This is a genomic window from Streptococcus sp. 17.1 (genome assembly GCF_016648655.1).
Taxonomy (GTDB): domain Bacteria; phylum Bacillota; class Bacilli; order Lactobacillales; family Streptococcaceae; genus Streptococcus; species Streptococcus salivarius_E.
Window position 1 is genome coordinate 1 of the sequence record NZ_JACLQM010000012.1, and the last position, 57,671, is coordinate 57,671.

Genomic DNA, 57,671 nt, shown 5'->3' on the forward strand with positions numbered 1-57,671 from the left:
ATATTATGGATTACTGGAAAAAGATATTTCAAATATTTTGAGAAGTGAGAAATTAAAATCTGTAGAAGCAGAGTCTCAGGATTATTTTTCAGATTTTAATTCGGAATATTTTGTTGAAACGTCTTTTCTAAGGGAAGCATATCATATTTTACAAAGAGAACATATTGTATTAATTCAAGGACCAGCGGGAATTGGAAAAACAACAACTTGCTCAATGCTTGGAAATTTATTTCTAAATAGTAATGAAAATACTTTTGATATTATTGTTCGTAGAGTAGAAGATATTAACGATGTTCTAAAATTATACAATGGAAACTATAGATTTAATGATGATAGAAATCTTTTTGTGGTTTTTGATGATTTCTTAGGGCGTAATAAGTTTGATGTTGGAGAGAGGGTATTGCAAGATATAAGAAAATTATATTCAGCATCTACTAATACTAACAATCTTTTTATTTGTTTAAACTCTCGAACTCAAATTCTCCAAGATGCAACATCAATGAATTTTGAATTTCAAAAACTAATTGATGAAAAATTTACAGAGAAAAGAAGATTTATCATTGATTTATATAAGTATTCTGATATAGATAAAGCTTATATTTTTAGGAAAGTATTTGAACGAAAGTTACACTATCTTGAAAACGATGACAAGAAAGAGCTTGTAGAAAAATATAACGATCTTATTGGACGAGATTGGATAAGAATTGTACGACATCGAAATTACTTTCCTAGGTTAGTAGAATTAATAGCAAATAATTTTAAGGATTCTAACGAAAATTTTTATGTTTATGTAGTATATAATCTTGAGCATCCTAATCAGCTTTACAATAATTTATTTAACAATCTGAAGGATGAAGAAAAATACTTGTTATTTTCTTTATTACGATTTGATAGCTTTCCTATCAAAGAAGAGTGGTTGATAAACTCACTGCATGCTTTGAAACTTAATCCAATATTTGATTTTAAGAAATCGTTAAAAAAACTTGATGGTTCATGGCTTACTTTTAAAAAAGAAAGTTTTGATGATGACAGTATGGTAGACTTTTTTAATCCTAGCATAATTGATTTTTTAAATGATAAATTAAAAGAGTATCCCAAAATAACTGAAAAAATAACTAAGAACTCTATTTACCTTCACCAATTATGTAAAGGGGTCGATGGTTATGTATGGCGTGAATTAAATGAGTCGCAGAATATATTTTTTAGTAAACTACTAGATGATTGGGAGAACTTTAAGGATAAAGATGATTTTATTGGCGAAAAAATCCTAGCTATTATATATTTAAGTCAATTTTCAAAATTTAAGAATGATTTTGAGGGGTTGCTGAGAATATATGATGGGTGGAATAATTTAAATATTTATCAGAATGGGTGGAGAAATATTATTAGTCAGATTTATTATTCTGATGATAAAGCAATGAAAAGAATATTTCTGAGTATTCTTGATGATGAAAGTGTTTTAGATAAACTGGTAAATAGTCCTTATCTTGACTCGGAAGAACTAGATGCTATCGTAGATGCGATAAGTGACATAATTTATGAGGTAAGTATAGAAGATGATGATTATCAAGAAGGATCTTTAAAAGAGATGTACTGCTATGGCTTTTTTAGACAGAAAAAAATCGAGTTGCTCCAAGATTATTTGGACAGTAGCAGTACTTTAGAAGAGGAAGTCGTTGATTTTACTAATGATCCAGATGGCTTTGATTTGGATTGGGAAGTTGAAAAGCAGGTTTCAGAATTTCAAGAAAAGTTAACTGAAAAGTTAACGGGTATGTATCAATGGGATGATATCAAAGTGGAGAAATTTGATTATTCCAGATTACAATTCAATCTTGAAGAATATCTGCAACAGCAATACAATATCTTTTCATATGCAGATGAAGTCTATGATAGATGGAGAGATTCTCAACTGGAAGAAGGGGTTACATTAGATAGTATTTTAAACCAACCACTGTTATAAAAATTTAAAACAGCGCTATCACATGATAGTGCCGTTTTTTATTCTAATTACGTAGAAGATACTGCATAGTCTATTTTTAGTCTTATTGAAATGATTTCAGGTCATTTTAGTTTAATTTTTGGAATCAAGAAAGGCTTTAAATCAATATTTCTGACGTTAACAAGACTTAAAAAATCATGAAACAAGTTTTGCATGTTCATCATAATATTTTCTAGATTCCTTTCATACCAAGGGTTTAGCCCCTGTTTCTTAAATTTTACTGCCCACTTCTGCCCAGAAATAAGTAGTATAAAAATCTTAACTATTATACCATGTTTAGCTTGATTAACAAAGTGAGGAGAAGTATTGGAGGAATTTGTTAAGACTTGATTTTTTCTTGTTCATAAAAATGTTAGATCAGTTACAAAGCCACCAATCCTTAAATTATGAGACTTGTTAAAAATAGTGTACAATGGTTTATTGTTAATCCGATCAAGAAATTGTTTGGTCGTAGAAAAAGAAAGAGAAGATGACGATGCAAAAAAGAAATATTTTAGCGATTTTTATAGGACTATTTTTAGGGCTAGTTACAGTCATGGGAATGAGCCTATTTACCTTTATTAATTTAAAATTTAACTCTGTTTATTATGCTCAGCATATTCCTCATAAGGAGGGAACAGAACCGGACATCATTATGCTGATGGAGAATATGGGTTGGGCCTATACACCGGAAATAGATGGTATTAGCTATGATGATGATGGGTCGTATGCTATAATTAGAGAAAAAGGAACTAAAACGTCTATATTAAGTTTTCCAAATGATAATCTATTTTTTCATTCGGAGTCAGATGATATGTATCTTCTTAATCGTAATTTTTCTATCCAACATGCTTTTGACAAACGTTATCACAAGATTAAATATAATCAACGAAAAGTCCTAAAAGAAATTAGAGAGACCGTTCAACCTGTGATTGATGCTCAACCAAAACCATTAATCAATCTTCAGTGGTTGTTTAATTTAATTTAATTTATCAAAGTAGGTTTAACTAGAGAAAAAGAAAGAGAAGATGACGATGAAAAAAAGAAATATTTTAGGGATTTTTGTAGGACTAATTATAGGGCTGTATACAGTCTTGGGAATGGGCCTATTTACCTTTATTAATTTAAAATTTAACTCTGTTTATTATGCTCAGCATACCCCTCATAAGGAGGGGACAGATCCGGATGTCATTATGCTAATGGAGAATATGGGTTGGGCCTACACACCGGAAATAGAAGATATTAGCTATGATGATGATGGAATGTACGCTATAACTAGAAATAAAGGAACGAAAACGTCTATATTAGGTCTTTCAGGTGATACTCTATATTTTAGTTCGGCATCTGGTGATGACTATCTTTTAAATCGTAATTTTTCTGTCCAACATGCTTTTGATGAACATTATCACAAGATTAAGTATAATCAACGAAAAGTCCAAAAAGAAATTAGAGAGACTGTTCAACCTGTGATTGATGCTCAACCAAAACCATTAATCAATCTTCAATGGCTGTTTAATTTAATTTATCAAAGTAGGTTTAACTAGAGAAAAGGATAGCATAGAAGTGTTTTGTAGGGACTCCTGCCTTTACTATTTGAAAGTAGTTTAGGTTGAGTGAAATAGTTGGGAGAGTGGTTCGATATAATAGGTCTATTTCCTGGCTATCCATGACGGCTAACCTTTGAAAACACCTCATTTTTATGCTACTATGAAAGTTATGAAAAAACAGTTACAAGGCTTGACGCAGGTGGAGGTCAAGCGGCGGATAGATGCCGGTAAAACAAATCATTTTAAAGCAAAAACTGGCTCCAGCAACTGGGAGATTTTTAGACGTAATGTCTTTAACTCCTTTAATATGCTCAATTTTGCTATTTTTGTGGCCTTGATTGCTGTTCAGGCTTGGTCGAATCTCTTTTTCTTCGGAATCATTGTGCTTAATGCCTTTACGGGGATGATGACAGAGTTGCGTGCCCGTCGCATGATTGATAAGCTCAATCTCATGAATAAGGATCAGATCCGTGTGGTGCGTGATGGCGAGGTGACTTCTATTGATCCTCAGGATATTGTCTTGGATGATATTATGCTCTTGTCTGCGGGTGAACAGGTGCCTAGTGATGCCGTGGTTGTTGATGGGATAGCCGAGCTTAACGAGGCCATGCTGACTGGTGAGAGTGATCACATTCTAAAGAAAGATGGGAAGGAGTTGCTCTCTGGTTCTTATCTTGTGAGCGGTCAGGTCTATGCTAAGGTCATTAACGTAGCCGAGGACAATTACGCCAACAAGCTCATGCTAGAGGCTAAGACTCATAAGCCAATCGTGTCCCGTATTCTTTATAATATGGACAAGATTGCTAAGTTTACGGGAAAGATTGTCATACCGTTTGGACTTGCGCTCTTTTTTGAGGCTTACTTGATTAAACAGCTCTCCCTTCAAGAGTCGGTAGTTACCAGTTCGACAGCCCTTCTGGGAATGTTGCCTAAGGGAATTGCCCTTTTGACTATTACATCTCTTTTGACGGCCGTCATTAAACTTGGGATGAAACATATTCTGGTGCAAGAGATGTACTCTGTTGAAACCTTGGCCCGTGTAGACGTGCTTTGTTTAGATAAGACAGGGACGATTACACAAGGAAAGATGACAGTTAAAGGTCTGGAACTACTGTCAGAGCGTTTTACGAAAGAGGAGTTGGAGCGTTTGCTTGCGGCTTATATGCAACATAGCAAGGATAAAAATGCAACGGCTCAGGCGATTCGAAATGCCTATGAAGGTCTGGAGCATCACTATCAGGTAGGGGATATTATTCCATTTTCAAGTGATCGTAAATGGGGTGCTATGAGCATTGATGGAATCGGAACTCTCTTTTTGGGAGCACCTGAGATGCTTCTTAAGGAAAATCCAAAAGCAGTCGATCAGGCGCAGGCTCGTGGTTCTCGTGTTTTGATTTTGGCATGGAGTCAGTCAGCGGTTGATACAGAGACTATGAGTTTGCCGAATGACGTTGAAGGCTTGACCTTACTTGAAATTGCCGATCCGATTCGTGAGGATGCTGCAGAAACTCTGGAATACCTACGTTCAGAAGATGTGACGCTGAAGATTATTTCTGGTGACAATCCGGTGACGGTTTCTCATATTGCACACCAGGCTGGTTTTGCGGATTATCAAAGCTATATTGACTGTTCTAAGGTCAGTGATGAGGAGTTGGAGGCTTTGGCTGAAGATACGGCAATCTTTGGCCGCGTATCTCCACATCAGAAGAAGTTGTTAATCCAAACGCTTAATGCCAACGGGCATACCACAGCTATGACTGGTGACGGTGTCAACGATATCTTGGCACTACGTGAAGCGGACTGTTCGATTGTTATGGCTGAAGGGGATCCCGCTACTCGTCAGATTGCCAACTTGGTGCTTATGGATTCTGAGTTTAAGGATATTCCTGAAATTCTATTTGAGGGACGTCGTGTGGTTAATAATATTGCCCACATTGCACCTATTTTCCTCATCAAAACGGTTTATTCCTTCCTTTTGGGACTTATCTGTATTGCCAGTATTGTTTTTGGAAAGGCAGAGTACCTCTTGGTCTTCCCATTCATTCAGGTTCAGATGACTTTGGCGGGTCAATTTATTGAGGGTCTTCCACCATTTATTTTGACCTTCGAACGTAATATTCGACCTGTTGAGAAACATTTCCTCAGACGTTCGCTCCAGTTATCTATTCCTAATGCCTTGATGCTGGTTATCAGTGTTCTTATTTTCCATCTGTCCCAGGTCTATCTTGGCATGAGCAATACGGATATGCTGACGCTGTCTTACTATATGATGGGATCAACGGGTGTCCTTGCCGTTATTCGTGCTTGTATTCCGTTGAATAAGGGGCGTGTGGCCTTGATTATTTACTCAGTCTTTGGCTTCTTAATCAGCTCTTACTATCTTCGAGATGTGATTGAGATTTCGACACTTAATAGCTATACCTTGCCAATCTATCTAGTAGCAATGGCTATCTGTACACCGCTTTTCTTCTGGATTAGCTACAAACAAGGTGCTTTTCAAAAAGCATAAAGCAAAACTCGAGCTTGGTAACAGGCTTGAGTTTTTTGATAGCTGAACAGTAGGAAAAGCCTTGATGTGTATGAGGTGTGGTACAATAGAAGCATGGAAATAGTAGGTCACTTGACGCCAAAAGTCATTAAAACTTTTGATTTGGACTACAAGCCTGGTGAAGAAATCACGCTGTCTGCACAACGTAAGAAGCATATGGAAAAACATCGCCAGGAATTCAGTGATTTTGATGCTACCTATGAACGGATTCCAGAGATTATTGCTCATCCGGACTATATTGGTCGCCATCCTAATGGCCAGTCCTTGGAATTCATCAAACGTATTGATGGTAATGTTCTGGTAGCGGTCAGATTATGTGATAAACTTAATGTCCGTACCATGTTTGTGATTAAAGATTCTAAGCTGAAAAATTATCTAAATGCTGGTAGAGCTAAGAAAATGTGATATAATATAGTTAAGAAGTAACAACGAGGGCGGAAGAGGCAGCCGCCGCACCTTCGGGTCTGAAAGAGATGCAGGACTGTCACCCTGCCGTTGTTTATCAAACCAAGAAGTCCCTTTGGGGGCTTTTTTATTTTGTGTAGCTTAGGGACAAGACTATCTCACTTTCTGGATTAGGTATAGACGAATCTTATAGGAGGAGAATTGTCAAAATTAACAGAAAATTCTTGACATCTTTTTAAAAAGGAGTACAATAGTTAGTAAATCAGAAAGTAACTGGTCTTAGATTTTCAGGGAGCCTGCGGTGATTGTGAGTAGGTAATCGAGATGAGCGAACATTGGGCTGATTGGATGATAATGAGAAGGTAACACATATTCTTCTCGGTTGGCACCCCTTACCGTGCAACTCCTTGTTAGAGGAGATAGAGATGATGGTCGTTTTTTTGAGACCATTAACTGAGGTGGTACCGTGTTAAACTAGATTTAATGCCCTCACAGAGTTTTTCTCTGTGAGGTTTTTTGTTTACTTTTATCTTTAAAGGTCTATTTACCTTAAAGAAGTATTATTTCATTATTCAATGAAAGGTTGGGTATTATGGATGCATTAAACGATATTCGAAGTGATATTGATAATATTGATAGTCAGTTAATTCGACTCCTGGCCCAACGTCAAATACTTGTGGAAAAGGCAGGACGGCTTAAGCCCAAGGGAGACAAGGTTGCTGTCCAGGCCAGTGATCGTGTTGCCCAAGTGATAGCTAACCGTCGTAAGGAGGCACTAGAGCTTGGCCTGTCACCAGATGTGGCTGAAAGTGTTTGGCGAAGCATGATTCAAGCCTTTATTGCTTTGGAAGAGAAAGTGAATAAAGAACAATAATGCTACCGATACATCCTATAAAGGAGTCTTGTATCAGTCTTATTACTCTCGATAAACCAGTTTGAAAGGAAATACTATGAGAAAAATTTTACCAGCCGATACCTTAACACCAATCTTGGCTTATATGCGTGTTCAGGGGGAACACAAGGTTATCCTTGAATCTATTCCTCGTGAGAAGGAAAATGCACGTTTTTCTATTGTTGCCTATAATCCGGTCTTTGAAGTAACCTTCAAGGATGGTGTTCTTTATGAAAATGGTAAGGCGATTGATCAGGATCCTTTCGAATACTTGGACCAAGTAACAGTCAAGGGCATAAAGTCTGACCTACCTTTCGCAGGTGGTGCTATCGGGTTTGCAGGTTATGACATGATTGGTCTCTATGAAAATATCGGTGAGATTCCTGAAGATACGATTGGAACACCTGATATGCATTTCTTCATCTACGAGTCTTATTTGATTTTTGACCACAAGAAGGAAAAGGTTTATGTGGTTGAGGACAATATCTACTCTGATCGTGACAACGATGCGGTGCGTCAAGCTCTGGGGCAGGTGGTAACGGACCTCCAGACTCAGGCGCCAAACGAGTTTACACCTCAAGCCTTACAAGCCTTGCAATTTTCAAATCATATCGAAAAAGAGGTCTTCATGGATATGGTGGCTAAGGCTAAGAAACTCATTCGTGAGGGAGATATGTTCCAATGTGTGCTTAGTCAACGCTTTTCAGCGGACTTTGAGGGAGATCCTTTGGATTACTACCGTAACTTGCGCGTGACCAACCCATCAAACTACCTTTATTTCTATGATTTTGGAGATTATCAGGTGATTGGTGCCAGCCCAGAGAGCCTGGTTTCAGTGAAAAATGGAGAGGTGGTCACCAATCCGATTGCTGGGACTCGTCCTCGTGGTGCCAATGAGGCTGAAGATGCTGCCTTGGCGGATGAACTCTCATATGATGTTAAAGAAACTGCGGAACACCGTATGTTGGTTGACTTGGGGCGTAATGATATTGGTAAGATTGCTAAAAATGGTACGGTCAAGGTGACCAAGTATATGGAGGTTGAGTATTTCCGCTATGTGATGCACCTTACCAGTGTGGTTAAAGGGCAACTCTTGCCTGAATTGACAGCCCTTGATGCTCTTAAATCAACCCTACCAGCTGGAACCGTGTCAGGAGCGCCTAAGATTCGTGCTATGCGTCGTATCTATGAGCTTGAACAGGAAAAACGTGGTATTTATGCGGGAGCTATTGGTTATCTGTCTGCGACAGGAGATATGGACTTTGCCATTGCTATCCGTACTATGATTCTCAAAAATCAAAAAGCCTATGTTCAGGCAGGTGCAGGTGTTGTCTATGACAGTGTTCCTGAAAATGAATTTTACGAAACGATTAACAAGGCGAAAGCTATGACAAGAATAGGAGATGCCCAATGATTTTATTAGTTGATAACTATGACTCTTTTACCTATAATTTGGCACAATACCTAGGGACATTTACAGAGGTAAAGGTCTTGCGTAACGATGACGAGACCCTCTATGAAGAGGCGGAAAAAGCTGACGGTCTAGTTTTTTCACCAGGTCCAGGTTGGCCAGCTGATGCGGGTAAAATGGAAGCCTTGATTAAGGATTTCGCTGGTAAAAAACCGATGATGGGAATTTGCTTGGGGCATCAGGCTATTGCGGAAACTTTTGGTGGTAAACTTGGCTTGGCTAAAAATGTCATGCATGGAAAACAAAGTAACATCACTTTTGAAACGCCATCGCCTATTTTCAAGGATATCGACAATGATGTCCCAATCATGCGTTACCATTCCATCGTTGTTGACCAAATGCCAGAGGGCTTTGATGTGACAGCTATCACAACTGATGATCAAGAAATCATGGCTATTCAACATAAGGAGCTACCTATTTACGGTTTGCAATATCACCCAGAAAGCATCGGAAGTCCAGATGGGCTTAAGATGGTTGAAAATTTCGTAAAAATCGTTGCAGGCTAGGTGGACAGTCTTTGAACTAGATTTGTCTACGCTCAAAACCTCTCCTCGTGCATCAGATAACATTGAACAGTTTTTAAAAGGAAAACAGATATGAAAGAAATATTCCTACAAATCTCAAACCGCCAAGACTTGTCTCAAGATCAAGTCCAAGCAGTCTTTGACCGTATTCTCAAAAATGAAGTCTCAGAAAGCCAAATCGCTGCCTTCCTTATGGGGCTTAAGACTAAGGGGGAAACAGCAGATGAAATCACAGGTATCGTGCGTGCCCTCAAATCACATGCGACTGCCTTGCCTGAGACTTTCACGGATGCTATGTGTAACTGTGGAACTGGTGGGGACCAGTCTTATAGCTTTAACATTTCGACTACTGTTTGCTTTGTCCTAGCAGCGGGTGGTATCCGTATGGCCAAGGCTGGTAACCGTTCGATTTCCTCTAAATCTGGTTCGGCAGACGTCCTTGAAGCCCTTGGAATCAACGTTGCGGCATCACCAGAAACCCTATCTAAAGCACTTGACGAGGTTGGTTTGGCCTTTATCTTTGCCCAAACCATGCACCCAGCTATGCGTTTTATCGGTCCAGCTCGCCAAGCTCTTGGGATTCCAACGATTATGAACTTGGTTGGGCCACTGGCTAATCCACTTGACCTTGAGACACAACTCATGGGGCTCTATCGTGTGGAATTGCAGGAGATTGTTGCTAATGCTATTCAACAGTTGGGACGTAAACGTGCGGTTATTATCACAGGTCCTGACAATATGGACGAAGCTGCCCTCTATGGCACCAACACCTACACCCTTTTGGAAGATGGTCACATCAGCCAGCACACTTTCACTTATGAAGATTTGGGTATGGAAAAGGTTGAGTTGTCTGACATCACAGGTGGCGATGCCAAGGAAAATGCAGAGATTCTCCTTAGTGTCTTGAAAAATGAAGCTAGTCCTTATCTTGAAACAACAGTGCTTAATGCAGGTCTAGGCTTCTTTGCCAATGGTAAGGTTGAGACTATTAAGGAAGGTGTTGAGCTTGCTCGTCAATTGATTGCGGACGGCTCAGCCCTAGAGAAACTTCGCCAACTCCAAGAGGTACAAGTATGAGTAAAGCCTTTCTCCCAACAATCTTAGAACAAAAAGAAAAAGAAGTGGCCCAGTTGGTCATGGAAGACTTGCAGCCCTTACGTCAGACCTATCGTCTTTATGATTTTCTCAAGTCAAATCAAAACAAGCTGCAAATTATTTCTGAAGTGAAAAAAGCTAGTCCAAGTATGGGTGATATTAACCTAGATGTGGATATTGTGGCTCAGGCCAAGACCTATGAAGAAAATGGTGCAGCCATGATTTCTGTTTTGACAGATGAGGTTTTCTTCAAGGGTGATATTTCCTATTTGAAAGAAATTTCGTCACAGGTGGCTATTCCAACCTTGGCTAAGGACTTCATTATTGATGAGAAACAGATTGTGCGTAGTCGTAATGCGGGTGCGACAGTCATTCTCTTAATTGTAGCGGCCTTGCCAGAGGCTCGTCTCAAGGAGCTCTATGATTTTGCGACAAGCCTTGGCTTGGAAGTCTTGGTTGAAACGCATAATCTGCCAGAATTGGAAGTTGCTCATCGTATTGGTGCTGAGATTATCGGCGTTAACAACCGTAATTTGGTCACTTTTGAGACAGATATCAACACCAGTCTTGAGTTATCAACGCATTTCAAGGACAAGCCTGTTTATATTTCTGAGTCGGCTATTTTTACAGGTCAGGATGCTGCCTTAGTTGCCCCATATTTTAATGGGATTCTGGTAGGAACTGCCCTTATGACGGCTGACAATGTGGCTGAAAAGGTCAAGGAGTTGCAAATTGACAAAGGTTAAAATTTGTGGACTATCGACACCAGAAGCGGTAGCAACTGCAGTTGAAGCTAGTGCTGACTACATTGGCTTTGTGTTCGCCAAGAGCAAGCGTCAAGTGAGTCTTGAACAAGCTCACGAGCTGGCTAAAGAGGTGACAGGCCAGACAAAAATCGTCGGTGTCTTTGTTTCACCCAGTCTTGAAGAACTGGAAGAAGCGATTGGTCAGGTTCCTTTAGATATCGTTCAGATTCATGGAAGTTTTGATGAAGCTCTGATTCCAAAGATTTCAGTACCAGTTATTCGAGCTATTCAGATTTCAGATAGTGATTCTCAAGTCAAGAGCCAGGCGGATTATCTTCTCTTTGATGCTCCCATTGCTGGTAGCGGTCAGACTTTTGACTGGCAGCTTTTGGCTGATAAGCAGATTGAGCAGGATTATTTCATCGCTGGTGGCTTAACTGTGGACAATGTGGCAGAGGCCAAGGAGACTTTCCACCCCTATGCCTTAGATGTTTCCTCAGGTGTCGAGACAGATGGTCACAAAGATTTAGACAAGATTAAAGCATTTATAGAAAGAGTGAAAGCATGACATATCAACAACCTGATGCAAAAGGATTTTACGGAAAATTCGGTGGTCAGTTCGTTCCAGAAACGCTGATGACAGCCGTTATTGAATTGGACAAGGCCTATCGTGAAGCCAAGGAAGACCCAAGTTTCCAAGCGGAATTGGATGACCTCCTCAAAAACTATGTGGGACGTGAGACGCCACTTTACCACGCCAAACGTTTGACTGATCATATCGGTGGAGCGCAAATTTATCTTAAACGTGAGGACCTTAACCACACAGGTGCCCACAAGATTAACAATGCCCTTGGTCAAGTCTTGCTTGCCAAACGTATGGGCAAGAAGAAAATCATCGCCGAAACTGGTGCGGGTCAACACGGTGTTGCAACAGCAACAGCCGCAGCCCTTTTCGACATGGACTGTACAATCTATATGGGTGAAGAAGATGTTAAACGTCAGGCGCTTAACGTTTTCCGTATGGAATTGCTTGGTGCCAAGGTATTTAGCGTAACAGATGGTTCGCGCGTACTTAAGGACGCTGTAAATGCAGCCCTTCGTGCTTGGGTTGCAGGTATCGAGGATACGCACTACATCATGGGTTCTGCCCTTGGTCCTGCACCATTCCCAGAAATTGTTCGTGACTTCCAATCTGTCATCGGTCGTGAGGCCAAGCGCCAATATGCAGAGATTTCTGGCGGTAAATTGCCTGATGCTGTAATGGCTTGTATCGGTGGTGGTTCAAATGCTATCGGTATGTTCTACCCATTTGTTAATGATAAATCAGTAGCCATGTATGGTGCTGAGGCTTCTGGTTTGGGGCTTGATACTGAAAAACATGCCGCAACCTTTGCCAAAGGCCGTCCAGGTATTCTTCACGGAGCGCTTATGGATGTTCTCCAAGATGCTCATGGTCAAATCATGGAAGCCTTCTCTATCTCAGCTGGTCTGGACTACCCAGGGGTTGGTCCTGAGCACTCTTATTTCAACGAAATTGGACGTGCGACTTACGACTCTATCACAGATGAAGAAGCTCTCGAAGGCTTCAAACTTCTGTCACGTTTAGAAGGTATTATCCCTGCCCTTGAGTCTAGCCATGCCATTGCGCTTGCGCAAAAAGTGGCAGCTAAGATGTCGCCAGACCAAAGCCTCATTGTCTGCCTCTCAGGTCGTGGGGACAAGGACGTTATGCAGGTTAAAGAACGTTTCGAAGCTGAAGCAGAAGGGAAATAAACCATGACAAAAACACTAACAAAACACCTACAAGCTATCAAAGACAGTAAACGCGGTATTTTCGTACCTTATATCATGGCTGGTGACCACGCTAAAGGTCTAGACGGGCTCTTTGAGACTATCGCTCTCTTGGAAAATAGTGGTGTCTCAGCTATTGAGGTGGGTATTCCATGGTCAGACCCTGTGGCCGATGGTCCCGTTATTGAACTATCAGGACAGCGTAGTTTGGCTAAAGATGTGACTTTGATAGCTATTATCAAGAAGCTTCAAGAACAAAAAACACAGGTACCTTTGGTTATCATGACCTACATCAACCCAGTTTATCAATATGGTATTGAAGCCTTTGTTAAGGATCTTGCAGAGACATCTGTTAAGGGGCTCATTATTCCTGATTTGCCAGATGAACACGCTGACTTTATTACCCCATATTTGAAAGACAGTGATATTGCTCTCGTGCCTTTGGTAAGCTTGACTACAGGTATTGACCGTCAGAAACAGTTGATTGATGGTGCAGAAGGCTTTATCTACGCCGTTGCCATCAATGGCGTTACTGGTAAGACTGGTAATTACCGTGATGACCTTGATAAACACTTGGCTAACTTGACTGCTCATGCTGACATTCCGGTTCTCACAGGTTTCGGTGTGTCAACAGAGGAAGACGTCAAACGTTTTAACGCTGTGTCAGACGGTGTTATCGTTGGATCAAAAATTGTCCGTGACCTCCACGACGGTAAGGAAGAAGAAGTCGCTGAATTTGTTACATTCGGTTCACATTTTGAAAAATAGCAGATGCTACTCTCCAGAAATGGGGAGTATTTTTTATCAAATCATTCTTTGGGACAATTTGATTTTCTTAGTTATCAAGCTTATAATATGGGTGGATTGTAGCGAATTAAATGTATCTCTTGTTTTTATTTTCATCTTACTTATAGAAAGAAGGTAGACACATGAAAGTATCATTGAGGGTAATACTAGGGGTCTGTTTCTTAATAGGCGCATTACTCTTTTTCTGTCGAGGAGAGAATCACTATGCACTGATTTTTCTTTTGGTTGGTGCCTTGTATATCTACAAGGGCTTGAGCTGAGGGTTAAATCTCTGTTAGAAGTAGTAATAGATCATCGTAATCATCTTTCGTATATCTCGTATCAAATGAATAAGGTTTTTTAGTGACATGAATGTCACTATTTTTTTCTTTTCGAAAGCTATAGACTGATTTTATAGCTTGTTTATAGCTAAAAAAAGAAAGGAGAATATTATGTTAGAAATAAATATGATTTATTCTGATTTATCACTTACTGAACTTGCTCAAATTAATGGGGGAGGAATTCTGTCAAGTGTAGCTGGACTTGTTAAAGATACCTGGGGAACGTTATATTCTACAGGAAGAGACTTTGGACGTAGCGTTGTTAACGCTGCTATGCCTTAAAAGGAGATAATATGTATAGAGAAAAGAGAAATGATGAAGAACTGAATATTAATGATCTTGCCATGATTAATGGTGGAGTAGCCCCTGTAGTTATTGCTGTAGGGGTAGTTGCGACACCATTCGTACTGGGCGCGATTGCTGGAGGCGCAGATGAGTACGCAAGAAAGAGAGGGCATCACTGAACATGATTGATCATATTTTGTCATTCTTTGTATCAAATAAAAAAGCTCTAGCAATACTCTTTATGATAATTTGCTTGGCTGTTATTTATCCTGGCATGTTTACATTTTTGTATGGTGAAGGCAGGGATTTTGGACGTAGCCTCGTCAACTCAATCTTATCTTAGTAAAGTTTAGCACCTCTTAGGAGGTGTTTTTCTAATGCGTTGAACTATTGAAGGCTAGTATGTTCAGTGTTACAATAAGGGCAATGAAAAAGAAAAGGTTTAGAAATCGTTAATGTTTACCAACAATTCCAGAATTATTTTCCTTAATAGGTTTTTGTCACTGATTATCGAGTACGGTTATGCGATAGCACTGAGCATTATCTTCTCTAAAATCTCGGTGGACTATGTCTTAGGGCTATGGATTGCCAAATTCTTAGGAGGGATTCTTGCCAATGTGGGACACCAATTTGTAGGAAAAATCACAAATAAAAAATATGTTTTGATTGGTATTGAATTGCTTAAGGCAGTCTGTCTGGCTTTGATCTATCTTGCCATGGGGAGTGTTTTTGTGTTTGCTTTGGTGGTTTTGACTGAAGTGCTGACGACTTACTTTAACAGTTTGTTGTCCTCAGCGGTGCCTGTGCTTGTTAAAAAAGCCAACTTGCAAAAATTTAACAGTACCTATACTATGATTGGTTCAGCCTCCTATTTCTTAGCACCTATGATAGTTGGTTTCTGGGGTAGCCTTGATTTAGGGAGCTTATTTTTGGTCTACAGTGTGCTAACGCTACTAGCAACCCTCTTATTGTTTAAGCTGGGGCCGATTATTTTTGACCGTGAAAATGAATCAGAAGAGGAGGTTTCTTCCAGTCAAGGTAGTCCTATTTTTGGAAGGCAGAGTGTCGTCCTTAAGATGGTTATGATGACTATACTCTTACAGTCAGTGGGTGTCTTATATGATGCTTATGAGGTTATCTTCCTGACCAAAGATGTCGGTATTTCTAGTCAGGCCTATTCTTTCTCTCTGTCCTTCTTGGCCATTGCCTTTCTAGCAACGAGTTCAATTCTATCTTTCAAAAGTCTCACTAAATACTCCCCTATGACCGTTTACTTGTTAGGCTCTCTTGTCTATTTGGGTTACGTTGCCGTCTTTCCATTTGTACCTAACCTACCGACTGTTTTGCTTAGTTATACCTTTTTAGCAGTTGGTCAAACTATTTCTGGAATCTCGCAAAATGTTTACCTGCAAGAGAAGTTGAATCCCTTACAGCTCAACAATCTTTATTTGAAAATCGAAGTCTTGAATCAGGTTTTAACAGGGATTGTTGTATTTGTCAGTGGTATGCTTATCAAGAGAGGTCTGCAGGTCACTACGATTTATTTGGGATACAGTCTTCCAGTCATTATACTTGTCTTGGGAATAATGCTTATGACTAAACTGTATCAGAAAAATCTAAAGTCATAATTTTTTGCCTAAGATAATGAAAACGTTCCAAGATACTTGAAGTGATCTTGGAATTTTTAAATAAAATAAATCTACAAATGTAGACAAAACTCTTGACATGCTTCCAGGATAGCGTTAAAATAAATCTACAAACGTAAACGAATGACGACATTCAGAAAGGAGTTATCATGCTGACAATTTCATCTGCAGAATGGGAAGTCATGCGAGTGCTCTGGGCTAAGGGGCAGGCGACTTCTTCAGAGATTATAGCGATTCTAGCTAAGAAGCTAGACTGGTCGGCTTCGACAGTTAAGACCTTGCTTGGACGTTTAGCGGACAAGGGTTACCTAACCAGTCAGCGTCAAGGACGAGGGTTTATCTATCAAGCTAGCTTGGGTGAAGATGAAGCAAATTTTCAAGCTTTAGAGGCTGTTTTTGACAAGATTTGCTTGACCAAACACAGCGATTTGTTGGGGCAACTTATCGAGAAGACACCCATGACGCAAGCTGATGTGGACAAGTTACAGGCCTTGCTTTTAGCAAAAGAACCTGTGGATCAGGTGGTTTGTGACTGTGTGCCAGGCCAATGTGCCTGTGGGCATCATATGGAGGTGATATAGGAAATGGCAAAAGAAACCTTTGTGGTTAATGGGATGACCTGTGCATCCTGTGTAGCCAATGTTGAAAATGCTGTTAATAAGTTGGATGGTGTGGACAAGGCTGTGGTTAACCTAACCACCGAAAAAATGTCTGTGGACTATGCTGGGGATAAGGTTAGTCCAGAAGCTATTGAAAAAGCTGTGGCTGACGCTGGTTATGAGGCCGAAGTCTACAATCCAGATACAGCTAAAAGTCAGGAAGAACGTGAAGAAGACAAGATTCACAAGGTGCGTGAGCGTCTCATTTGGTCATCAGTCTTCACCATTCCTCTCTTTTATCTAGCTATGGGGCCAATGGTCGGTCTACCTGTGCCAAACTTCTTGTCTCCTCATCATGCAGCTTTGACTTATGCCTTGGTGTTGCTAGTTTTGACAGTGCCCGTCATGTGGTTAGGCCGTTCTTTCTATAGTAATGGTTTTCGTACCTTGGCCAAGGGTCATCCTAACATGGATGCCTTGGTAGCCTTGGCAACTTCGGCGGCCTTCCTTTATAGTCTTTATGGTACTTACCACATTTCTTTGGGGCATGCCCATCACGCCCACCAACTTTATTTCGAGTCGGTGGCTGTTATCTTGACTCTGATTACTCTAGGTAAGTACTTTGAAACCCTCTCTAAGGGTCGAACTTCAGAAGCTATCAAGAAACTCATGCACCTATCAGCCAAGGAAGCAACTGTCCTTCGTGATGGCAAGGAAGTCAAGCTTCCTGTGGATAAGGTTGTTCTTGGTGACCATATTGTGGTCAAACCTGGGGAAAAGATAGCCGTGGATGGTCGAGTGATTTCTGGTAGCTCTGCTATTGATGAGAGTATGCTTACAGGTGAGTCACTTCCTATTGAAAAATCAGCTGGTAAACCAGTATTTGCAGGTTCTATTAATGGTCAGGGTAGTCTGATTTATGAGGCGGAAAAGATTGGTAAGGACACCTTGCTTTCCCAAATCATCAAATTGGTTGAGGATGCTCAACAAACTAAGGCACCGATTGCCAAGATTGCCGATCAGGTGTCAGCGGTCTTTGTTCCCGTTGTCATGGCTATCGCCCTTGTTTCAGGCCTCTTCTGGTACTTTGTCATGGGACAAACCTTTACATTTGCCATGACCGTAGCAGTCAGCGTCTTGGTTATTGCTTGTCCATGTGCATTGGGACTTGCGACACCGACAGCAATCATGGTTGGTACAGGCCTTGGTGCCGAGCATGGTATTCTCTACAAGCGTGGAGATGTGCTCGAGTTAGCCCATAAGGCTGACGTCCTCGTTTTTGACAAGACAGGAACTATTACTCAGGGTAAACCTCAGTTGGTTTCTAGCTATACCTATGGCAATAGTGGAGCAACCTTACAGCTTTTGGCATCCTTGGAAGCCAAGTCCGAACACCCTTTAGGTCAAGCTATCCTTGTGGCAGCAGAAAATGCTAACTTGGACTTGTTAGAAATGGATAATTTCTCAAGTTTGACTGGACGAGGACTAACTGCTAGCTATGCAGGAAAAACTTATCTAGCTGGGAATCAAACCCTTATGGCAGAGGAAAAAGTCGACTTGACTTCAGCACAAGCTGATTTCCAAAACTTGACAGCCGATGGTCAGACTCCTATTTTTCTGGCTGAAGATGGTAAGTTAATCGGACTCTTTGGTGTAGCTGATCAGGTTAAAGCAGATAGTGCCGATATGGTGGCAGCTCTTCATCAAATGGGCAAGGAAGTCATCATGTTGACTGGTGATAATGACCAAACAGCCCAAGCCATCGCTCAAAAGGTTGGTATCAAGCGTGTTATCAGTCAAGTGCTTCCGCAAGAAAAATCTAGGGTGATTAGCGACCTTCAAGCAGAAGGAAAATCAGTCATCATGGTTGGTGATGGTATCAATGATGCCCCAGCCCTTGCGACTGCAGATATCGGTATTGCCATGGGATCAGGGACAGATATTGCCATGGAAAGTGCCGATATGGTTCTTATGAAACCCAACCTCATGGATGTCGTTAAGGCCTTGAAAATTAGTCAGGCGACGATTACAACGATTAAAGAGAACCTCTTCTGGGCCTTTATCTACAATATCTTGTCTATCCCAGTGGCCATGGGTGTCCTCCACCTCTTTGGTGGCCCGCTCCTTGACCCAATGATAGCAGGACTAGCCATGAGCTTTAGCTCTGTCTCAGTCGTTCTCAATGCCCTACGACTCAAACGTCGCAAAGTCTAAGCGTCAGTTACTTAAAACTCCCGCCACTTAAGCTGTGTATCAAAAAAATTAAAGAAAAGGAAGAAAAAAAATGACAAAAACATATAACATTACAGGAATGAAATGCCAAGGCTGTGTCAACACCGTTACCGAAAAACTCTCTGCTGTCAAAGGCGTTGAGAATGTTAAAGTTGACCTCGAAAACAAACAAGTCACTATTGAAGGTAAGCCATGGAAGTGGTCTCTCAAACGTGCCCTCAAAGGCACTAAGTTCGAACTTGGTGATGAAATTTAAGACAGGAAAAAAACAGCTATCAGGCTGTTTTTTTCTGCCCATAATCTTTTTGAAAATCCCTTCCTTTTGTGATATGATTAAAGCAATAATGTTCTCAAAATTGAGACTAGAAAATCAAGAAAAGAAAACGGTATACCTATGTCTAAACAAACCCTTATCCTTCTCTACGGTGGACGTTCAGCAGAACGTGAAGTGTCTGTGCTCTCAGCTGAGAGTGTTATGCGTGCGGTGGATTACAGCGCATTTGAGGTTAAAACCTACTTTATCACTCAGTCTGGTGATTTTATCAAAACACAAGAATTTACAGAAACACCAGGTGATGACGAGAAGCTTATGACTAATGACACAGTTGTGGCTAGTCAGGCTATCAAACCAAGCGATATTTATGAAGAAGGCGCTGTAGTATTCCCGGTTCTTCATGGTCCAATGGGTGAGGATGGTTCTATCCAAGGTTTCCTCGAAACCCTCAAGTTGCCATACGTGGGTACTAATGTTCTTTCATCAAGTGTGGCTATGGACAAGATTATGACCAAACACATTCTTGAAGTTGCTGGTGTGCCTCAGGTTGCCTACACAGTCTTCATCGAGGGTGAAGATTTGGAAGAAGCAGTAGCTGAAACGCTTGAAAAATTGACCTTCCCAGTGTTTGTCAAACCTGCTAACATGGGGTCATCTGTTGGGATTTCTAAAGCTGAAAATGAAGCAGAGCTTCGTGCAGCGATTGATCTAGCACTCAAATATGATAGTCGTATCTTGATTGAGCAAGGTGTGGTTGCCCGAGAAATCGAGGTTGGTATCCTTGGCAATACAAATGTCAAAACGACTGATCCAGGTGAAGTAGTCAAAGATGTGGCTTTCTATGACTATCAAGCCAAGTACATCGACAATAAGATTACCATGGACATCCCAGCCCACGTGCCTGCAGAAGTCATGACGCAAATGCGTGCCTATGCGGCTAAGGCCTTCCGTGCCCTCGGTGGTTGTGGTCTTGCCCGCTGTGATTTCTTCCTGACAGAGGATGGAGCCATCTACCTTAACGAGCTCAACACTATGCCAGGTTTCACTCAATGGTCTATGTACCCACTTCTTTGGGAAAATATGGGACTTTCTTACTCAGACCTTATCAAGGAATTGGTAACCTTGGGACAAGAAATGTTTGATAAACGTGAAAGCCATTTGATTTAAGAAATATGATTTAGAACACAGACATCTTAGCTCGGAGAAATCTCTGAGACTGAGGTGTTTTTTTCTTTACAGAAATCTAGATTTTATTTATATCTTTTCTTTATCACCTCGATAAAAAATACATATTATCCAAATAATCTAACAGGTGGTAGAATAAATCTAACGTTTCAAATGAAATAAAGCAATTCGTTCGTGTTTGATGAAGATTTGCGTATCGCGATGATTATCAGGGGCGAGTGAAGGTCAAAGGGCTATAGAAACAGATGGCAGTCAGCAAGTGTTGACGGAATTTTCTACGCCCGTTGTATCTTAAATGAGGAGGTAAGTTTTGGACTGGTCCATTGTTCAACAATATTTGCCCTTTTATCAGAAGGCATTCTTTTTAACATTACATATTGCCGTTCTGGGGATTCTTGGTTCCTTCCTTTTGGGCTTGGTGGTGAGTGTTATTCGTCATTACCGAGTGCCGATTTTGAGTCAGCTTTCGACGGCTTATATTGAGCTATCTCGTAATACGCCGCTCCTGATTCAGCTCTTCTTTCTCTACTTTGGCTTGCCTCGTATAGGTTTGGTTCTATCGTCAGAGGCTTGTGCTGTTGTAGGTTTGATTTTCTTGGGTGGTTCCTATATGGCGGAGTCCTTCCGAAGTGGCCTAGAGGCTGTTAGTCAGACTCAGCATGAAGTGGGTTTGTCTATTGGTTTGACGCCATTCCAAGTCTTTCGCTATGTGGTCCTTCCTCAGGCAGTGGCTGTGGCGCTTCCGTCATTTAGCGCTAACGTCATCTTCCTTATCAAGGAAACGTCAGTATTCTCAGCGGTAGCCTTGGCGGATTTGATGTATGTGGCCAAGGATTTGATTGGTCTTTACTACGAAACGGATGTGGCTCTAGGCATGTTGGTGGTGGCTTATCTCTTGATGTTGCTGCCGATTTCTCTAGTCTTTAGTTGGATTGAAAGGAGGTTACGCTATGCAGGATTCGGGCTTTCAGGTTCTTCTTCAGGGGAATAATTTCCTACGTATCTTACAAGGTTTAGGCGTAACTATTGGAATTTCCATCGTCTCGGTTCTTCTGTCCCTTTTACTAGGAACACTTTTTGGGATTGTCATGACTTCGAAGTCTAAGATTATTCGTTTCTTGTCACGTATTTATCTGGAATTTATTCGTATCATGCCCCAGTTGGTCTTGCTCTTTATTGTTTATTTTGGTCTGGCTAGGAACTTTAACATCAATATCTCAGGCGAGCTATCGGCTATTATCGTCTTTACCCTTTGGGGAACGGCTGAGATGGGTGATTTGGTGCGTGGGTCAATCACGTCGCTACCTAGACACCAGTTTGAGAGCGGAAGGGCCCTTGGCTTGACCAATGGGCAACTCTATACCTATGTGATTATTCCACAAGTCTTGCGTCGCTTGTTGCCTCAGGCTATTAACCTGGTGACACGGATGATTAAGACGACGTCCTTGGTGGTTTTGATTGGCGTGGTTGAGGTGACCAAGGTTGGTCAGCAGATTATCGACAGTAACCGCCTGACTATTCCAACAGCTTCTTTCTGGATTTATGGCACGATTTTGATTCTTTATTTTGCCATTTGTTACCCAGTATCTAAGCTGTCTACTTATCTTGAAAATCGTTGGAGGAATTAAGATGACAGAAAGCATTTTACAAATCAAGGATTTGAAAAAGTCCTTTGGGGACAATGAGATTCTCAAAGGCATCTCCTTGGATGTTAAACAAGGTGAAGTCGTTGTTATCCTGGGTTCCTCAGGTTGTGGGAAATCGACCTTGCTACGTTGCATCAATGGCTTGGAGACGATTCAAGGAGGCGACATTCTCCTTGATGGCAAGTCTATCACTGGCAGTAAGAAGGATTTCCACTTGATTCGCCAGAAAATCGGAATGGTCTTTCAAAGTTATGACCTCTTTCCACACTTGGACATCCTGCAAAATCTGATTTTGGGGCCGGTCAAAGCTCAAGGGCGTAATAAGGAAGAAGTCATTGCGGAGGCTGAGAAACTTTTGAATCGTGTGGGACTTCTGGACAAGAAGCATAGCTTCGCACGACAACTGTCAGGTGGTCAAAAGCAGCGTGTGGCCATTGTTCGTTCCCTGCTCATGCATCCTGAAGTTATCCTCTTTGACGAGGTGACGGCTTCGCTTGACCCTGAGATGGTTCGTGAGGTTCTGGAATTGATTAACGACCTCGCTCAAGAAGGACGGACCATGTTGATCGTGACCCATGAGCTTCAGTTTGCGCGTGCCATCGCTGACCGTATTATCTTTATGGATAAGGGTGTCATCGCTGAGGAAGGTACTGCTGAAGAATTCTTCAATCATCCAAAGACACAGCGAGCTCAAGAGTTTCTCAATGTCTTTGACTTCAGCCAGTTTGGTGCCTATTTGTAACCCATTGTTTTTAATAAAAAATATAATATTTTAGGAGATATTTATGAAATTAACAAAGAAAATTTTTGCCCTATTAGCCCTCGTCTTTGCCTTGGTGGCAGTGACTGCTTGCTCAAGTAACAGTAGCTCTGGTAAATCAACAGCCAAAGCACGTACTATTGAAGAAATTAAGAAGAGTGGTGAACTCCGTATCGCCGTTTTTGCGGACAAGAAACCTTTCGGTTATGTAGATAACAAGGGTGCTTACCAAGGTTACGATATTGAACTTGGTAACCGTTTGGCTAAAGACTTGGGTGTTAAACCTAAATACGTCTCAGTAGATGCGGCCAACCGTGCAGAATTCTTGATTTCAAACAAGGTAGATATTACGCTTGCCAACTTCACAGTAACTGATGAACGTAAGAAACAAGTGGACTTCGCTCTTCCTTATATGAAAGTCTCAATCGGTGTGGTATCACCTAAAGATAAGGTCATTAAGGACGTTAAAGAGCTTGAAGGTAAGACTTTGATTGTTACTAAGGGGACAACTGCTGAAACTTACTTTGAAAAGAACTACCCAAATATCAAATTGCAAAAGTATGACCAATATAGCGACGCTTACCAAGCCCTCCTTGATGGTCGTGGCGATGCCTTCTCAACAGATAATACAGAAGTTCTTGCTTGGGCTCTAGAAAATAAAGGTTACGAAGTTGGAATCACATCGCTTGGTAACCCAGATACTATTGCCCCAGCCGTTCAAAAAGGTAACAAAGAACTCCTTGACTTTATCAATAAAGACATTAAGAAACTTGGCGAAGAGAATTTCTTCCACAAAGATTATGAAAAAACACTTCACCCAACTTACGGTGATGCAGCTAAAGCTGATGACCTCGTGGTTGAAGGTGGCGAAGAGAAATAAGGCTAATTCCTCTCTAAGGGGAAATCTTGCTTAACAAGAATAAAACAAGTAAAACCACCTCGTGGCTATCTAGCTCAGCTAGAAGCAGGAGTGGTTTTTCTTGTTTTAGGGTGATTTTTTTCTCACCTTTTTACTTTTTATGTTTCTCCACCCAATGACAATAATTGACAAGAAAGCGGTTCCCACCATTCCCCAAAAAAGAAAAGAGTCAATATAATCAAAAAAAGTTTTGCGTTCACCATAGACCGAGGTAGAGCCATCTTTCCAAGTAATGGTTTTGTCCCTATCATCAATCCTTTTGTAGGACTCATCATTATAAGTCAAATAATGATCCTTCCGTACATACATATTCAAATAGTTATAGCCGTGCTTTGTGGGAAGGTCTGAAAACAGACTTTCCTTGGCGTAAACTTCAATGTAGATGGTTCCATCTTTAAGACCTTTAATTTTCTGAGTTCGAGCATTTTTGATAAGGAGTTTTCCATCTTGTACAATCTCCCAATCGTACTTACGACTTCTTCCTCCTTCGTTATAGGAAATAGCAAGCTTGTGGTTTTCAGACTGCCATAGCCCGTAGATACTATTTTCACTGATACCATCATAAAAGAATCTAATATAGATGTTGACTATAGGTATCATGATTAGAAAACAAATACTCAAAATCTTGACTAAACGGTTTTTGAATTTACCCCAACGTGCTCGCCATCCAGTTTTGTACTTTTGTGTTCTTCGATATTCATTTTGTGAATGGTCACTTATATTAATTTTCTGTCGGTCAGCGTATTTTCTCTTTAGTTGATGCCTCATTTAGCCTATTTTTCCTTTTTAGATTTCTTTTTATTCTCCAATCGACAAAAATGACATACAAAAACATAGAACCAATAATTCCAAATACGATATGAGGTTTCAGACGATCAAACAAGGTTATTCGTTGACCATAAAGGGATTTTGAACCATCTTTCCAGGTAATGCTCTTGTTTTCATCATCAATCCGTTTGTAGGATTCGCCATCATAGGTCAAGTAATTGTCTTTACGGACATACATATTCAAATAGTTGTAGCCGTTCTTAGTGGGGAGGTTTGAAAGCAGGCGCTCCTCGGCATAAACTTCAATGTAGAGGGTACCGTCATTAAAGCGTTTAATCTCATCAATGCGTGCATTTTTGATGAGGACATTTCCATCCTGAACAATCTCCCAATTGCGCTTACCTGACTTGTAACCTCCTTCGTAGGATATGGCAAGCTGATGGCTTTCAGATTGCCAAAGACCATAGATACTGTCTTTATATACGTTATGATCAAAGAAAATAACATAGATAATGAATATAGGTAAGATGATTAGGAAACCTATCCCCAAAATGTTAGCTAAACGGTCTGTAAATTTATCCAAGCGTGCTCGCCATCCGGTTTTGCGTTTTTGTTCTTTTCGATATGCTTTTTGTGAATGATACTTTCGATTGAGTTTCTTTCGGTCAGCGTATTTTCTTTTTGATTGGTGTCTCACTTAGTTTTTCTCTCCTCTTTTGCCGAGCCTCTAAAATAACAATAAAGAAGCCCAGTCCCAGAATTCCACGATAGATAGTTTGAACAATTGTAGAGAGCTTGGTTTTCCGTTCACCATAAGGGCTGGTGGAACCATCTTTCCAAGTGATGGACTTGTTTCCAGAATTGATACGCTTGTAGGACTCACCGTCATAGGTAAGATAATTGTTTTTGCGAAGATAGAAATCCATATAGCTGAAGCCGTCCTTGGTGGGTAGGTCTGTCAGGTAGCCTTCCACAGTGTAGAGCTCCATGTGAAGAGTTCCGTCATTAAGCCGTTTGACCGGGCGAGTTCTAGCAGCATAGATAATATACTTACCATCCTGTACGACTTGCCAGTCGATATTTCCTCGTTTCCGAATATGCTTATAGGAAATCGCTAACTTATGATGATCAGACTGCCAGAGACCATATATGTTATCTTCATTGACTGTATAATGATCATAATAATAAAAACCACCATACAGCAGTGCCAGTAGCACTAAGATAATCAATTCAGCTGTTGGCTCTAGTAGGATGAACTTTCTCCAATTAAAACGCCATCCTTTAGGTTCTTCGATACTTTGACAGTCGCTTTTTATGGTTTCCTCTCCCTTAGAGAGGTTGACTAATTTTTTCTTTGTCATGCCTAATCCTTTCATCAACCATTGTAACAAATTCATCTCCCAAGCAAAAGCTAGCCTGATTTGTGATATAATTGGGAGTGATTGTAGACAAGGAAATCTTATTTCTTGCCAGACTTGTAAAAATAAAACAGAGGATTTTAAGATGAAACTGACACTCCATGAAATTGCCAAGGTTGTTGGCGCTAAAAATGATGTCACAGCCTATGAAGATGTTGCCATTAACCAGATTGAGTTTGATAGCCGTAAGATTACAGCGGGTGACCTCTTTTTACCACTAAAAGGTGCGCGTGATGGGCATGATTTTATCCAAACAGCCTTTGACAATGGTGCCCTAGCGACATTCACAGAAAAAGAATTACCAGCTGATCAAGTCCACATCCTAGTTGATGACGCTCTTGAAGCCTTTCAAAAACTAGCTGCCTACTATCTTGAAAAGACTGAGGTTGATGTTATTGCTGTGACTGGTTCTAATGGTAAGACAACAACCAAGGACATGATTCATGATATCTTGGCAACAACCTATCGTACTTACAAAACCCAAGGCAATTACAACAATGAGATTGGTCTTCCTTATACAGCCCTCCACATGCCTGATGATACTGAGAAAATCGTCCTTGAGATGGGGCAAGACCACATGGGAGACATTCACCTCTTGTCAACCCTGGCTAAGCCAAAAACAGCCGTTGTTACCTTAATCGGAGAGGCTCATTTGGAATTCTTCGGTAGCCGTGACAAGATTGCCCAAGGTAAAATGCAAATGCAAGACGGTATGCCTGATGGTAGCCTCTTGCTTGTGCCAAGTGATCCTATCGTAGATCCTTTCTTGCCAAGCAATCTTGAAGTGGTACGCTTTGGGGATGGTGCGGAGCTTACAGTCTCTGAGTTGACAGAATTCAAGGACCATCTCACCTTTTCAACAAACTTCCTAGACGGACAAGTTACCTTGCCAGTCACAGGAAAATACAATGCTACAAATGCCATGGTTGCTGCCTATGTGGCTAAACACTTGGGTGTAACTGAGGAAAATATCCTCTCGGCTCTTGCTAACTTGCAGCTTACAAAAAACCGTACCGAATGGAAAAAAGCAGCCAACGGTGCCGATATCCTTTCAGACGTTTACAATGCCAATCCAACAGCCATGAAGCTCATTTTGGAGACCTTCTCAGCCATTCCTAAGAATGAAGGAGGCAAGAAAATTGCTGTCCTAGCTGATATGAAAGAACTCGGTGAACAGTCTGTGCAACTTCACACACAGATGATTCTAAGCCTGACACCAGATGCTATTGATACGGTAATTTTCTATGGTGAAGACATTGCAGAATTGTCACAACTTGCTAGTCAAATGTTCCCACTTGGTCATGTTTATTATTTCAAGAAAACAGCTGACGAAGACCAATTTGACGCTATGGTCAAACAAATCAAAGAAAGCCTAGGTGAGCACGATCAAATCTTGCTCAAGGGCTCTAACTCTATGAACCTAGCCAAGGTCGTGGAAGAACTCCAAGCTAAGAATTAAGTTCTCTAACCTGCTCTCCAAGCAGGTTTTTGCTTTACCCTGAAATTTGATATAATAGCAGGCATAGTAATTTCAGCAGGAGAAGAGAATGAAGGAATTTTTGACAACCACCCAAACTCATCCACCCCAGATACCTTTGCCCTATTATTTGCTTATGCTTTTGGCAATGGTACTTCTGAGCTACTTGAGCTGGCGTTGGTATAAGAATAATATATGGCGTTGGACCTTTCTCATTATCCAAGCCATTCAACTCTTTGCCCTATACACTTGGTACCTCTGGCAGGGCTTCCCACTTTATATTAGTCTGCCCCTGTACCATTGCCGCATGGCCATGTTTACTGTTCTCCTCTTGAAAAATAGCAGGATAAAGAGCTATTTCGCTATTATGGGAGTTGTTGGGACCTACTGTGCATTGATTTATCCAGTATTTGATCCCTATGAGTTTCCTCATATCACAGGCTTTTCTTTCCTAATTGGCCACTATGCCCTACTGGTCAATAGCCTGAATGTAATTTTTAATAGTTATAAAACTCATCCCATCAGCCAGCGGCTGATTGTCGTGGCCACCTTATTACTGAATTTAGCTTTGGTAATCGTTAATCAGACTATCGGTGGAAACTATGGCATGCTTAAACACACGCCATTTATTATGGGAACTCCCTTATTTGTCAAATACCTTGCTGTTTCAGGAGCTCTGATTATTCTCATGATAATCATGAAAAAAGGTCTGGAGCATTTTGAAGACAAATATTAAATAAATGAAGAAACACGCTATCAGAAAGTTGATAGCGTGTTTTTTCATTTTATTTGTTTTATTCTAACACAAAACGCTTTCAGAATTGCTTTCACACTGTAATTTGGATATAATAAAGGAGCTGTGCCTGCGAGAATTATCGCAAGCCTCGACAACAAATGTAGACCAAAAAAGAGAAAAATTTTCTGAAAGAAGTGCTACAACTATCTTACTTTTCGATCTGGTAAAAACCGATGACTGTCAGTTCCTATTGAGCATGGAACTTTTACAATTCCTAAGGAAGCTACTGACGTTCGATACCGCTAAGGAAAAGTATCAAAAAGATTATTTTTAAAGAAGAAAGAAAACTATGAGTATCCAAGACGAAATCAAAAAACGCCGTACTTTTGCCATCATCTCTCACCCCGATGCTGGTAAAACAACAATCACTGAACAATTGCTTTACTTTGGGGGTGAAATCCGTGAAGCTGGTACCGTAAAAGGGAAGAAAACCGGAAACTTCGCTAAGTCAGACTGGATGGATATTGAGAAACAACGTGGTATCTCAGTAACTTCATCTGTGATGCAGTTTGACTATGCCGGCAAACGTGTCAATATCCTTGATACCCCAGGGCACGAGGACTTCTCAGAAGATACCTACCGTACTCTTATGGCGGTCGACGCTGCCGTCATGGTCGTTGACTCAGCCAAAGGTATCGAGGCTCAAACCAAAAAACTTTTCGAAGTTGTCAAACACCGTGGGATTCCTGTCTTCACCTTCATGAACAAATTGGACCGTGATGGACGTGAGCCACTTGACCTCTTGGAAGAATTGGAAGAAGTGCTTGGTATTGCCAGCTACCCAATGAACTGGCCTATCGGTATGGGTAAGGCCTTCGAAGGGCTTTATGACCTCTATAACGAACGCTTGGAGCTTTACAAGGGTGACGAGCGCTTTGCCAAGATTGAAGATGGTGATACTCTTTTTGCCAACAACCCATTCTATGAGCAAGCTAAAGAAGATATCGAACTCTTGACAGAAGCGGGTAATGAATTCTCTGAAGAAGCTATTTTATCTGGTGAATTGACGCCGGTCTTCTTCGGTTCTGCCCTTACAAACTTTGGGGTTCAAACCTTCCTCGATACCTTCCTCAAATTTGCGCCAGAACCACATGGCCACAAGACAGTAGATGGCGACGAGATTGATCCTCTTAACAAGGATTTCTCTGGTTTTGTTTTCAAAATCCAAGCCAACATGGACCCACGTCACCGTGACCGTATTGCCTTTGTTCGTATCGTGTCTGGTGAATTCGAGCGTGGTATGAGTGTTAACCTAACCCGTACTGGTAAAGGAGCGAAGCTCTCTAACGTTACTCAGTTTATGGCGGAGTCTCGTGAAAATGTTGAAAATGCCGTGGCAGGAGACATTATCGGGGTTTACGATACAGGAACTTATCAGGTTGGTGATACCCTTACTGTAGGTAAAAACAAATTTGAATTTGAGCCACTACCAACCTTTACGCCAGAGTTGTTCATGAAAGTTTCTGCTAAAAACGTCATGAAACAGAAGTCCTTCCACAAAGGAATTGAACAATTGGTGCAAGAAGGAGCCATCCAGCTTTACACCAACTACCAAACAGGTGAATACATGCTTGGTGCCGTTGGTCAACTTCAGTTTGAAGTTTTCAAACACCGTATGGAAAATGAATACAATGCTGAAGTCGTTATGACACCAATGGGTAAAAAGACTGTGCGCTGGATCCAACCTGAGGACCTTGATGAACGCATGTCATCAAGTCGAAATATCTTGGCTAAAGACCGCTTTGACCAACCAGTCTTCCTCTTTGAAAATGACTTTGCCCTCCGTTGGTTTGCGGATAAATATCCAGATGTAACATTGGAAGAGAAGATGTAATACGGCACAAAAGATGACGATTTTAAATCGTTCATCTTTTGACGCTAGCCACTATCTTGTGGCTAGCTAGCCGTCTCACTAACTACGTCAGCCGAATAATATCGATTCGTCTGATTTCGTGTCGTAAAATCTTAATAATGATATCTACACTACATACTATGAGACCGTGGCTAAGTCCCTTACTAACTCGAAAACGGAAAAAAATCGTTTCCGTTTTCTCATGTCGTAATACTATGTATAGTTTATGTAAATCGTTCATCTTCTGACGCTAGCCCCTATCTTGTGTCTAGCTAGCCGTCTCACTAACTACGTCAGACGAATAATATCGATTCGTCTGACTTCGTGTCGTAATATCTTAGCACTGATATCTACGTCACGTCTCTAAAACAACACAAAATATAGGACTATCTAATCAGATAGTCCTATATTTTTTATAAACCTAATAGTTATCAAGTGTACCTATGATTAATTACTTTAGATAATTACGATTATGATAAATCAAGCCAGCTTCTAAAAGTATGCAAATTGTTGATAGCCAGAAACTTGTTGTAATTCCAAATTTTTCAGTAATAGAACTCATCAGAAAGACGAAAACTGAAAAAGCAAGGGTTGAAATGACTTCAAATACAGAATAAACTTGTACTAACTGATTTTCATCCACAGTTTCTTGAAGAAAGACACTTTCAGGGACTTCTTTTAACTGAGAAAAGAAGCCGATTAAACTTGAGAAAATTAAAAATGTTTGTGTGTTTGAGAAAAAGAGGATACTGGCTGTGATGGTCGCCATTGCTAAGAGTGGAAAGAGAATACTTTTCCACTTATGAACTAAAAACTTTTCGGATAGTTTGTAGACAATTATTCCACCTAAAATGATACCAAGGGAATAGGCTGTATTTGAGTAGCCCCAGTAACTTTCAGTTTGTTTTAACACCTCGGTTACAAAAACAAGGATTACAGATGACACCCAGATTGTATTGGAGAAGTCCTCTAATAAATTTGCTTGGACAAATAACTTTAATTTAGGATTTTTTGCAACTAACTTCCATCCTTTTACTAGAGTATCCAGATTAGTCTCCGCCTCTAACTGCTCTATTTTAGCCTGTGGGAGAAAGAGCATCACAGAAGTAGAAAGAAGATAAAGAAATAGGACTATCAACATTGTAGAAAATAGGCCAACCGAAGCGTAAAGGAGTCCTCCTAGTCCCCAACCAATCAATTGCACTCCCTCACCACTCATTGATAAGGCAGCATTTGCCTTTCCCAAATTTGTGGCATATCTAGGAATCATGGCAAAAGATACGGGCGACGCAAAGCCATCTAAGATAGAAATAGCGACAACAAAGATATACATTCCTAAGGCTGGAACAAATTGAGCCTTAAAGAGCATTACAAGGAGTATTGCTAATAGAAAAGTCTTTCCACATTGAGTGAATGAAAGCACACTATTTAGGGCTAGTTTTTTAGTCACCAATGGCACTAAAAGGCTTGCCACGAAAGCTGACAATCCGATTAGAATGGGAACCATTGAGGTCGCAATAACGGATTTTGTAATGACGTAGATGTTTGCGATGAGAGATACCCTGAGGAAAATGTCAGCTAAATTAGCAAATAATTGAGAGAGAAGTAATTTCAGAAAGGATTTAGACATATCGTTTCTCCATACCGGTTACCAAATCTGGAAATGAAATTGGATTCACATATTTATTAAACAAAATAATTTTACAAGAATAATAATCTTATTTAATAAATTCCCATATATGCTTTCTAACTATTTTCCTCTATCAATTTTTTCAAATGTGTTTCATAAGTCTTTGCAATATGCTCGCTCCCTGCCAATTTCATGGCCCCAATATATTTTTTCATTTCGATAATGGACTGATTATTTCCTTCTTTTTTATATTGATAATAATTTTGTGCATATTGAAAAACCAATCGTTCATAAATTTCAGTCTCGATAAAAAAGCATTGGTTTAATTGTTTTTCAAAATACAGTGCATCAATGAGTTCTTCTCTTTCTATGCATGTAATATAAACATTTAATAACATGGTTGATATCATGCGTCGATTATTAAGAATCTCTTTGTAAAAATCAGACCTTCTAGACATCTCCTTTGCCAAAACCATAAGAGTCTCATGGTTCAACACATCTAAGGTATTTGCAAAAATCAATAATTCATAATAACCCCAGTACTCGACACTAAATAGATAATCGGTTAAATCGGTTAGGTCTTGCTGTGTATAATAGCTTTCTCCCGATAAATCCTGCAAGCGAATTTTTAATAAAATAGTATTAATGTGATGAAACTTCTCTTGTTTAGGTTCTGATTCTAATTGAGAATTAAGTAACTTCTTTAATCCATCGATATCATGAGTTGATACAAAAAGTCGAATTTTTGACAATAGCTCATTCAGATCATCACGATGAAAATCATGGACAGCATACATGAATTCGTCAATAGGCATATTAATCTCGTCTAATATTAACATAAACTTTGTAATGGTTAAGTCTGTCTGTCCTTTTTCAAAACGAGACAGTTGAGATGTCGAGATACCAGCTTTTGCGACATCTTTTAATCGTATCCCTCTTGATTTACGAAATTTTTTAAAAATTGCTCCAAATTTTTTCATGGAAGCCTCCAGTTTGCATATATGGGAATATATATTTTTTTGTATCTTAACATAAAATACAGGAAAACAAAAGTGAGGTTATTACTGTGAATAGGCAATGATTGCTGTTTTTTATAAACACACAAAAAACCATAGGACTGCCAATTAAGACTGTCCTATGGTTTCTTTTATTTTTCCGTATTGAGTAATCTGCCTAGGAATCGTTGTAGGGCGAAGAAAACAATAAGGCTTGCCAATGTTTCTCCTAGGAAAGATGAGCTATTGACAATGAATGAATAGAGATAAGGGCTTTGTCCCTTAGGGGCATAGCTTCCCCAAAAGATGACACCGGCTATAAAGTGAATGAGGTATCGGGCAAAGCTACCAAGCAGAATACCTCCGGTGATAAGCATCAGAGACTTGACTTTATTGTCTTGTTTAATGGCTTTATCAAGGGCTGGTTTGACCACACCACTGATACCAATCAGACTAAAGGCGACAAAGTACTCCAGAAAACCTTGTGTCAAGGTCAGCCAACCACCGGCGGCTTGCCCTGTAACAACTTGAAGTAGCCCCCAGATAAGACCGCCCATAGCACCAGCTTTTAAGCCCCAGCGAAAACTGAGGAGAAAGATGGGCACCATCTTAAAGGAAAGGGAAATCCAAGGGCCTAGTGACATGGGCTGAGTAACTAGGTCCAGGATATAAGCAATAGTTGCAAAAAGTGCAACCTCAATCATTGGTCGAATACTTGTTTTCGACATAAAAAAACCTCCTATACCAATCGTCTTGATTGGCTATTTTTGCCACATCAAAACGTTGTCATAGAAGTTCTTCTATTTCAATCTATTTTGAGACACATCCCTACGCAGGTCCTAACCTGATCAGGTGGTAAGAGTTTAGGCAAGTCTTGAAGAAAAAATTCAAGCTAGCCATTCTCAGCAATTGCTCCTCTTGTGACTCCTTAATTGTACTACCAGAAACTCATTTCTGCAAGTGTCTGAAATCCTAAAATTGTGGTATAGTTAAAGCAAGGATTATCTTTACAATAAAAAAGGAGAAATAACTATGGGACTTTTTTCAGGACTGCTTGGCAATGCATCTAAAAAAGATAATGATAAGGTTGAGCGCCAATTGGAGGGCATCTTAATTCCAGGTGAACAGGTGGAGTTAGCCTATGTCCTTGTTCGTGACTTGATTGTCTTTACAGAGAAGCGCTTGATTTTAGTCGATAAACAAGGTGTCACAGGGAAGAAAACCTCTTACAAGTCTATCCCTTATCACTCGATTTCTCGTTTTACTGTAGAAAGTTCGGGGCACTTTGACCTAGATGCTGAACTTAAGATTTGGATTTCATCAGCACTTGAGCCTGCAGAAGTGCTTCAATTTAAGAGCGATAATAATGTTTTTGAAATCCAACAAGCTTTGGCAGCAGCAGTGCTAGAGTAATGAGGAAGAAAAATGTTTATTGAAAAAGAACTGGGTTATAAGCGTCACTGGATTAATATTGACTCAGATATTATTTCTGAGCAATCCTACCTTTATACCAAGTATGATATTGACCAAGAAACCATAGAGTATGCCTTGGATAAAAATGAACGAGCCCACATGGATTACAACCGTGAGACTGGGACAATCACCTTTATCTATAATGTTCTGGCGCTTGAAAAGGACAAGGAACACTATGAAACCATTCCTCTGACCTTTATTGTTCAAGATACACGTTTGGTGACCATTAGTAACGAGGATAACGCTTATGTGATAAGCAAGATGCAAGATTATGTGGATAACCATGAGGATTTGTCTATCTACAAATTGCTCTTTGCAGGCCTTGAGATGATTTCAAATGCCTACTATCCCGTCATTGAACGCTTGGATCAGCAAAAAGATGAGGTTAGTCGACGCCTAAGACAGACAACGACAAGTAAGAATCTTTACGATCTTTCAGATTTGGAAACAGGCATGGTCTATTTGGTGGCTGCAGCCACACAAAACCGTCTTCTATTGGAACACATCAAGGGGCACGCCATTTATCGTCGTCTCAATGAGGTCGAAAAAGAGCAGTTTGATGATGCCATGATTGAAGCCAGGCAGTTGGTTGCCATGACGGATCTTATTTCTAAGGTCTTACAGCAACTATCAGGTTCTTATAACAATATCCTAAACAACAACCTGAACAACAACTTGAGCAATCTGACCATTATTGAGGTACTCTTGGGAGTTCTTGCCGTTATTACCGGTTTCTTTGGGATGAATGTTCCTCTACCGTTTATGACTGTCAGTCCAGCCTGGATTTTCATCATTATCGGTAGTGCGATTCTTTGTTTGGTCTTGGCCCGCTACTTGCGTTGGTTGGTCCATAAATAATAATTAGTGAGTGAAACCGTCTTCTCAAATTGGAGGCGGTTTTAAAACGTTATTCACTGTCTTTTTATTCTTAAATATGATAGACTAGATAAGTTGTTAAAATAAACGACTATTAAATACAGGTAGTTAACATACTACACAACCAAGTCTCATAAGGTGGCTTCGCACCGCCTTCAAATAGAAAGAAGAATACTTTGAAATTTACAGATTTAAACCTATCAGAAGACATCCAATCAGCTGTTGTAGCTGCCGGTTTTGAAAAGCCATCACCTATCCAAGAGTTGACGATTCCACTCGCTCTTGAAGGTAAGGATGTTATCGGTCAGGCCCAAACTGGTACTGGTAAAACAGCTGCCTTTGGTTTGCCTACCCTAGATAAAATTCGTACAGAAGAAAATACAATCCAAGCCCTTGTGATTGCCCCAACACGTGAGTTGGCAGTGCAATCTCAAGAAGAGCTTTTCCGTTTTGGCCGTGATAAGGGCGTTAAGGTTCGCTCAGTCTACGGTGGCTCTAGCATTGAGAAACAAATCAAGGCCCTCCGTTCAGGTGCCCACATTGTAGTAGGGACACCAGGTCGTCTCCTTGACCTTATCAAACGTAAGGCTCTTAAACTCAATAATATCGAGACTTTGATTTTGGATGAAGCTGATGAAATGCTTAACATGGGCTTCCTTGAAGACATTGAAGCTATCATTAGCCGAGTACCAGAAGAACGTCAAACCCTTCTCTTCTCAGCAACTATGCCTGATGCTATCAAACGTATTGGCGTTCAGTTCATGAAAGATCCTGAGCATGTGAAAATCAAGGCTAAAGAATTGACCAATGTTAACGTTGACCAATACTTTATCCGAGTGAAGGAACAAGAGAAGTTCGATACCATGACTCGTCTTATGGATGTTGACCAACCTGAATTGTCAATCGTCTTTGGACGTACCAAACGTCGTGTGGACGAGTTGACACGTGGTTTGAAACTTCGTGGTTTCCGTGCAGAAGGTATCCACGGTGACCTTGACCAAAACAAACGTCTTCGTGTTATCCGTGACTTCAAGAACGACCAAATCGATATTTTAGTTGCGACAGACGTTGCGGCGCGTGGTCTTGACATTTCCGGTGTTACTCATGTCTACAACTATGATATTCCACAAGATCCAGAAAGCTACGTTCACCGTATTGGACGTACAGGACGTGCAGGCCAATCAGGTCAATCGATTACTTTCGTTGCTCCAAACGAAATGGGTTACTTGGGAATCATCGAAAACTTGACTAAGAAACGCATGAAAGGTCTTAAGCCACCAACAGCTCAAGAAGCTTTCCAGGCTAAGAAGAAAGTTGCCCTTAAGAAAATCGAACGTGACTTTGCGGATGAAGCTATCCGTTCTAACTTTGACAAGTTCAAGGGCGATGCGGTTAAATTGGCTCAAGAATTCACACCTGAAGAATTGGCGCTTTACATCTTGAGCTTGACCGTTCAAGATCCAGAGACAATGCCAGAAGTGGAAATTGCGCGTGAAAAACCATTGCCATTCAAACCATCAGGTGGTGGCTTTGGTGGTAAAGGCGGTAAAGGTGGCCGTGGCAACCGCGGTCGCGATAACAACCGTCGTGGTGGATACCGTGGTGACCGTAACCGCGATGACCGAGACGGCGGCGGACGTCGTGACTTCAAACGCAAGTCTAAGAAGAATAGCCGTGACTTCGAAAACCATGGCAACAAACGCCCACACCGTACCTCAAGCGAAAAGAAAAACGGCTTTGTTATCCGTAACAAGGGTGATAAATAAACAATGAAAATGCTCTATGAAAATAGAGTGTTTTTTGTTATACTTGCATGTAATGAAATTCTGAGAGAATATTCATTTTAAATTAGGAAAAATTATAAATATGAGGTATAGGATGTATTTTCGGATGATTGAAAAATTTTTTAGGTGGATTAGGTATCCACAATATATAATGTTTTTACTTGAGGGATGTTTCTTACTTTTATCTTTTTCTATAGATAATAATTTATTTTATACTAAAGTTAGTACACTTAGATACTTTTTTCTTACATTTTTTATTAGCGCATTTAAATTATCTCAACTAGCATTATTTATTACAATCTTTGGTTTTAGAATTGGTGTGGATTATGGCGGGTTAAAACATCAATTTAATTCAGATAAATTAGTAAATATAGCTAACAAAGTATTAATCATCACTCTTTTGATAACATATTTCGAAGTGCTTGCTTTCATATTAGAGAATATGATTAACAATAAGAGCCTAACATTGAATTATTCAATATTAGGAAATATTTTTGATAAGAGTCAATTTCTCTCAATGTTGCCTATGATTTTCATATTCTTCTTTGCTTTGGAGATGCCTTTATTTATGTTTAAAGTCTCACCATTTGTATTATATACTTTTATAGCTCTTCCATTGTTATTATTATCCTCAATAGGAGTTCAGAAGGGAATTATCACATGGGCATTTCTTGCCTTTCTACTTATTACTATTGGTATCAATTTTTATGATAAGGTTTTAGTGAATTATAAGGGAATTGAAATTGACGATTATAGAATTTTAGAAAAAAAGATTAAATATTTATTTACTGTTGCATGCATCTATTTTGGCCTTTTATCATCTGAATTGATAATAGGATTTAAATGTTATAATTTATTCGTTAGAAGTACTCCTATCCCTGAAATAGTAAATATTCTGATGAATGGTTCAATCAAAATAATAATTCTCTTATATTTATACGCTATTATTATAGAATACGAAGATAAGATTTATTATTGGATAATAGCTAGGATTTATTCTCGAGAATTAAAACCAATTTATGGTAATTATAAAAGAGTTGTTAGAGAGAGAAAAGGATTCAAAATTCTGAGTGGAGATTATTTCTTAGTCGAAGAGCGAGAGACATCTCTAATGACTGTGATATTGGATGATAATGTTAAGGAAGAAGTAGAATTAGATAATGTTCTAAAGCATTCATTTGATGTAATACAAATTGAAAATGACTATTATGTTACAAAAGAGAATAAACTATTAGAAGAAATTTCAACTTTGTCGTTAAGTGGAGGTTATCAGAAATTAGGAAGACCCTTTAGGAGTGTATTTCCATTATTGGTAGTTTTAGGATTATTGTTCAGTGTATCACTTTATTTTGAGAAATATCATTCTAGTATTGATGGATATTATGTTAGAGTGATAATCAGAAAGAATTTGAGTTACAAATATAGTATTAACGAGAACGAAAAAATAAAAGTAGAGGATGATTCCTTTTATTATCGAGGTGAAGTTAAAAATATTAATAGGGAAACACTTGCAATTAATAGAGGTAAATATTTTGGAAAATATTATCGTGGAATTTTGGAAATAGATAATTTTGAAAAATTAAGTAAAGATGACGAAAACTACTCCCAATATTATGTTAGGAGAGGTTCATCTATTTATAATGCAATTAAAGATAATAGTAAACATGCAAAAAATATAAATTAATAAAACACACGGTTATTTTTCCGTGTGTTCTTTGATATAGGCTAGTTTTTTCTCTCGGCTTTTTTTCTTAAAGAGTGCTTCTGCGCTCATGGCTTCAGGCTTGCTAGCGAAGGCTTCTGAGTAGAGGAGTTTAACTGGTAGGCGAGCTCTGGTATACTTAGCACCCCTGCCTGAGTTATGGGTTTTGAGGCGGCGTTCGACGTCTGTGGTGTAGCCTGTATAGAGGGTGCCATCAGCACACTCAACCACATACATGTAGGCCTTGCTATCCTTTTCTGTCATCGTTTAGGACTCACCTTTAGCCTTTTTTCCAAAGTAAATCTCAAAGATTTCGTCGGTATAGTCACCATTTTCCTTGTGCACAAAGAGAGGTGGAAGGATTTTCAAGCCATCTGTCGAGCCGTCTTTAATGGCTTCAATTAGGAGCATGTTAGCCTCACGTCCCATCTTAGGGTAGATAAACTGGATGCGTTTAGGTGCTAGATTGTACTGGCGCATGGTGTCAATGATATCCAAAAAGCGGTCAGGGCGATGTACCATAGCAATGCGTCCATTAGATTTGAGGGCATGACGAGCGACTTGGAAAATTTCTTCTAAATTGGTCGTAATTTCGTGGCGTGCCAAGAGGTAGTGCTCTGACAGATTTTTCTTAGACGTTTCTGTCGCCTTAAAGTAGGGAGGGTTACAGAGGATAAGGTCCACCTGAGATCGTGGGGCATGGTCAAGCAAATTTTTTAGGTCGTCATTGACAACAGTCACTTGATTCTCTAGTTGATTAAGAGTTACGGAACGCTTGGCCATATCAGCCAGGCGTTCTTGCAACTCAACCAAGGTAATCGGTGCCTCAGTGCGTGTGCTGGCAAAGAGGCCAACGGCACCATTTCCCGAACAGAGGTCGACAATTAATCCCTTCTTTGGAATTTTTGGAAACCGAGAGAGGAGGACGCTATCAATAGAGTAGCTGAAGACCTCCTTATTTTGAATGATTTTCACATCTGTGGAGAAGAGCTGGTCAATGCGTTCTCCGTCTTTTAAAATTGGATTTGTCATAGTTTTTATTGTAACAAAAAACAGCTCCCAAAGGAACTGTTGCGAGTGATTACTCTAGGACACCGAAGGTATATCCTTGATTTTTGAAATATTCGATAATTTGTGGAAGGGTCTGAACAGTCAGCTCCTTACCAGCAGTGTCGTGCATAAGCACAACCTTAACATGACTCTCAGGGAAATATTTTTGTGAACCGTCCAAGTAGGCCATCATGGTTTCAGATGTCGTTGGGCGAACAGAGGCGGGTTCTGCATCACCACAAAGCATGTTCCAGTCAATCCACTCGATACCTTCCTTGGCGAGGGCTTGGTCAGTACTTTCTAGACCTTGCCATGACATATGACCACCAGGATAACGGAAAATTCTTGTCTTGAAGTCCTTACCTAAGATAGCTTGGAAATTAGCCATGGTTTGGTTAACCTCAGAAACAATCTGACTTTGATTAGGAACACGTCCTGGATAAAGGAGATTAAAGTTGTGGCTGAGGCTATGGTTGGCAATCGCATGTCCTTCTGTAATTTGGCGTTTGAGGATGTCCGCATTTTCTTGTGTAATGGTGTAACCAATGTGGAAGAATGTGGCGTGAACACCGTATTCTTTCAAAATACTCATAACTTGTGGGGTCAGTGTTGGATCAATCCCATCGTCAAATGTTAAAAAGACTACCTTGTCGTCGATATCCTGAGACTGGCCTCGAATAGTGTTATTCACAGCAGTAACATCGTAAGCATAGTCAGAAGCTGCAATGCTGTGGTTACTACCTTTCTTGAGTTGTGTTTCATCATCTTCTTTAGCTTTTTCTGAAGATGAGCTTGTGCTATTAGCGACTTGTTCAGTCTTTTCAGCCTTGGCTACTTGTTCAGATTTCGTGTTATGGCGTTGGAATAGGACAAAGCCTAGGATAGCCAGAACAACCAAGTTTGCAATAATGAGGCAAAGATTAAGTGCCTTTCGATTTTTCCCTATAATCTCAATACTTTTTTTCATAGTTACATTATAGCTCAAACTATTAGAAAGTGCCACACTATTTTCAAGACTTTTACAAAGAAATTCGGTGAAAAAAGAGCTCCTTTTTTGGTATAATAGTAAAAAACTTGTAGAAAAAGAGGTAAAAACGTGTTTTACGCTTATTTACGTGGGCTTGTTGTCTTCCTTCTTTGGATTATCAATGGTAATGCCCATTACCACAATCGCGATAAATTATTGAACAAGGATGAAAACTATATCTTGGTTGCTCCGCACCGAACTTGGTGGGACCCTGTTTATATGGCTTTTTCAGCTCGTCCTAAGCAGTTTATTTTCATGGCTAAGAAAGAACTCTTCAAGAGTCGTATCTTTGGTTGGTGGATCCGTATGTGCGGAGCCTTCCCAATTGACCGTGAAAATCCTGGTCAAGAAGCTATCAAGTACCCTGTTAACATGCTTAAGAAGAGTAACCGTAGTTTGATTATGTTTCCAAGTGGTAGCCGCCATTCTTCTGATGTTAAGGGTGGAGTTGCGGTCATCGCTAAGATGGCCAAGGTTAAGATTATGCCAGTAGTCTATCAAGGACCTCGTGAGCTCAAGGGGCTCTTGACGGGTGAACGTGTGGATATGAACTATGGTAATCCTATTGATATTTCAGACTTGAAGCGTTTAAATGACGAAAATATTCAAGAGGTTGCTCGTCGTATCCAGTCTGAATTTGATCGTCTCGATGAAGAAGCTTTGAGCTATCAAACAGGCAAAAAACCAAACCCATTGACATATATTTACCGTGTACCTCTCGCTCTTGTGGCTATTATTGCAGTGCTTTTGACCATGGCTTTCTCATATGTAGCTAGCTTTGTTTGGAACCCTGAAAAACACCGTGCCAAAGAAACGCAGAAATAAGCTAATAACTCTGTCAGACATAGGTCTGATGGAGTTTTTTTACTTTTTGATATATTTTTCAAATTTTTTACGAATAAGAAAGAAAATATATCAATTAAGGAGAATAGCGTGAAGGAAAAGATTATAGCCTATGTCAAAGATAATCGTCTGTTTGTGAGTGTCATCGCTGTACTGATGGTGATTTTTTGCTTCTTTCTATGGATGACTTGTGGTGCGGGCAACAGTATGGAGGCGGAGACGTCTTATACAGATGTGACAGCTTTGTCAACCTCCTCATCCAAACAAAGTTCACAGTCTCTTTCTGAGGCGTCTTCCCAGTCAAAGACTGAAGGAAGTGAAAAGGATAAGTCAAAAGTAACAGTGGATGTTAAAGGAGCCGTAGTCAAGCCGGGTGTTTATAGCTTAAAAGCAAGCGCTAGGGTAACTGATGCCATCAAAGCCGCTGGGGGAATGACTGAGGATGCGGATGCTAAGAGTGTTAATTTAGCCGCAAGTCTGTCGGACGAAGAGGTTATCTATGTGGCAACTAAGGATGAAAACCTTTCTGTTCTTGGTCAATCAGGAACTAGTCAGGTCTCTGACAAAGGAGGGCAAACTAGTGCTAAGGATGGCAAAATTAACTTAAACACAGCGACCTCAGAGGAGTTGCAAACTATTTCTGGGATTGGAGCTAAGCGTGCTGAGGATATCATTGCCTATCGTGAAAGTCATGGTGGCTTTCAATCCGTAGATGACTTGAAAAATGTCTCAGGAATTGGTGATAAAACTTTAGATAAAATCAGAGAGTCCCTCTATGTGGCTTAAAAAAGCTCCAATCAATCTTTTTTCCTTGGCTCTGTTAATAGCTTCCCTTTATTTTACGATTTTTGTCACTAATGTTTATGCTATTGGGGCTTTGTCTTTTCTTTTAGTATGTTTTTTGAAGTATCATTGGAAGAATAAGGCAGCCCTAAAGTTGGTGGGGCTTGTAGGTAGTTTCTTTTTGATCTACTTTTTATTCTTGCACCACAGAGCTAGCATACAAGATAAACAAGCCCCTGCTGAAATCAATCAGGTGACTCTGGTTGCTGATACGCTATCGGTTAATGGTGAGCAATTATCCGCTATCGGTAAGGCCAAGGGACAAAACTATCAGGTCTTTTACCGACTCAAATCTGAGAAGGAGCAGCATTTTTTCAAGACTACTAGTCAAACGCTAGTATTAAAAGGGAAAATTACGTTAACCCAAGCAACTGGTCAACGTAATTTTCAAGGGTTTAATTATCAGTCTTATCTAGCCAGTCAAGGCATTTATCGAATTGCTCAGATTGAGCGCTTGGACCAAGTGGTACCTCAAAAATCTCTATCTCCCCTAGCTTTTTTCCATCAACTGAGGAGGAGGGCTTTGGTTCATATCCAGACGCACTTTCCTAGTCCTATGAGACACTATATGACAGGCCTGCTCTTTGGGTATTTGGATAAGGAGTTTGATGAGCAGAGCCAGCTTTACGCAAGTTTAGGTATTATTCATCTATTCGCACTTTCGGGGATGCAAGTGGGCTTTTTTCTGGGATGGTTTCGCTACGGTCTCCTACGCTTAGGTCTTCCTAAAGATTATCTATTTATCGTCTTGCTGCCTTTTTCCTTATGTTATGGCTTAATGACAGGATGGACAGCTTCAGTCCTACGTTCCTTGGTTCAAAGTTTGTTGGCGGAGTTTGGTATTAAAAAACTGGACAATATGGGAATAACCTTGCTTCTATTGTTTCTCTTATTACCTCATTTTCTCTTAACAGTGGGAGGTGTATTAAGTTGTTCCTATGCCTTCTTGTTGTGTTTGTTTGATTTTGAGGACTTGTCATCTTTAAAGAAATCAATCTATACGAGCTTGGTATTGAGTCTTGGGATTTTACCCTTTTTAACCTACTATTATGGGACTTTTCAACCAGTTAGTTTGATTCTCACTGCAATCTTTTCAATTGTATTTGATAGCTTTCTCTTGCCTGTATTGACAGTATTCTTTGCCCTCTCAGGATTGGTAATCTTCTCTCAAATCAACCCACTTTTTGAATGGATGGAGTCCTTTTTGACTTGGATACAATCCTGGATAGGTCAACCTTTGATTTTAGGGAAACCTAGTTTGTTTCAGTTTGGCTTGATGATAGCTGTATTGATTTTGCTCTTTGATTTTTGGAAAAAGCCTCAGTTTAGGATTTGCCTTTTGATGATTTTTGGACTTTTGATGGTCTGGGTCAAACATCCTTTAACCAATGAGGTGACTGTGGTTGACGTTGGTCAGGGAGATAGTATTTTTCTGAGGAGTATGAAAGGCGATACCATCCTAATTGATGTGGGTGGCAAGGTGACGTTTGGAACTAAGGAAAAATGGCAAGAGTCTAGCCAGACGAGCAATGCGGAGAAAACCTTGATTCCCTATCTACAGGCTAGAGGAGTGTCTCAAATTGATTATCTGGTCCTGACGCATACGGACACAGACCATATTGGTGATTTGGAAGAAGTGGCCAAGTGTTTTAAGATTAAGGAAATCTGTGTCAGTCAGGGGGCTTTGACTAAGTCTAGCTTTGTTAAAAGACTTCGGACCATAAAATGCCCAGTTCACACTCTAAAGGCTGGCGACAAATTACCCATGATGGGAAGCAATCTACAGGTTCTTTATCCAAATAAAGTTGGTGATGGCGGTAACAATGATTCGCTAGTTCTCTACGGAAAATTATTAGGAAGCAGTTTTTTGTTTACTGGTGATTTGGAAAAAGAAGGAGAGGAGGAACTAATGGCCAGCTATCCAACTTTAAGGGCAAGCGTCCTCAAAGCTGGACACCACGGTTCAAAAGGTTCTTCGTCTGAAGCTTTTTTGGACCAGCTGCACCCCTCCCTTGCACTTGTTTCAGCTGGTGAGAACAATCGTTATAAACATCCAAATGATGAAACAATAGAACGTTTTAAGCAACGCCACATTAAAATTTTACGAACAGATAAAGACGGAGCCATCCGTTTTAAGGGCTGGTTTAAATGGTCAAGTGAAACTGTCCGATAATTGTTAGAGTTCTTAATTTGTCATGCACCTCAATCTATGGTAGAATGTAAAAGCTAATATTCCAGTATAAGAAAGATTGAACAGTATGCGTAAAATTATCATCAATGGTGGTAAGAAACTTCAGGGAGAAGTTACAGTATCAGGGGCTAAAAATTCAGTTGTTGCATTGATTCCGGCCATCATTTTATCTGATGGAGTGGTTACTCTTGACGGGGTCCCAGCAATCAGCGACGTCGATAACCTAATTGAAATTATAGAAGTGATGGGTGGTTCTGTTAAGCGTGATGGCGAAACACTCGAAATTGATCCACGAGGCGTTAAAGATATGCCAATGCCATTTGGTAAGATTAACAGCCTTCGTGCTTCTTACTATTTCTACGGTAGCTTGCTTGGACGTTACGGTCAAGCAACAGTAGGTTTGCCTGGTGGTTGTGATTTGGGACCACGTCCTATTGACCTTCACCTTAAGGCTTTTGAAGCGATGGGTGCTAGCATTTCCTATGAAGACGAATCTATGCGTATTGCGACTGACGCTGGTCAACGCATTAAGGGTGCTCATATCTACATGGATACGGTCAGTGTTGGAGCGACGATTAATACCATGTTGGCTGCGGCTAAGGCTGACGGTCGTACGGTCATTGAGAATGCGGCGCGTGAACCTGAGATTATTGATGTAGCAACTCTTCTTAACAATATGGGCGCACGTGTTCGTGGCGCTGGTACAGAAGTCATCACGATTGAAGGTGTAGAGAGCTTACATGGCACTCGTCATCAGGTTATTCCAGACCGTATTGAAGCGGGTTCCTACATTGCTATGGCCGCGGCTATCGGTAAGGGAATTAAGGTTAAAAATGTTCTTTATGAACACCTTGAAAGTTTTATCGCTAAACTTGAAGCAATGGGTGTTCGTATGACAGTTGAAGAAGATGCCATCTTTGTTGAAGAGCAAGGTGATTTAAAACCTGTTGATATTAAGACATCACCTTATCCAGGTTTTGCGACGGACTTACAACAACCGATGACACCATTGTTGTTGAAAGCAAGTGGTCGAGGAAAAATTATTGATACGATTTATGAGAAGCGTGTGAACCACGTTCCTGAATTGGCTCGTATGGGTGCTGATATTCAGGTACTCGGTGGACAAATTGTTTACAATGGTCCAACGCAACTCTCAGGTGCGCCAGTAAAAGCCAGTGATTTGCGTGCAGGTGCTGCACTTGTTACGGCAGGTCTTATGGCAGAAGGTCAAACTGAAATTACCAATATTGAGTTTATCCTTCGTGGGTATTCAAATATCATTGAGAAACTTTCTGACCTTGGTGCAGATATTCGTTTGACTGAAGATTAAGTCTAAGGTTCAACCCCTAGTGGTTGAGCCTTTTTCCATTTCTAAAACTGTGTTATAATACTATCATGGATATTTGGACTAGTCTGGGTGCTTTTGCCTTCTTTGAGTCGGAGCGCCTTTCTTTTAGACCACTCATCTTTTTGGATCGTTTTGATTTACACGAAATTGTATCAAATCCTAAGAATCTACAATTTTTCTTTCCTGCCACTCAAACACAGCATGAAACGGATTGCCTTTTGGTTCATTACTTCATGAAGGAGCCTCTGGGTGTATGGGCTATTGTAGATAAAGAGTTAGAAAAGATGATTGGCGTCGTTCGTTTTGAAAAGATAGATGTCCAGAAACGGACTGCAGAGCTTGGCTATTTTTTGAATGCCTCATACTGGGGTAGAGGCTTAATGACAGAGGCAGTTACTTGTCTGTCAAATTTGGCTTTGACAGCTGTGGGAATGGATCGTATTATTCTTATTGCCCACTTGGAAAATAAGGCATCGATTCGTGTAGCAGAGAAGTCTGGCTTTAAACTTGTGTCCCGCTTTAAGGGAGCAGACCGATACACCCGTACCATGCGTGATTATCTCCGCTTTGAGAAGGAGGAGAACTGTGAGTAAACATCAAGAAATTCTAGATTATCTAGAGGCCTTACCTATCGGTAAGCGTGTTAGTGTGCGTAGTATTTCGAATCACTTACAGGTTTCTGATGGAACTGCCTATCGAGCAATTAAAGAAGCTGAAAATCGAGGGTTGGTTGAGACACGTCCTCGGAGTGGGACGGTTCGAATTGAAAAGAAAGTCCAGGTTCGCCTTGATAGGCTGACCTTTGCGGAGATTGCGGAGATTACAGAGTCTGAGGTTATCTCTGGTCATGAAGGTCTGGAACGTGTCTTCAGTAAGTTCTATATCGGAGCCATGACTATTGAGAATATCACCCGTTATCTAACCAAAGGAGATCTTCTTATTGTTGGGGACCGTGAGGATATTCAATTGCTTGCCCTAGAACACAATAATGCTATTTTAGTGACGGGGGGATTTCAGGTTTCCGATAGGGTTAAAGAGCTTTCACGTTTGAAGCAATTTCCAGTCATGGTAACAACTTACGATACTTTTACCGTGGCAACCATGATTAACCAGGCACTTTCGAATGTCCGTATCAAAACAGACATCAAGACTGTAGCTCAAGTCTATACCAGACGAGAAGACTACAACTACATGACTCCAGAAATGACAGTCAGGGATTTTCAGAATTTGGTGAAACGGACGAACTTGGTGCGTTTTCCAATTCTATCTGAGTCTGAAAAAGTGATTGGGATTGTGACCATGCGAGATGTGTCTAATCAGCAACCGACGACCATGCTCAAGGCAATAATGACCAAGCCGACGGTGACACGACTTGAGACTAGTCTGGCAACTGTGGCCCAAAAGATGATTTTTGAGGACTTTGATATCATTCCTGTTGTGGATGAAGAGAAACACTATCTAGGTGTTATCACCCGTCGTCAGGTTTTGGAAGAACTTCAGGACAATAATCGTGGCAACTTGCACACCTTTAGCGATCAAATGATAGCTAATCTAAACCAGGACAAGCATGCTTTCAGCTTTGAAGTCGAGCCCACTATGATTGACAATTCTGGAAACCTCACTCAGGGTGTTCTTGCAGAGATGGTTAAAGAGGTTGTCTATCGTATTATGGAAAAGCAGGAACAAAATGGTCTTGTGATTGAAGAGATGATGTTTTACTTTCTTCAGGCAGCTCAGATCGATGACAAGGTGACGATTACACCAAGTATTATCGCTGAAACCAGACGTAGAGCCCATCTGGACCTTATGGTTACTCACGGAAATCATACCGTCTGCAAATCAGTCGTTGTGGTTAAGAAAACTTAGTAACTAAAAATAAAAGATATAAAGAAAACGGAGAAAACAATGATTACTTTAAAATCAGCACGTGAAATTGAAGCAATGGATAGGGCAGGGGATTTTCTTGCTAGCATTCATATTGGTCTACGTGACCTCTTGAAACCAGGAGTAGACATGTGGGAAGTGGAAGAGTATGTGCGTCGTCGTTGTAAAGAAGAGAATGTCCTTCCCCTTCAGATTGGGGTTGAGGGAAGCATTATGGATTACCCTTATGCGACATGCTGTGGCCTTAATGACGAAGTGGCACATGCCTTTCCACGTCACTATATTTTGAAAGATGGTGACCTCTTGAAGGTTGATATGGTCCTGTCAGAACCTATCGATAAGTCAGTCCTTGATGTGTCAAAATTGGATTTTGACAATGTTGCTCAGGTTAAAAAATACACGGAATCATATTCTGGCGGTTTGGCTGACTCATGTTGGGCTTATGCGATTGGAACGCCATCTGACGAAGTTAAAAAACTTATGGAAGTAACACGTGAGGCTATGTACCTTGGCATTGAACAAGCGGTAGTCGGTAACCGTATCGGTGATATCGGTGCAGCTATCCAAGAATACGCTGAAAGTCGTGGTTACGGTGTTGTTCGTGATTTGGTTGGACACGGAGTTGGGCCAACAATGCACGAAGAACCAATGGTGCCAAACTATGGGGTGGCTGGACGAGGTCTCCGTCTTAAAGAAGGAATGGTTTTGACTATCGAGCCAATGATTAACACTGGTACTTGGGAAATCGATACTGACCTTGAAACGGGTTGGGCTCACAAAACTCTTGACGGTGGACTTTCTTGTCAATATGAGCACCAATTTGTTATCACTAAGGATGGTCCAGTAATTTTGACTTCTCAAGGCGAAGAAAGAACTTACTAATATGAAACGACAAGGCTTAATGGCCCGTCTATTGGATAAACTCCAATGGCGCCCTTTGCAGGTTTATCTTAGGCATTATCGTAGTGCAGAGATAGATATTTCAACTATCGCAGTGGCTTACTACCTCATTTTGACGGTTTTTCCGCTTATTGTCATTGCGGCAAATGTCTTTCCCTATCTGAATATTGATACGACTGATCTCTTGAAGTTTATGAATGAGCACCTTCCTAAGCAGTTTTATGCACCTGCAGCCAACGTTGTTCAGGATATCTTCTCGACACCTTCTGGACAGTTGTTGGGAGTTGCCTCTTTGACGGGATTCTGGACAATGATTAAGTCCTTGTCTTCGCTTCAAAAGGCGATTAACAAGGTATATGGTGCTTCAGAACACCGTGATGTCTTTATTAGTCACATTGTTGGTGGTTTCATGAGTCTGGTCATCTTGTTCCTGCTCACCTTTGCACTAATGCTGTCTACGATTATTCAGTCGGTCCTTAGAGTTATTACACAGACCTATCCTATTGGTTCCAAGATGACTCAGTTTATTTTAAATAGTATCCAGCCTCTGAGTATTGCAGTTGTCTTTCTGGGAATGATGGTGCTTTATTTTGTGCTTCCGAATGTGAAGATTCGAAAAATCCGCTATGTTATGCCAGGGACTATCTTTACGACTTTAGTGATTGGCTATTTAAGCAACTTGTTTGGAACTTATGTGATTCGTACCTTGAGTCGATTAGTTGATATCAAGTTATTTGGGTCCATTATGATTTTCGTCTTCATGCTTTGGTTCATCTTCTTGGCCAGAATTTTGATTTTGGGGGCCGTCTTTAATGCGACCTATCAAGAGCTTAGACAAGGTGAACTGAAAAGTAGAAGAGGAGATGTGATTACTATTATTCAGAGCTTTTCTGGAGATGGTAGTGATAGCAAAAAACACAAAAAAGATGAGGATGATTCCTAGATGATAAAGAGAGCTTGGTGAGATCCAGGCTCTTTTGACGGAAATATTATCCTTTGTAGATAATAAAAAGATAATGATTATGGAGAAAAAATGAAAAAACAAACTGTTCGTGATTTAACACATATTGCTATTGTGGCAGCTCTTTATGTAGTCTTGACTGTTGTGCCACCTTTTAACTTAATTTCGTATGGTCCCTACCAGTTCCGAATTGCAGAAATGTTCAATCTTTTAGGATTTTATAATCGCAAGTATATCATTGCCGTGACTTTGGGCTGTGTGATTGCTAATTTCTTTAGCTTTAACATGATTGATGTGGTTGTCGGAAGTCTCTCGACACTGGTCTTTGTCGGTTCAGGTGTTTATTTCTTCGACCGATTTAAGAACCAAGAGATTTTAGGTGGACTTTTTGACAAGGCTCATGTTTACTTTGCCTTTTACTTCTCATTCTTCATGGTGACAATTGCGGCTGAGTTGACCTTGGTTACTCAGGCACCATTTTGGGCAACTTGGTTCACTGTTGCTATGGGAGAATTGGCTTCTCTCTTAGTTGGTGCAATTCTTATTAAGAAATTGGCCAAAGTTATTGATTTTGTTTCCTAAATTAACGTCTGTAAAGGCGTTTTTTTCTGCTTTTATGTTAAAATATCCACCACTCACCGAGCAGTCCATCTGTTATTAGTTTACGATCGAGGTAAAACCTCGCTCGTTTTATAGTTCTCCAATAAATCGGTAATGAAGTTCAATCATGACTTGGCGGTTCTTGCCACGTCCTGTTGGCTGATGGACGATAATTTTGTCGATTAGCTCATTCACTAACTGAGTCGTCAAGGTTTCAAGGTTCGTGTATCGGCGAATGGTTTGCATAAATTTGTCGACATTCTCCTTGGATTCAGTTTGGCTAATCAAAACCTCTTGAAGCCTTACAATTTGCTGGTTGAGTTCAACTTGCTCGCTCTCGTAGCTATCTGTTAACTTGCGAAACCTCTCATCGCTAATCTCGTCCAGCAGTTGCTTTTCATAGAGTTTTTGGATAATAGTATCCAATTCCTTCGAACGCTTCTTGAAACGAGATAACTGTTTACGGAGACTATCTTGTTTCTTAATCTCTTGAATATCAAAGCGAGATTTCAGCTTTTCAAGAAGCTGTTTCTCGTCAAAATGAATGGCTGAGATTAGTTGCTGGAGGTCTTTCAAAACCAACTCATCTAGAACTTCTTTCCGAAGATAATGTAAGCCAGAACATGTATCACCAGCCCGACGGTAGTGATAACACTTATAGTGGTCAAGATTGATGTCGTTTTTCTGTTGTGGGCAAAAACTAAGCTTGTGTCCATTCTCACAGAATACTAAACCTGCAAATAGATTTTCGTGACCAGGCTTATCTTTCCAATTGTGTCGCTGGCTAACTCGCTTATGACCGAGCATTTTACGAGCCATTTCAAAATCTTCTTGTGAGATAATTGCCTCGTGAGTGTTTGGAAAAATCAACCAATCTTCTCGAGGTCGCAATCTACAACTCCGTTGTTTGTAGGAAACTTTTGCTGTTTTCAAATTGATGGTCGCCCCAGTGTATTCCTCCTTTTCGAGCATCTGGCAAATCATCTGATTTTTCCAGTAATAAGGGTCTGTTTCAATAATCCGATAATTCGAAAGCCCTAATTTTTTCTTGTAATTAGCAGGGGTCAAAATCTTGTCTTTTCGAAGTCTGCGAGCAATTTCCATCAATGACATTCCTGCTAAATACTCCTTAAATACTCGTTTCACAATTTGGCTGGCGTAGTCATCAATAATCCATTCTTTGGGATTTTCTGGATTTTTGAGATAGCCGTATGGGGCAATCCAACTGATTTTTTCGCCAGTTTTTGCCTTGGTGTGCTTGGATAACTTAATCTTTTCGCTACATTGGAGCGAATACCAGTTGTTAAACAAGGATACTAGAGGTGCGAGATAAGCGTCTTGACTGTTACTTTTTGAGCTATCCAGATTCTCATTTAAAGAAATGAAGCGAACATTTTTCGATGGAAACGTGATTTCTGTTAGCTGTCCAGTTAAGAGGTAATCTCGACTGAGGCGGCTCAAATCTTTCACGATAACCGCTTGGATTTTACCAGATTCAACCAAGTTTATCATCAGTTGAAAATCTGGTCTCTGAGCATTCGAACCTGAGAAACCATCGTCCACAAAGAAGAATGGATTTGGCAAATTTTCACGCATAGCCACTTGAGCGAGAATTTGTTTCTGGTTGGAAATAGAGTTACTCTCGCCCTCGTTGGCATCTTCAGCAGACAAACGGCAATAGAGTGCAGTTATCCTGTCCGGCAGACTATTCAAATTCTGTGTTTTGATATCTTTAATTGTCAATGTACTTTTGTTCATAGCGTGCTCCTTTCGATTCACCTATAACCCACTGACATGATAACTCTGTTGGGCTAGGAAGTCCAGTTAACCTTTCTCCAGAATCAAGCGTTGGAGTTTCTTTTCAAGACTATCTTTTCCTGTAAACTTTCGCACTATCACAACTGTCACTTTGCCGATTTTAAGTTTCTGTTCTTTATTCATCACGTCCTCCTTGAATAAAATCAGGTAATTCCTCTAAAGTAACAACAGTGAAGAGTTCCCAGTAAGCATTTAAATCCTCCTTGATACGATTCAATATTGCCAGCTTACGTTTCTCATCTGGTACAACCCAAATCACCAAAGGGAAAATCTCATTTTCTCGTTGTTCAATTCCAGTGTTGAAATATTGAATATACTGTTTACACTTGGCAACCACTCTACCAAGGTGTTCGGTCGCTTTATCCGCCTCGAAGAAATAGCTATCTTCGAAATCTCCAACGGTTAATTTTGTGAAAGCGTCGGGCTTCAGTGTAGAGTTGGAGAGTAGGGTCGCAAAGCTCCGCCAACATTTTGGTTCAAAGGAAAAGGTTTCGAGAGTGATTTTCTTTTCTAAATCTAAGGTTTTCAACTCCACGAAAATCTGCGTAACAAAGAGTTGGTGTTTCAGATGATGTTGTGTCGGTTCATATTTATTTTTGAAACGAAGTTTGACGTTTGGTTCAATCTCATGCAACGCCTTAGTCCCTTTGTGTGTTAGATACCAAATATACGAGCCACTCCCAGCACGAATACCGCCAATTCGCCGTTCAAGGTGGACGATGAGCCCTAAGTTAGATAGTTTCTTGGTAAAAAGGTTAGCTCGCCTTGTGGCAGTTTTAAGAGTGTTGTCTGGGAAATACAGCCGAACAATTTGTTTGGTTGTGATATAACGACAATGATTAAGTAAACTTAACAGTTCATAATCTTGTTTAATCAGTTCCATTTTGTACCTCCTTTTTCTTCCTGCCAATGTTTGAAATTGATTTGGCTGGTTTATTGCGTGGCGATTCTTCTCTAAGAGTCGAGCCGTATCGTTCGAAACTCTCACCATAAATCTCCTCTTTCTTTCGAAAAGCTGGTGGCGCTGGCAAAGTATTAACAGATAGCCATTTGAAAGTATTCTTTATGATTGAGACTCTGGAATAGACCTGAAACGGCGGTAATTTGTAGAAATCTTCATCGGAGAGTTCAGGGACGAGTCCAGCTAATTCCTTCGCCTCATTCATTGAGAGTCCAAAAATAATCTGGTTGTGGCAGTTGGCGTAAATGGCGTGGCGGAGCTGTTTAGGCAACTGTTTTGAAAACTGATTCGCTAAAATATATCCAACACCAAGGCTTCGAGACATAGAGAGTGCGTCGTCCAGAGAAACTGGGAGCTTGAGGTAATCTGCTACTTCGTCAATATAGATGAAAACTGGCTTGCGAAGGGTTTCTTTGGCTCTGAGAAGCGTTAACTGATATAAGCACCCTAACAAGATTGCTCCAATAAATTTGGCATTTTCTGAGCCGATAATTCCTTTATTCAAGGGAACTAATAATAGTTTTGACTGGTCGAAGATGTCTTTTAAAGAGAAATTGCTTGAAGATTTTCCTAAGATTCCTCGAAGGGCAGGGCGAAGTAAAATCCCTCGAAATTTATTGAGAACGGGTGAAATCATGGTCTGTCGAGCAGAGTCACTCAAACTGTCATAACCTTGCCAAAAATCCAATAAAAATGGGTCTGGGATACCTTTCAGTAACTGATATCTAAAACTTTTGTTAGTTAAGAGTGGTACTAAATCAAGTAAAGTCGATCCGTGAACTTTTGCCAGTGTGTGAAAAGTGTGGGAGAGAATATCTTGTGTGTAGACACCCCAGGAGTCTTCGAAAATTTCTTGAAAGACACCAAGTAACATATCTGCAACTAATTCTGCTGGAACGCCGAAAGCGACTAAATCAAATGGGTTGATTGAAATGACTTTCCCAGTTTGGCTGGGGTCTAAAATGACCGTATCTTGGTCTCGTCCCTTAGGGAGCCTCTCTAAAATATCTGAGACGAGAGTTGCTTTTGGGTCAATCACTACAGCAGAGCGATTTTCTTTAGCATCTGCCAAGATGAGGTTAAGCATTGTGGTTGATTTTCCACTTCCAGTTCCACCCAAGATCCATGTGTGAGACAGTCCGCTTTGAGCTGAAATTCCCACAAATCTTGCTGGATTTTCTAAACTTAATCCAAATGGTCTTTGGACTTGATGAGATAGTCCAAGTGGTGGTAAAATAGCTTTAGGTGAAAGAGGTAAAACGCCTGTGTATGGAGCATCGCCAGCTGGTAGTAGAAAGAGGCTGGCGAGTTCAATGCTTGATACAATCGTTTGGAAGTGCCACGGAATCATGCCGTGGTTTATTTTTTCGCTTGAAGTTGGCTTTGCAGAGAACTTTGCCTCAGCTCGCTCCAATAGTCTAAAGGAGGATAACAAACTCTTCAGTAACTGAAGTTCTCGTGGCTTGCTTTCCGCTTGAAATCCTAAACGCATTGACAACTGAAACTGGCTATGATGAAGCTTTTCTTTAAGGAGCGTTTTTTCGTCTGATGACAATTTAGGAATATTACCTGTCACAGTTTGCCAGAAAGTTGTGTTTGGGTTTGGTAAATCTTTAGGAAGAGGTTTTGGAGATGTCGATTTTCCAACAACCAATTGAATGATGATAACTTCATTCTTTCGAAGTAAGCCAGAATGCGAGAGGACAGTGCGCACCAAGTTTTCTGTTTGTTTGGTTTGGAGGGCGAAATGGTTTTTCGAAAGCGTTAAGTGGTACGCACTGGCAACTTTCGAACGTTTTGCGCTATCGAAACGGACAGAATGATGAGCGGTCATCATACTTTTGAGAAATTTGATATCTAATGGGTCGGCGCCAATCAGGAAGTCGGCTTTATTTTGTTTTAATCGAATTTCCCAAATGAAAGGCTGTCTGCGTGAAAAACCATTGAGCTGTGCCATAAAATCACAAACCGTTTCAAATGCGAACGGTCTTGTCCATTCAACACGTTGCCAAACTAATGAGTGTGGTCTTTTCATATTACCTCCATTTACTTTTGTTTAGAAAGTACTTGCCAATTAAACCAACTGTTAATATTCCCCCAATCAGCAATACAAGAAAGAGCCAAATATTTTGAAGTAATAGCGCTCCTTGGTAAATTAGCCACGAGCCGAAGAAAAACGAAACAGCGAGACTTAGAAATTTCTTCATTCATCATCGCCTCCGTTGGTGAAATCTCGAGCATTTTCAGAATACTCTGGGACGGGATAGTTCGGAATGATAATGTCACTTTTAATTTCATTACCCCAAATGCTCCAGTTTTTATCTGAGGGAACAGGACGGCGTGCAAAGAGCTCTAAATAATCTCCATCTGAACAGCGTTCGATAATCGAATAAACTTCTTCAGGCTTGTGAGAATGGTCTTGAACAGGGAACATTCCCCAATTCATTTGCCCTTTGAACTTGATAGGAGCTTTGCCTCGTGTCGCAAAAATCATTTGTTCGGTACAGTTTCGAAGGTAATTTCCTAATCCAAGTCGAGGTTTCACCCAAGTAAAGATGGATTTTGGTTCGAAGCCCCAAGCGCGCACTACTTCGAAAGATTGTTCGAGGGCGGCAGGGTATGTCCAGAGCCAGAGGTAAGCATTGTCTTCAGCGAGGTCTGCGACTGGCATATTTTTGATAGCTTCCAAGCTCATCAAATTGTAGTGCCTACTCGCACCAAGCTTGCCTTTTTGTGCAATCTCCCAAGGTGGGTCTGCGAGGATAGTTTTGAATTTCTTTGATGCGTGTTGTTTGGTTTGCTCTTGTTGTGTTTTCATTTGAAAATCCTTTCTGTCTTGTTAGACGCTCCAACTATACTTTAGCTTTAGGGTATTTCAAATCATAAGTATTTTGAACTTTTGGAGCGATGCGAAAGCGATGAACAGTGGTCGGGTGAGCTAAATTCGCTCGACTTGTTCGTTGTTGTAAGAAATACAACGTCCTATCTTAAAATCGCCTCCATTCATTGTTGAGAGTTTCCAGTAGCTTTTTCTGTGCTATCAGGAAATCTTCGTTAATAGCTTCTCGGGTTTCTAGAAATTCTGCCAGAGCAATTTCGTCTTGCGAGTAATTTTCGGTTGGATTGTTCGAAGTTGTCTCATCTTCACCGTATTCCAATAAGGCTAATCCGAGAAAGAAGAGAACAGCGAGCACCAAGAGAGCAATAAGATACCAATTCATAATCACCTCCTATTTGAAACGTTGTGCTGAAGCATAAGTGAATGTCTTGATAATGAAGTCTGTCCGACCTTTCGCTTGTGGATTTTGTGCCAAGATATGACTTTCTAACTCCGAAAGGTTAGCAATCTTATTTAAGACATCTTGAGCCAATAGTTCGTTGGCTTGAATGACTGCCATGTCTTGGTTGAGCTGGCGAGCAATTGCCATTTTCTGTGGATTAAGGGATGAAATTGACAAGACTTCTGGGTTTTGAGAGTTTTGTGGTAGATGTGACATAGTGAGTCTCCTTTTGATATAATTCAGTTAGCTAACTTGGTTATAGTATAACAGGTGTAAAGAGTTATTTTTTGCCAAAGTCTTGCGATTTTATTGCTAAAAAGGAGAGGTGATATGTTTACGATTAAAAAGTTACTTCATCTATTAGAAAAAGAAAATCACAGCTGGAAGAATCCAACTGCAATGACAAAAACCATTTTGATGGTACTTACGGATTATCATTATCCTAGCGATATTGCTTCGAAAGTTTTTTCTGGTGTCAACCAAGGTCGAAACATTTACAAGGATATAACTGATATTATCTCTGAGGAAACAATTGATACTTATTTGTCAAAAGTTGAAACAGGGCTACGCAACCAAAACTTCCGAAATAGTAATTTTGAAAGCTTGAAGATGGTTGAGGCGACATACCGACTGTTGAAAGACTCTACAAACTTGAATCAAGATATTTACCAAGGTTTGCTTCAGTCTTATACTAAAAATAAAGACAATAGACCGTACCTATTCTTAGCGGAGTGCTTTTACTATGCTTTAGCCTCTCGACATGATAAAACTATAGGCTACAAAACAACAACAATTCCTGTAATACAAAATCCTCCAACTCTGTCAGCTTGGGGAGATGAGTTGGAGGAGGCAACACTCAATGAAATTCTTCCGCCTAAATTTTGGGCAACTACTGGGCAGATGACTATCAAGGAAATTACGATTTTTAAATCTTTAGCAAAGCTGGTTGTTATTGACGAAGATGGGGAATATTATCTCTACGCTCCAGTAACTAACGAGGAAGTTGAACTATACAAAGATTTTGGAATTGGCAATTCGGAATTTCTTTTGATGGAAGAGTTTGGACTTATCAATATCGGGGCGAGAGTAGTCAACACTATTTCTGTAAAAAGTGATCCTGCTGGATTTCAGAATGATAGTCTGGTTTTTGCGTTTACAACTAAATCTAAACCTTTTGATATACACTTTAATAGTTATTCATTTACAACCGTTGGTTTAAAACTTTTGGAAATTTTAGAGGTGGAAATAGACAATAATTTCTTTAGAAAATTGTGTCAATTATTTGTTCGGCAACACGTTCATTTACCAATTGATTTTTATCTTGCTCCAGTTGAGGTAATGGAGGATGCAGAAAGTATGGAGGAGTTGGAAGAATATCGGTTGAGGTAGTTCTAATCGTTTCATTACTTTACAAAATCTAAAGCAACTTTTGGCAAAATTCTTGTTCGGTTTCGCTATCAATAATCGCTTGCGGTTTTGTGCTAAATTTTCTAATTGTAGCGTTAATTTCGTCTATTTCA

The 57,671-nt window shown here is 40.3% G+C and carries 56 protein-coding genes, 1 pseudogene and 1 riboswitch (1 of these 58 running past the window's edge); of the genes and pseudogenes, 41 read left to right on the forward strand and 16 right to left on the reverse strand.

From position 1 onward, the window contains the following. The 24 genes and pseudogenes from H7T99_RS07645 to H7T99_RS07760 form a co-directional block, all read left to right on the forward strand. On the forward strand, positions 1–1,963 hold a 1,963-nt coding region (locus H7T99_RS07645), incomplete at its 5' end, for an ATP-binding protein (protein WP_201035966.1). 514 nt (positions 1,964–2,477) lie between these two features. Continuing rightward, positions 2,478–2,992, forward strand: a pseudogene (locus tag H7T99_RS07650) (hypothetical protein). A 23-nt stretch (positions 2,993–3,015) separates the two neighbouring features. Beyond that, on the forward strand, positions 3,016–3,525 hold the full coding sequence (locus H7T99_RS07655; protein ID WP_037604064.1) for a hypothetical protein: 510 nt from the start codon (positions 3,016–3,018) through the stop codon (positions 3,523–3,525). Between the two features lie 163 nt (positions 3,526–3,688). After that, positions 3,689–6,037: a cation-translocating P-type ATPase gene (locus H7T99_RS07660; protein ID WP_037604078.1), complete on the forward strand. Its 2,349-nt coding sequence runs from the start codon at positions 3,689–3,691 to the stop codon at positions 6,035–6,037. A gap of 93 nt (positions 6,038–6,130) precedes the next feature. Continuing rightward, positions 6,131–6,481 (forward strand): PBECR2 nuclease fold domain-containing protein, encoded by a 351-nt coding sequence (locus H7T99_RS07665; RefSeq protein ID WP_037604063.1) that lies wholly within the window; start codon positions 6,131–6,133, stop codon positions 6,479–6,481. 592 nt (positions 6,482–7,073) lie between these two features. Next, complete coding sequence (locus tag H7T99_RS07670) at positions 7,074–7,355, forward strand: chorismate mutase (RefSeq protein WP_037604062.1); 282 nt, start codon at positions 7,074–7,076, stop codon at positions 7,353–7,355. A 76-nt stretch (positions 7,356–7,431) separates the two neighbouring features. After that, a complete protein-coding gene (trpE, locus tag H7T99_RS07675) occupies positions 7,432–8,787 on the forward strand; it encodes an anthranilate synthase component I (protein WP_037604061.1) in 1,356 nt (451 codons plus the stop codon). After that, on the forward strand, positions 8,784–9,350 hold the full coding sequence (locus tag H7T99_RS07680) for an aminodeoxychorismate/anthranilate synthase component II (RefSeq protein ID WP_013991050.1): 567 nt from the start codon (positions 8,784–8,786) through the stop codon (positions 9,348–9,350). The genes trpE and H7T99_RS07680 overlap by 4 nt, the downstream gene beginning before the upstream one ends. Before the next feature lie 90 nt (positions 9,351–9,440). Beyond that, complete coding sequence (gene trpD / locus H7T99_RS07685) at positions 9,441–10,445, forward strand: anthranilate phosphoribosyltransferase (protein ID WP_037604060.1); 1,005 nt, start codon at positions 9,441–9,443, stop codon at positions 10,443–10,445. Beyond that, positions 10,442–11,209 carry an indole-3-glycerol phosphate synthase TrpC gene (gene trpC / locus H7T99_RS07690; RefSeq protein WP_037604059.1) on the forward strand — a complete coding sequence of 256 codons (768 nt, stop codon included), beginning with the start codon at positions 10,442–10,444 and terminating at the stop codon, positions 11,207–11,209. Before trpD ends, trpC begins: the two co-directional genes overlap by 4 nt. Beyond that, positions 11,196–11,777 (forward strand): phosphoribosylanthranilate isomerase, encoded by a 582-nt coding sequence (locus tag H7T99_RS07695; protein WP_002884318.1) that lies wholly within the window; start codon positions 11,196–11,198, stop codon positions 11,775–11,777. The genes trpC and H7T99_RS07695 overlap by 14 nt, the downstream gene beginning before the upstream one ends. Beyond that, a complete protein-coding gene (gene trpB / locus H7T99_RS07700) occupies positions 11,774–12,982 on the forward strand; it encodes a tryptophan synthase subunit beta (RefSeq protein WP_037604058.1) in 1,209 nt (402 codons plus the stop codon). The genes H7T99_RS07695 and trpB overlap by 4 nt, the downstream gene beginning before the upstream one ends. 3 nt (positions 12,983–12,985) lie before the next feature. Next, on the forward strand, positions 12,986–13,768 hold the full coding sequence (gene trpA, locus H7T99_RS07705) for a tryptophan synthase subunit alpha (protein ID WP_201035967.1): 783 nt from the start codon (positions 12,986–12,988) through the stop codon (positions 13,766–13,768). Between the two features lie 470 nt (positions 13,769–14,238). Further along, entirely contained in the window at positions 14,239–14,409 is a 171-nt protein-coding gene (locus H7T99_RS07710) for a hypothetical protein (RefSeq protein ID WP_002884682.1), read from the forward strand. Positions 14,410–14,420: 11 nt separating this feature from the next. After that, on the forward strand, positions 14,421–14,591 hold the full coding sequence (locus tag H7T99_RS07715) for a class IIb bacteriocin, lactobin A/cerein 7B family (protein WP_002884218.1): 171 nt from the start codon (positions 14,421–14,423) through the stop codon (positions 14,589–14,591). A gap of 318 nt (positions 14,592–14,909) precedes the next feature. Continuing rightward, entirely contained in the window at positions 14,910–16,040 is a 1,131-nt protein-coding gene (locus tag H7T99_RS07720; RefSeq protein ID WP_230315709.1) for an MFS transporter, read from the forward strand. A 167-nt stretch (positions 16,041–16,207) separates the two neighbouring features. Continuing rightward, positions 16,208–16,639 (forward strand): CopY/TcrY family copper transport repressor, encoded by a 432-nt coding sequence (locus H7T99_RS07725; RefSeq protein ID WP_004183215.1) that lies wholly within the window; start codon positions 16,208–16,210, stop codon positions 16,637–16,639. A 3-nt stretch (positions 16,640–16,642) separates the two neighbouring features. Beyond that, the gene (locus H7T99_RS07730) at positions 16,643–18,871 is read left to right on the forward strand and encodes a heavy metal translocating P-type ATPase (protein ID WP_037602761.1); all 2,229 of its coding nucleotides are present in this window, start codon (positions 16,643–16,645) and stop codon (positions 18,869–18,871) included. 70 nt (positions 18,872–18,941) lie between these two features. Continuing rightward, positions 18,942–19,145 (forward strand): copper chaperone CopZ, encoded by a 204-nt coding sequence (gene copZ / locus H7T99_RS07735; RefSeq protein WP_004183213.1) that lies wholly within the window; start codon positions 18,942–18,944, stop codon positions 19,143–19,145. 138 nt (positions 19,146–19,283) lie between these two features. Further along, complete coding sequence (locus H7T99_RS07740; RefSeq protein ID WP_037602762.1) at positions 19,284–20,330, forward strand: D-alanine--D-alanine ligase; 1,047 nt, start codon at positions 19,284–19,286, stop codon at positions 20,328–20,330. Positions 20,331–20,658: 328 nt separating this feature from the next. Continuing rightward, positions 20,659–21,339 carry an amino acid ABC transporter permease gene (locus tag H7T99_RS07745; RefSeq protein WP_002884251.1) on the forward strand — a complete coding sequence of 227 codons (681 nt, stop codon included), beginning with the start codon at positions 20,659–20,661 and terminating at the stop codon, positions 21,337–21,339. Beyond that, positions 21,299–21,976 (forward strand): amino acid ABC transporter permease, encoded by a 678-nt coding sequence (locus tag H7T99_RS07750; RefSeq protein ID WP_022496121.1) that lies wholly within the window; start codon positions 21,299–21,301, stop codon positions 21,974–21,976. Before H7T99_RS07745 ends, H7T99_RS07750 begins: the two co-directional genes overlap by 41 nt. Before the next feature lies 1 nt (position 21,977). Beyond that, entirely contained in the window at positions 21,978–22,736 is a 759-nt protein-coding gene (locus H7T99_RS07755; RefSeq protein ID WP_037602763.1) for an amino acid ABC transporter ATP-binding protein, read from the forward strand. Positions 22,737–22,779: 43 nt separating this feature from the next. After that, on the forward strand, positions 22,780–23,634 hold the full coding sequence (locus H7T99_RS07760) for a cysteine ABC transporter substrate-binding protein (RefSeq protein ID WP_037602764.1): 855 nt from the start codon (positions 22,780–22,782) through the stop codon (positions 23,632–23,634). A gap of 105 nt (positions 23,635–23,739) precedes the next feature. Here the strand turns inward: H7T99_RS07760 and H7T99_RS07765 are convergent, their stop codons facing one another. From H7T99_RS07765 to H7T99_RS07775, 3 genes are read right to left on the reverse strand one after another with little or no spacing between them, the layout of a single operon-like run. Next, complete coding sequence (locus H7T99_RS07765) at positions 23,740–24,441, reverse strand: hypothetical protein (RefSeq protein ID WP_037602765.1); 702 nt, start codon at positions 24,439–24,441, stop codon at positions 23,740–23,742. Next, complete coding sequence (locus H7T99_RS07770; RefSeq protein ID WP_037602771.1) at positions 24,410–25,138, reverse strand: hypothetical protein; 729 nt, start codon at positions 25,136–25,138, stop codon at positions 24,410–24,412. The genes H7T99_RS07765 and H7T99_RS07770 overlap by 32 nt, the downstream gene beginning before the upstream one ends. Then, entirely contained in the window at positions 25,107–25,802 is a 696-nt protein-coding gene (locus H7T99_RS07775) for a hypothetical protein (RefSeq protein WP_014634908.1), read from the reverse strand. The genes H7T99_RS07770 and H7T99_RS07775 overlap by 32 nt, the downstream gene beginning before the upstream one ends. 142 nt (positions 25,803–25,944) lie before the next feature. On the opposite strand from H7T99_RS07775, the gene H7T99_RS07780 reads away from it, so the two are divergent. The 3 genes from H7T99_RS07780 (at position 25,945) to H7T99_RS07790 (ending at position 29,966) form a co-directional block, all read left to right on the forward strand. Then, positions 25,945–27,318: a UDP-N-acetylmuramoyl-tripeptide--D-alanyl-D-alanine ligase gene (locus tag H7T99_RS07780; RefSeq protein ID WP_037602772.1), complete on the forward strand. Its 1,374-nt coding sequence runs from the start codon at positions 25,945–25,947 to the stop codon at positions 27,316–27,318. Positions 27,319–27,406: 88 nt separating this feature from the next. Further along, positions 27,407–28,072 (forward strand): TIGR02206 family membrane protein, encoded by a 666-nt coding sequence (locus tag H7T99_RS07785; RefSeq protein ID WP_037602775.1) that lies wholly within the window; start codon positions 27,407–27,409, stop codon positions 28,070–28,072. A gap of 349 nt (positions 28,073–28,421) precedes the next feature. Further along, positions 28,422–29,966, forward strand: coding sequence for a peptide chain release factor 3 (locus H7T99_RS07790; RefSeq protein ID WP_037602778.1), 1,545 nt, complete (start codon positions 28,422–28,424; stop codon positions 29,964–29,966). 469 nt (positions 29,967–30,435) lie between these two features. On the opposite strand, the gene H7T99_RS07795 is transcribed toward H7T99_RS07790, so the two are convergent. From H7T99_RS07795 to thiT, 3 genes are all read right to left on the reverse strand, one after another. Continuing rightward, positions 30,436–31,614 carry a ryptide export MFS transporter gene (locus H7T99_RS07795; RefSeq protein WP_037602780.1) on the reverse strand — a complete coding sequence of 393 codons (1,179 nt, stop codon included), beginning with the start codon at positions 31,612–31,614 and terminating at the stop codon, positions 30,436–30,438. A 116-nt stretch (positions 31,615–31,730) separates the two neighbouring features. Further along, a complete protein-coding gene (locus H7T99_RS07800) occupies positions 31,731–32,594 on the reverse strand; it encodes a helix-turn-helix domain-containing protein (protein ID WP_037602785.1) in 864 nt (287 codons plus the stop codon). A 167-nt stretch (positions 32,595–32,761) separates the two neighbouring features. Next, a complete protein-coding gene (gene thiT, locus H7T99_RS07805) occupies positions 32,762–33,337 on the reverse strand; it encodes an energy-coupled thiamine transporter ThiT (protein WP_037602791.1) in 576 nt (191 codons plus the stop codon). 80 nt (positions 33,338–33,417) lie between these two features. After that, positions 33,418–33,538: riboswitch (TPP riboswitch) on the reverse strand. A 103-nt stretch (positions 33,539–33,641) separates the two neighbouring features. Between thiT and H7T99_RS07810 the strand changes: the two genes are divergently transcribed. The 4 genes from H7T99_RS07810 (at position 33,642) to H7T99_RS07825 (ending at position 38,426) form a co-directional block, all read left to right on the forward strand. Next, on the forward strand, positions 33,642–34,022 hold the full coding sequence (locus H7T99_RS07810) for a PH domain-containing protein (RefSeq protein WP_021152428.1): 381 nt from the start codon (positions 33,642–33,644) through the stop codon (positions 34,020–34,022). A 12-nt stretch (positions 34,023–34,034) separates the two neighbouring features. Next, the gene (locus H7T99_RS07815; RefSeq protein ID WP_037602792.1) at positions 34,035–34,940 is read left to right on the forward strand and encodes a magnesium transporter CorA family protein; all 906 of its coding nucleotides are present in this window, start codon (positions 34,035–34,037) and stop codon (positions 34,938–34,940) included. A gap of 194 nt (positions 34,941–35,134) precedes the next feature. Then, a complete protein-coding gene (locus H7T99_RS07820) occupies positions 35,135–36,724 on the forward strand; it encodes a DEAD/DEAH box helicase (RefSeq protein WP_037602793.1) in 1,590 nt (529 codons plus the stop codon). Between the two features lie 124 nt (positions 36,725–36,848). Further along, a complete protein-coding gene (locus tag H7T99_RS07825; protein WP_142224706.1) occupies positions 36,849–38,426 on the forward strand; it encodes a hypothetical protein in 1,578 nt (525 codons plus the stop codon). 12 nt (positions 38,427–38,438) lie between these two features. Here the strand turns inward: H7T99_RS07825 and H7T99_RS07830 are convergent, their stop codons facing one another. From H7T99_RS07830 to H7T99_RS07840, 3 genes are read right to left on the reverse strand one after another with little or no spacing between them, the layout of a single operon-like run. Then, positions 38,439–38,708 (reverse strand): GIY-YIG nuclease family protein, encoded by a 270-nt coding sequence (locus tag H7T99_RS07830; protein WP_037602798.1) that lies wholly within the window; start codon positions 38,706–38,708, stop codon positions 38,439–38,441. Between the two features lie 3 nt (positions 38,709–38,711). Then, a complete protein-coding gene (locus H7T99_RS07835) occupies positions 38,712–39,476 on the reverse strand; it encodes a tRNA1(Val) (adenine(37)-N6)-methyltransferase (protein WP_037602802.1) in 765 nt (254 codons plus the stop codon). Positions 39,477–39,525: 49 nt separating this feature from the next. Then, complete coding sequence (locus tag H7T99_RS07840) at positions 39,526–40,461, reverse strand: polysaccharide deacetylase family protein (protein ID WP_051677076.1); 936 nt, start codon at positions 40,459–40,461, stop codon at positions 39,526–39,528. A 129-nt stretch (positions 40,462–40,590) separates the two neighbouring features. Here H7T99_RS07840 and H7T99_RS07845 point away from each other — a divergent pair, with 129 nt between their 5' ends. The 9 genes from H7T99_RS07845 to H7T99_RS07885 all read left to right on the forward strand — a co-directional run bounded on the left by H7T99_RS07845 (position 40,591) and on the right by H7T99_RS07885 (position 50,073). After that, positions 40,591–41,346, forward strand: coding sequence for a lysophospholipid acyltransferase family protein (locus H7T99_RS07845; RefSeq protein WP_037599200.1), 756 nt, complete (start codon positions 40,591–40,593; stop codon positions 41,344–41,346). A gap of 108 nt (positions 41,347–41,454) precedes the next feature. Continuing rightward, positions 41,455–42,150 carry a helix-hairpin-helix domain-containing protein gene (locus H7T99_RS07850; protein ID WP_037602820.1) on the forward strand — a complete coding sequence of 232 codons (696 nt, stop codon included), beginning with the start codon at positions 41,455–41,457 and terminating at the stop codon, positions 42,148–42,150. Beyond that, the gene (locus H7T99_RS07855) at positions 42,140–44,380 is read left to right on the forward strand and encodes a DNA internalization-related competence protein ComEC/Rec2 (RefSeq protein WP_201035968.1); all 2,241 of its coding nucleotides are present in this window, start codon (positions 42,140–42,142) and stop codon (positions 44,378–44,380) included. Before H7T99_RS07850 ends, H7T99_RS07855 begins: the two co-directional genes overlap by 11 nt. Before the next feature lie 85 nt (positions 44,381–44,465). Beyond that, the gene (locus tag H7T99_RS07860) at positions 44,466–45,728 is read left to right on the forward strand and encodes a UDP-N-acetylglucosamine 1-carboxyvinyltransferase (RefSeq protein WP_037602826.1); all 1,263 of its coding nucleotides are present in this window, start codon (positions 44,466–44,468) and stop codon (positions 45,726–45,728) included. 65 nt (positions 45,729–45,793) lie between these two features. Then, positions 45,794–46,339, forward strand: a complete 546-nt coding sequence (locus H7T99_RS07865) for a GNAT family N-acetyltransferase (protein ID WP_037602827.1) — start codon at positions 45,794–45,796, stop codon at positions 46,337–46,339. Beyond that, positions 46,332–47,612 carry a CBS-HotDog domain-containing transcription factor SpxR gene (gene spxR / locus H7T99_RS07870; RefSeq protein ID WP_002884454.1) on the forward strand — a complete coding sequence of 427 codons (1,281 nt, stop codon included), beginning with the start codon at positions 46,332–46,334 and terminating at the stop codon, positions 47,610–47,612. Before H7T99_RS07865 ends, spxR begins: the two co-directional genes overlap by 8 nt. A gap of 39 nt (positions 47,613–47,651) precedes the next feature. After that, positions 47,652–48,512 carry a methionyl aminopeptidase gene (locus H7T99_RS07875; protein WP_004183173.1) on the forward strand — a complete coding sequence of 287 codons (861 nt, stop codon included), beginning with the start codon at positions 47,652–47,654 and terminating at the stop codon, positions 48,510–48,512. Between the two features lies 1 nt (position 48,513). After that, positions 48,514–49,473, forward strand: coding sequence for a YihY/virulence factor BrkB family protein (locus H7T99_RS07880; protein WP_037602829.1), 960 nt, complete (start codon positions 48,514–48,516; stop codon positions 49,471–49,473). 90 nt (positions 49,474–49,563) lie between these two features. Continuing rightward, a complete protein-coding gene (locus H7T99_RS07885) occupies positions 49,564–50,073 on the forward strand; it encodes a QueT transporter family protein (protein ID WP_037602830.1) in 510 nt (169 codons plus the stop codon). Between the two features lie 108 nt (positions 50,074–50,181). Here H7T99_RS07885 and H7T99_RS07890 read toward each other — a convergent pair whose 3' ends face one another. The 6 genes from H7T99_RS07890 to H7T99_RS07915 form a co-directional block, all read right to left on the reverse strand. Beyond that, positions 50,182–51,849 carry a recombinase family protein gene (locus H7T99_RS07890; RefSeq protein WP_201035969.1) on the reverse strand — a complete coding sequence of 556 codons (1,668 nt, stop codon included), beginning with the start codon at positions 51,847–51,849 and terminating at the stop codon, positions 50,182–50,184. A 175-nt stretch (positions 51,850–52,024) separates the two neighbouring features. Continuing rightward, entirely contained in the window at positions 52,025–52,792 is a 768-nt protein-coding gene (locus H7T99_RS07895) for a replication-relaxation family protein (RefSeq protein WP_201035970.1), read from the reverse strand. After that, the gene (locus tag H7T99_RS07900; RefSeq protein ID WP_201035971.1) at positions 52,779–54,905 is read right to left on the reverse strand and encodes a type IV secretory system conjugative DNA transfer family protein; all 2,127 of its coding nucleotides are present in this window, start codon (positions 54,903–54,905) and stop codon (positions 52,779–52,781) included. The genes H7T99_RS07895 and H7T99_RS07900 overlap by 14 nt, the downstream gene beginning before the upstream one ends. Before the next feature lie 168 nt (positions 54,906–55,073). Further along, positions 55,074–55,688 (reverse strand): MT-A70 family methyltransferase, encoded by a 615-nt coding sequence (locus tag H7T99_RS07905; protein WP_201035972.1) that lies wholly within the window; start codon positions 55,686–55,688, stop codon positions 55,074–55,076. Positions 55,689–55,857: 169 nt separating this feature from the next. After that, positions 55,858–56,091 carry a hypothetical protein gene (locus H7T99_RS07910; RefSeq protein WP_201035973.1) on the reverse strand — a complete coding sequence of 78 codons (234 nt, stop codon included), beginning with the start codon at positions 56,089–56,091 and terminating at the stop codon, positions 55,858–55,860. A gap of 9 nt (positions 56,092–56,100) precedes the next feature. Further along, positions 56,101–56,367: a hypothetical protein gene (locus tag H7T99_RS07915; protein ID WP_201035974.1), complete on the reverse strand. Its 267-nt coding sequence runs from the start codon at positions 56,365–56,367 to the stop codon at positions 56,101–56,103. A gap of 114 nt (positions 56,368–56,481) precedes the next feature. On the opposite strand from H7T99_RS07915, the gene H7T99_RS07920 reads away from it, so the two are divergent. After that, the gene (locus tag H7T99_RS07920; protein ID WP_201035975.1) at positions 56,482–57,540 is read left to right on the forward strand and encodes a hypothetical protein; all 1,059 of its coding nucleotides are present in this window, start codon (positions 56,482–56,484) and stop codon (positions 57,538–57,540) included. Between the two features lie 28 nt (positions 57,541–57,568). On the opposite strand, the gene H7T99_RS07925 is transcribed toward H7T99_RS07920, so the two are convergent. Continuing rightward, positions 57,569–57,671: the end of a hypothetical protein gene (locus tag H7T99_RS07925; protein WP_004183153.1), read on the reverse strand. It continues 137 nt past the right edge of the window; 103 of the gene's 240 nt are visible here — the last part of the coding sequence; its start codon lies off the right edge, out of view; its stop codon occupies positions 57,569–57,571.

What these genes read in the sequence shown, in the direction of transcription:
- H7T99_RS07885 (WP_037602830.1), top strand. Translation starts at nt 49,564, where the DNA reads ATGAAAAAACAAACTGTTCGTGATTTAACACATATTGCTATTGTGGCA.
- thiT (WP_037602791.1), bottom strand. Translation starts at nt 33,337, where the DNA reads ATGTCGAAAACAAGTATTCGACCAATGATTGAGGTTGCACTTTTTGCA.
- H7T99_RS07905 (WP_201035972.1), bottom strand. Translation starts at nt 55,688, where the DNA reads ATGAAAACACAACAAGAGCAAACCAAACAACACGCATCAAAGAAATTC.
- H7T99_RS07830 (WP_037602798.1), bottom strand. Translation starts at nt 38,708, where the DNA reads ATGACAGAAAAGGATAGCAAGGCCTACATGTATGTGGTTGAGTGTGCT.
- trpE (WP_037604061.1), top strand. Translation starts at nt 7,432, where the DNA reads ATGAGAAAAATTTTACCAGCCGATACCTTAACACCAATCTTGGCTTAT.
- trpA (WP_201035967.1), top strand. Translation starts at nt 12,986, where the DNA reads ATGACAAAAACACTAACAAAACACCTACAAGCTATCAAAGACAGTAAA.
- H7T99_RS07815 (WP_037602792.1), top strand. Translation starts at nt 34,035, where the DNA reads ATGTTTATTGAAAAAGAACTGGGTTATAAGCGTCACTGGATTAATATT.
- H7T99_RS07655 (WP_037604064.1), top strand. Translation starts at nt 3,016, where the DNA reads ATGAAAAAAAGAAATATTTTAGGGATTTTTGTAGGACTAATTATAGGG.
- trpB (WP_037604058.1), top strand. Translation starts at nt 11,774, where the DNA reads ATGACATATCAACAACCTGATGCAAAAGGATTTTACGGAAAATTCGGT.
- H7T99_RS07730 (WP_037602761.1), top strand. Translation starts at nt 16,643, where the DNA reads ATGGCAAAAGAAACCTTTGTGGTTAATGGGATGACCTGTGCATCCTGT.
- H7T99_RS07840 (WP_051677076.1), bottom strand. Translation starts at nt 40,461, where the DNA reads ATGAAAAAAAGTATTGAGATTATAGGGAAAAATCGAAAGGCACTTAAT.
- H7T99_RS07910 (WP_201035973.1), bottom strand. Translation starts at nt 56,091, where the DNA reads ATGAATTGGTATCTTATTGCTCTCTTGGTGCTCGCTGTTCTCTTCTTT.
- H7T99_RS07740 (WP_037602762.1), top strand. Translation starts at nt 19,284, where the DNA reads ATGTCTAAACAAACCCTTATCCTTCTCTACGGTGGACGTTCAGCAGAA.
- H7T99_RS07860 (WP_037602826.1), top strand. Translation starts at nt 44,466, where the DNA reads ATGCGTAAAATTATCATCAATGGTGGTAAGAAACTTCAGGGAGAAGTT.
- H7T99_RS07785 (WP_037602775.1), top strand. Translation starts at nt 27,407, where the DNA reads ATGAAGGAATTTTTGACAACCACCCAAACTCATCCACCCCAGATACCT.
- H7T99_RS07725 (WP_004183215.1), top strand. Translation starts at nt 16,208, where the DNA reads ATGCTGACAATTTCATCTGCAGAATGGGAAGTCATGCGAGTGCTCTGG.
- H7T99_RS07670 (WP_037604062.1), top strand. Translation starts at nt 7,074, where the DNA reads ATGGATGCATTAAACGATATTCGAAGTGATATTGATAATATTGATAGT.
- H7T99_RS07765 (WP_037602765.1), bottom strand. Translation starts at nt 24,441, where the DNA reads ATGAGGCATCAACTAAAGAGAAAATACGCTGACCGACAGAAAATTAAT.
- H7T99_RS07825 (WP_142224706.1), top strand. Translation starts at nt 36,849, where the DNA reads ATGATTGAAAAATTTTTTAGGTGGATTAGGTATCCACAATATATAATG.
- H7T99_RS07680 (WP_013991050.1), top strand. Translation starts at nt 8,784, where the DNA reads ATGATTTTATTAGTTGATAACTATGACTCTTTTACCTATAATTTGGCA.
- H7T99_RS07660 (WP_037604078.1), top strand. Translation starts at nt 3,689, where the DNA reads ATGAAAGTTATGAAAAAACAGTTACAAGGCTTGACGCAGGTGGAGGTC.
- H7T99_RS07865 (WP_037602827.1), top strand. Translation starts at nt 45,794, where the DNA reads ATGGATATTTGGACTAGTCTGGGTGCTTTTGCCTTCTTTGAGTCGGAG.
- H7T99_RS07880 (WP_037602829.1), top strand. Translation starts at nt 48,514, where the DNA reads ATGAAACGACAAGGCTTAATGGCCCGTCTATTGGATAAACTCCAATGG.
- H7T99_RS07895 (WP_201035970.1), bottom strand. Translation starts at nt 52,792, where the DNA reads ATGGAACTGATTAAACAAGATTATGAACTGTTAAGTTTACTTAATCAT.
- H7T99_RS07800 (WP_037602785.1), bottom strand. Translation starts at nt 32,594, where the DNA reads ATGAAAAAATTTGGAGCAATTTTTAAAAAATTTCGTAAATCAAGAGGG.
- trpD (WP_037604060.1), top strand. Translation starts at nt 9,441, where the DNA reads ATGAAAGAAATATTCCTACAAATCTCAAACCGCCAAGACTTGTCTCAA.
- H7T99_RS07755 (WP_037602763.1), top strand. Translation starts at nt 21,978, where the DNA reads ATGACAGAAAGCATTTTACAAATCAAGGATTTGAAAAAGTCCTTTGGG.
- H7T99_RS07835 (WP_037602802.1), bottom strand. Translation starts at nt 39,476, where the DNA reads ATGACAAATCCAATTTTAAAAGACGGAGAACGCATTGACCAGCTCTTC.
- H7T99_RS07665 (WP_037604063.1), top strand. Translation starts at nt 6,131, where the DNA reads ATGGAAATAGTAGGTCACTTGACGCCAAAAGTCATTAAAACTTTTGAT.
- H7T99_RS07875 (WP_004183173.1), top strand. Translation starts at nt 47,652, where the DNA reads ATGATTACTTTAAAATCAGCACGTGAAATTGAAGCAATGGATAGGGCA.
- H7T99_RS07915 (WP_201035974.1), bottom strand. Translation starts at nt 56,367, where the DNA reads ATGTCACATCTACCACAAAACTCTCAAAACCCAGAAGTCTTGTCAATT.
- trpC (WP_037604059.1), top strand. Translation starts at nt 10,442, where the DNA reads ATGAGTAAAGCCTTTCTCCCAACAATCTTAGAACAAAAAGAAAAAGAA.
- H7T99_RS07900 (WP_201035971.1), bottom strand. Translation starts at nt 54,905, where the DNA reads ATGAAAAGACCACACTCATTAGTTTGGCAACGTGTTGAATGGACAAGA.
- H7T99_RS07890 (WP_201035969.1), bottom strand. Translation starts at nt 51,849, where the DNA reads ATGAACAAAAGTACATTGACAATTAAAGATATCAAAACACAGAATTTG.
- H7T99_RS07775 (WP_014634908.1), bottom strand. Translation starts at nt 25,802, where the DNA reads ATGACAAAGAAAAAATTAGTCAACCTCTCTAAGGGAGAGGAAACCATA.
- H7T99_RS07810 (WP_021152428.1), top strand. Translation starts at nt 33,642, where the DNA reads ATGGGACTTTTTTCAGGACTGCTTGGCAATGCATCTAAAAAAGATAAT.
- H7T99_RS07920 (WP_201035975.1), top strand. Translation starts at nt 56,482, where the DNA reads ATGTTTACGATTAAAAAGTTACTTCATCTATTAGAAAAAGAAAATCAC.
- H7T99_RS07795 (WP_037602780.1), bottom strand. Translation starts at nt 31,614, where the DNA reads ATGTCTAAATCCTTTCTGAAATTACTTCTCTCTCAATTATTTGCTAAT.
- H7T99_RS07855 (WP_201035968.1), top strand. Translation starts at nt 42,140, where the DNA reads ATGTGGCTTAAAAAAGCTCCAATCAATCTTTTTTCCTTGGCTCTGTTA.
- H7T99_RS07715 (WP_002884218.1), top strand. Translation starts at nt 14,421, where the DNA reads ATGTATAGAGAAAAGAGAAATGATGAAGAACTGAATATTAATGATCTT.
- H7T99_RS07760 (WP_037602764.1), top strand. Translation starts at nt 22,780, where the DNA reads ATGAAATTAACAAAGAAAATTTTTGCCCTATTAGCCCTCGTCTTTGCC.
- copZ (WP_004183213.1), top strand. Translation starts at nt 18,942, where the DNA reads ATGACAAAAACATATAACATTACAGGAATGAAATGCCAAGGCTGTGTC.
- H7T99_RS07710 (WP_002884682.1), top strand. Translation starts at nt 14,239, where the DNA reads ATGTTAGAAATAAATATGATTTATTCTGATTTATCACTTACTGAACTT.
- H7T99_RS07790 (WP_037602778.1), top strand. Translation starts at nt 28,422, where the DNA reads ATGAGTATCCAAGACGAAATCAAAAAACGCCGTACTTTTGCCATCATC.
- H7T99_RS07750 (WP_022496121.1), top strand. Translation starts at nt 21,299, where the DNA reads ATGCAGGATTCGGGCTTTCAGGTTCTTCTTCAGGGGAATAATTTCCTA.
- H7T99_RS07780 (WP_037602772.1), top strand. Translation starts at nt 25,945, where the DNA reads ATGAAACTGACACTCCATGAAATTGCCAAGGTTGTTGGCGCTAAAAAT.